Consider the following 56,799-nt stretch of genomic DNA (forward strand, 5'->3'; position numbering starts at 1 on the left):
CAATTGTTTGGTTTGGGATGCCCCACCAGGTCTTAAAATCAATTGTTGGCCCAACAGGATCTATAAATGATACTAGAGTTGAAATTGATTGGCTTGCTTTCTGCTGCCCGCAAAGCCCAACACCTGCAGCAGACCCTATACCCACAACAGAATACGTTATATTACCTGAAACAGAAGCATTTATGGTATGAGATACATTAATGTCTACAATACAATTATAGTCAGGAATTTCTGGGTGGTCAGGTCTGCCAGGATTACAGATAGGTTCTCCCTGTTTGTAAATAATGTTAGTGATAGGGTAACCTGAAGGCAGAGCCTCTAAATAACACTCCTGCAAAAGTTTAGGGTAATTGTCTCTGAACTCTTTAGGAATTTTTTCGTTACCTAAATCATTAAAAGTCATTGCGTCATCCCACCAATTATAGCTGGCTCTAATTGTAACTTTCATTGAATTAGTTGTATTCTTCGTAAAGGTTGGCGTGCCTCCAGTGTCATTAAATACGCCGTCTGGGTTTGCATTAATGTCCTGAACTGCAAAATTGTATGCCTGGGCTCCGCTCAAAGCGAAGATTAGTATGACTGCTAAAGCAAGAAACTTCTTCATTTTTCAGGACCTTTTGGCGTTTGATTGTATTAATTATAGTGCAAGGGCATTTAACTTTTTCGCTGCCCCTTTTCTCTTTTAAAAAAAGAGAAAAGATTTCAAAGCTCTGCTTTGAAAATTTTCAAGCAAAGCTTGAAATGTGGTAAGTTGCCCCAAAAGAGAAAAAAACAGAAGAGCTTTTAAATATTGCATTGCATTACATTGTATTGCATGGAGAATATTTGCTTGAGATTGGGTTCTGCGCTTTCAAGGCAGATTGAAAAGGACATGAAGGAATTCAAGTACAGCACCAAAACAGAATTCATCAGAGAAGCAATCAGGAGCAAGCTCAGCTCGTTGGATGAAGAAAGAAAGAAGAAGAGAGCTTGGGAAGCGCTGTTTGCAGCTAGAGGCGCACTCAAAGGTAAAAGCAGGTTCAAGACAGATGAAGAGTTTTACAATTGGAGGCATGGAGAGGGAAGCAAAGAAATGATGGAATATTATGAGAAAAAGTTTGGCCTTAATCAAAAATGACTTCTTCTGGCTTTTTTGATTCAACTATATCTGAGAGTTCTTCGAACTGTTTGTCTCTCGTAATCATTAAAGCTTTATTGTCTCTTGCAATAACTGCATGAAAAACATCATTGAATGGCAGGTCTCTTTTTTCTGCAATTTGTTTTGCTTCAATGGTTTGCTTTGTTGTTGCAGGAGCTTCAATAAGAATGTCCTTGAAATAAGAAAACATTTCTTCTACAAATTCTTTTGGAAAGAGCCTTAATTCAAACAGGACAGGCTCAGCATAAATTATTTTGCAATTATGCTTTATGCAGTTATTAAGAAACTGGAAAGCAAACTCCCCCAACGGCCTTATGCCGTCCATTCTGTCCTCAAGGTAGTCCCTCTAGATCGAGGTGTCCAAGTAAAACCTTTTTTTCATAAGAATTATTTTTTTATTAGGGAGAAGACAGAGTCAACAGGATTCAAGGCCTTGTACTTGAGGTTTATTCTTTCAATCATTTTTTCTTCTATGAGGTCTTCAAGTATTTTCTTGAGTTTGCTTTCCTCTATTTCTGTGAGCTCAATTAATTCGTCCAGAAAGAGTTCCTCGAACTTGAGGAGAGAGCACAATACTTTCGCGTGGCTTTCAGAGAATTTCGTTCCCAAATCCTCTTTTGAGGCTTTCAGGCAGGCTGCCTGCATTAAACTCATCAATTGAATTGAACTCCAAGAGAACTGTTTTGAGGGAGCGCGCCCTTTTTTTCTGAAGCAAGGACGCGCTCAGGGCTAGGCTCTCAAAAAACCAACTCTCTGGAAATAATTCTTTTCCCTGCAATTAATAGGGTTAAAGTTTAATTTAGTGGGTTAAAGTTTAATTTAGTTCAACTGAAAAGTTTAATTTTTGCTTTTTCCCCCTTTTTTGCCTTTTAATGCAATAAAATTATTAATTTCTTAAGGCATTATTTTGTGGTGTAATAAATGCCTTTGCAGCACGTGCACAAGCAGAACATCATTGACTCAAACAAGGAATTAAAGGAAGTATACCTTAATCTCATGGTTTCCTTTTTTGCTGTGTCAATGATTGACTTGTTCATTCCAGTGTACCTTCTCCAATTAGGCTACAGCTTATTTGATGCAGCATTATTCTGGCTTGTATTCTTGCTGTTCATTGCTTTCACTTATCCTTTCAGCGCAAAGCTTTCTGAGAGAATTGGGGTAAAGCACACAATTCTATTGAGCGCTCCATTGCTCATAATATTTTATCTTTCAATGTATTCTTTGAGCTTCAATTATTTTCCTGTGCTCTTGCTTGCAGTCCTTTTGGGAATAACTAAAGGAATTTACTGGATGCCCTTAGAGATAGATTTCATTGCCAACTGCCATAAGAGGGTGAAGGGAAGGGAAGTAGGCTACAGCCAGGTTTTCCCAAGGCATGGAAGAATTTTAGGGTCAATAATTGGGGCTGTAGTATTGGTTTCTTTTGGCTTCCAGTCATTGTTCCTGTTTGTTGTCGTAATTCTTATTGCTTCAATTATTCCCTTGTTCACCTCAAAGGATTTCCCTCCGAAAACTAGGGATCACTGGGATTACGCCTTCTCCGGGAGTTCACTGAAATATTTTTTTGGCGCAGCAGTAGAAGGAACATATGATGTGTTTGAGAGTTTTTTATGGCCTTTATTCATCTTTTTTTCCTTCGGAGGCCTTGTGGCAGGAAAAAGCATTTACTCCATAGGCTTTGCTTCCTCAATCCTTGTAATTGCGACAATTGTTTTTGCTTTCATTGCAGGAAAGAAGACAGACCAAGGAAAAGGAAGGCAGATGCTATTGATTGGGGCAGCAGTAGGTTTTTTTTCTGCTTTGGCTGCAGTTTTCGCTTCAAGTGAAGCCGCAATCTTATTGATTTCTTTCCTGGTTGGAATTGGAATTGTAATGAGGAGCGTTCCATTCACTGAATACATGTTTTCCCTGATAAGAAGGCAGAGCATTGAAGGAGGCCTTATAGTGAGAGAGGCAGGCCTCACTTTAGGCAGGATTATTTCCTTTTCAGCCTTCTTTCTGCTTGGCTTTGCTTTCCCTCAGGCATTCACTGCAGTATTCATTATAACAGCGATTGCAAGCGCCTACTTTCTGGTCGTAAAATTAGAATGATCATTTCTCCCACTCTTCCAGAATTTTTTTCATTGAATTCCAAATAATACCCCTTTCTTTTATTTGATGCGGTGAAACTAACTTCCAAAACTTTTCAAGCAATTTTCTGTATTTCTGCCATAACTCAATGTCCCTTTTGCTTCCATATCCCAAAATAAAATTTTTTTCTGCTTCAAGCCCAAGTTTATGTCCTTTTTCCATAGAAAACTTTCGTGCAGGAGTATTTTTTGCATATTCCAATTCTGCTGCTTCATGGTGTGCAGCTGCCTCTCGGAGTATTTTCGGCTTGATTCTTTCGCTTATCAAAACTTTTCCGTTAGCAGAAATTGTTCCATCGACAATTCCCAAATAACCATTGTTTTCACACAAATAATATTTTATGCCGTTTCTTGTTTTGAGTTCTTGTTTGATTTTGTATTGGCTTTCAGGCAGCCTCTTTCTCGCTGTTGCAATTAATCTCTTAATTCTTTTTTCTCTTAACTTTCTTTTTTTTCTTATTATAAACCTTCTTCTTTTTTGTGCAGGCATTAAATTCACCTTATTAATCCGTTTTCTTTAATGTATTTTCTTACCTGCTTTAAAATTCTTGCTGTCCTCCACCTTACTGTCACTTCGCTGATGCCAAATCTTTCGCCTATCTCTTTTGGTTTAAGAAATGGTTTGCCTTCAATTCCAAAACGGCAGAATACAATGTCTTGATGTTTTGGGGCCATCCTCTTTATTATTCTGATAACCTTATTGTAGATTTCCTTGATTTCGTATTTTTCTTCTGGTGTTAGAACTTTGATTTTGAATTCAAGTGAATTGTCTATTTTTCCTTTTCTTGACTTCAATCTATCGCCGAGCACAATAATCTCTTCTAATGACACCTCTTTTTTTGCTATGCTTTTTTTCTTTCTCATGTAATCAATCATTTCATTTAATGCTACCCTGTACAAAAAAGTGCTTGGATTTGCTTTTATTTTCGGGTTATACTGGGGCAGGGTTCTATGAAGTTTAATTAGAGACCTTTGCACTAAATCTTTTTTTTCTTCTGCTGTTGGATTGAATTTGACTGCAATTGACTCAAAATAACTCTTGGCTTTTTTAACTAAATGATCAAATGCTTTAGGATCCCTTTTTGCTTTTTCCATGAGCTCTCTTGTAATAAAAAGTTTTTCTCTTGCTCTTTTTTCTCTGGGCAGAATAATTCTTTTAGGCTTCCTTTTCAGCTGCATTAAATTTCACCTACAATTTCTCGCAGTATACCATCAAGTGGGAGGAATGGAACGGCTCGAGTGGAATGCTTTGAATTATTTTGAATTCTTCTCTTAGCTTTCTGGTTTCCTGCTCGAAGACCTTTTTTTCGCTTAATTGCTGGGAGATGCTTTTGGCTTTGATTGCAATTAACCCTTTTGCTTTCTTTTTCAGGAAAAGCCTTGCATTCTTAAGAAAGATTTCGGCCTGGTTCTTCTGCGCTATGTCCTGGTACAATAAATCGAATTTTATTTCCTTTAATTCTCCTGCATAGCTTTCGGGTTTTGCTGCGTCTGCAAGGACTGGCAGGATGTTGGGCCTTGATTCGCTTAATTCAATTAGTTTAGGCATTGCTCTTGCGCTGATGTCGACTCCAGCAATAATTCCTCTTTCGCCTATTACATCAGAGATATGGGATGCAGTTGTTCCTTCTGCAATCCCCAAGTACAATACATTGCTTTTTTCTTTAAGAGGAAGTTCTTTGAGGCCGTTGTTTATTGCTGCAGCAAGCTTTGACCTGAAAGGATTCCAGATCCTGCACTCTATTCCTTCAATTTCAATTAATTCTTCCCCGTAAACCTTCTTTTTTGGAGTCAAATTTTTGGTCAGAATTTTCTTGTTGGAAGAGTAAACGCCTTTAAACTTTTCAATTAATTTTTCTTTGCCCATTTTTTTTCACTTGACCTGGATTTAGTGCAGTTTTCTGACGAGATAAAATGTTTTCTGCCTTTTCCCGCCGATTTTTCTTTTTTTTATTTCTTCAATCTCGAATCCAATTTTTTTTGCTGCTTTTGCCCGGTTTTTGTGGGGCGTAATAATTCTGGGGCACTCCATTTTTCTCCCGTTTTTTTTAGCATTCCGCCCTCATTTTGGGCTCTAACAATTTTATTGCCTCATGCGATAAACCTAAACCCCTGTAATTTTTTTCTATGTTTCCTACCTTTATTATGTTCTCCCTAAAGGAAAAAAAGCCCACTGGCTCTAAAGTGTGCCTTCTCACAATGCTTAGCTCTCTTTCGTCCAAGTAAAATAAAAAAACCTTTCCATCAGAGTCAATAAAGCTTGCAATGAATTTGCCTAAGCTTTCATGATTTTTCTTTCCTTCCAGTTCAATTTCATAAGGTCTTACATGTTTCAATTCCCTTGCTTTTTTTTTGTAGTCCCTGTACTTTTTAATTATGCTCATACACTAAAATTAGCTGTTAACTGAATTAAAATAATTTGCTTTTTTAGGCTTTTTTTGAGAAAAAGTCTTTTTTGGCTGCAATTGAGAGCTTTCCTGAAAGCTTTCTTGCAATTTTTCCTTTCAGTTCTTTTTTTGCTTCCCTTACAGAAGGGTGAGCGAATATGAGGCCGTACTTTGGGGGTTTTGCCTTCTGCTTCAAGTGCCTGAATAATGCCTTTTCTGCTCCAAGCAGTTGAATGGTTGAAGAAGGCATTAAAGCTAATTGTTTTAGTGAACCTGCCTTTGCCAAAAGCCTTGCTGCAATTATTGGAGTGGCAAGCCCAGAGAAATTGGGTGAAAGCTCTTTCATGAGCTTCTCAATGTACTTGGCTATTTCTTCTCGCTCTTTCTTTAATTCCAGTGCGTTCTGCGCAAGCAATTGAATCTGCCTTAAGTCTTCTTTTTCTAATTCTGCTCCCATTGAATTCCTTGCCTTTGCCTCTATTTCTTTTGCCTTAATTTCGTTTTTGTATAATTCCATTACTTTTTTTTGGGTGAAATTTTTTCTTTCCCCTAAAGCAATCAATTTAAGGAAAGCCTCATTGTCCTGCACCATCCTGTTCAATTCAGGGAAGTGCACTCCAAACCATTCCCTTGCCTGCTCTGCAAACAGATTAAAGGCGTTATCCAGGTCCTCAAGGAGATTAACTGCCTTTATTGCATGGTAGTCTCGCCCAGTGAATGCCTCTGCAACCCTCTTCTTTGCCTTGGCTATAAGCCTTTTCCTGAGCTCTTCGCTTTTCTGCATAAAAAAACCTGAATTAAATTAAATAAAGCATTTGTTTAATTATTATTTAATAATTAGTATTGAATTAAATTTATTAAACTGATGAAAATGCAGAACAATTACGAAAAAATAATTGACTTGGCCTTGAGGAGGTCAGTATTCTTTCCTTCAGCCGAAATCTACGGGACAGCATTTTCTGGATTTTATGATTACGGTCCTGTGGGAGAAGCAATAAAAAGGAAAATAATTGATGCCTGGAGGAAAAAATTAGTTCAAAGGGAAGGATTCCTGGAAGTAGACGGAGCGCAGATTCTTCCTGAAAAAGTGTTTGACGCTTCAGGCCACCTGAAAAATTTCAATGACCCTTTAGTTCAATGCACTAAATGCCATTCGCTTTACAGGGCAGACAATCTTCTCTCAGACCACTTGAATGTTAATTTCCCTGAGTCAATGCCTGCAGAGCACTTTGACGAACTAATAAAGAAAAACAAACCGAAATGCCCTAAATGCAAGGGAGAATTAGGTGGAGTGAAGAGATTCAACATGATGCTTAAAGTGCAGGTAGGCGCAACAGGAAAACAGAAAGGCTTTCTAAGGCCGGAAACCTGCCAGAACATCTTCCTTGACTATGACAGGCTTTCAAAGACAATGCGATTAAACCTTCCTTTTGGGATTGCACAGGCAGGAAAAAGCTTCAGGAATGAAATCGCGCCAAGAAACATGCTTTTGAGGGAGAGGGAAATCAATCAAATGGAGATAGAAGTATTCTTCAACCCCAAAAAAATAAATGAAATCAAAAAATTCCATGAACTTGAAAGCAAGAAATTGAATATACAGAAGCTCAAGGAAGAGAAACCAAAAGAAGTTTCAGCAAAAGAATTAGTGGAAAAAAACATTGTGTCAGGAAAGCTCATTGCATATTATCTTGCGAGAGTGCAGGAATTATACGAATTTTACGGCGTGCCAAAAGAGAAGATGAAGTTCAGGCAGTTAGGAGAAGAAGAAAAGGCCTTCTATGCAAAAGAGGCATGGGACTTTGAAATTCTGACCTCGCTTGGATGGATTGAACTTATAGCCTGCAATTATCGTTCTGATTATGATCTTAAAGGCCACGCAAAAGAAAGCAGCAGGAACCTGAAAACAAAAGAAGATGGGGAAGAATTCTATCCTAATGTATTCGAGCTCTCGGCAGGAATAGACAGGACCTTGTACGCCCTATTGGAATTGGCATTACGCGAAGAAACAAAGAAAGGTGAAGCGCGCTTATACTTGGATTTAAAGCCTTCCATTGCGCCTTACATTGCAGGAATCCTTCCTTTGGTGAACAAGGACGGATTAGACGAAAAAGCAGAGAAATTGTTTGAAGAACTGAAATCTTACAATTTGGATTTATTCTATGATGATTCTGGTTCAATTGGAAGAAGGTATGCAAGAATAGACGAAATTGGAGTGCCTTTTGCGATTACAATAGATTATGATTCAATGAAAGATGACACAGTAACTTTGAGAGAGAGGAATTCAACGCAGCAGAAAAGAATTGCAGTAAAAGAACTGCCTGAGCTTTTATGGAAGCTTGAAATAGGCAAAAAGGAATTCAAGGACCTCTGAATTCGCTAATTTTTTATTCTGTTTCCAACACAATTTTTTTTATGCCCTGGTAGCTCAATGGCAGAGCAAATGTTTCGTAAACATTAGGCTGAGAGTTCGAGTCTCTCCCAGGGCTTTTTCTTAAGGCAATTGTTTTAAAACTGAATCATGCCTTAAAATTAATTGGTTTGATTGAAATGCCTGCAGCGCAGAAGAAAGAGGAAGAAACGGATTTCATGCTTTTCTCGGTTTTAGTCATAGCGCTCATAATTGTACTTGGCGCACTAATAATCTTCAATGCCTCAAAGGCAAAGCCTGAGACATTCTCTCAAGTGTACTTTGATCCAGAGAAACTGCCTGAAAAAGTGAAAGCAGGAGAGCAGCTGCCTGTAAACTTTTTCATTGACAACAGGGAAGGCGCAAGGACTGAGTACTCATGGAAGATTAAGGCTGAAAACGAAATTAAGGCGCAAGGAAAAATTTCAGTTGAAGTAGGCCAAGTAAAGGAATTAAACGAAAAAATTTCTTTCCAAAATTCTTACGCCGAAAAGCAGAAGATTCTGGTTGAAGTATTAAAAGCCGGAGCAAAAGAGGCTTACACCATCTGGTTTTTTGTGAAAGTAGAATAAAGCAGTTTTTATGGCCTTGGCCTGCCAAAAGGTTTTCCAAAACGCGCCCAGTATTTTTCTTCTACCTTAGCTTTTTTTTGTTTTATATTTGTAGATTTATAAAGAGTTTTATATATTTTCCTGCGTTTCTTTCTGGTTTCAGGAGTCTTCACAGAAATGCGCCCTCTTTTTTTGTTTGATTTCAGGTTCACGCTGTAATTGAATTCCATTTTCTCTTCAGGGCTCAAACCTTGAGTTATTTTTGCTCTTTCTTCTTTTAATCTCTTTCTTACATTCGAATAATCCGTTCTCAATTCTTGTTTTTTCTTAAGGTCTTTTTCTTTATTGTGTTTTATGAGCAAAAGCCAGTTCTTAAAAACTTCTTCAGAATAAGCTTCTGCTAATTTTTCTAATTCGGGGCCCATAAAATAGAATTAGAATTGAACTTGTTTTTATTACTTCTTGTTTTTGTGTGCTTTGAGTTCTTTAATCTTTAATTCTTTCTCCATTTCCTGTATTTTTTTCTCTTTCTCGTGGGCTATGACCTTGAAGTTTTCGAGGAGGGAGTGCTTTTCTTTGAGTTCTTCCTCCAGCTTCTTTAATTTCTTTTCCACTTCCCTTGAAGCTTCCTGTTTTGCTAGAACCTTTGATTCATTCAAGTGCAATAATTCTTTTGAGTATGCTCCTCTGAGCTTTAGGGTGTCGTGCTCTATTTCCATGATTATTTTTTTGGTGTAATCCCTTTCTTTTTTGAGCAATACAACCAAGTCAAGGCTCTTGTTCATGAAATTATAGGCAAGGTCTTCAATCAACTGGTTCTTCTGCCTTAAAGAATTATAGCCTTCATTCAATTGGTCAATTTTCTTCCTGAATTCCGTGAAATCCTTCACAAGGAGGGCGTTCTCTGCCTCCATCCTGCGCGCCATCTCGTTCAATTCCTCCTCCAATTCAAATGAATCCTTCTCAGAGAGCTTTGCAGAAAAAGACACATTCCTTAAAGACTCATATTTCTCTTTTAATTCCTGGATTTCATTTTCCTTCTGCCTTAAAAGCGCAAGCAGATTCTTTGCAGTGCTCTTTTCTTCTGTTGGAATTATTGCCTCCCTTCTAGTAAAGAGATGAAGCCTTTCAATTGCAAACCTTGTCTTTAAGAGCAGGCGAAGAATTTTCTCGCTTAATGCAGAGTAAAGCTCTGGCACCTCAATTTTTTCTTTTAAGTCCAGTACATCCTTTTTTGAGTGAATTTTTTCTTCTTCAAAGGCCAGATTCCTTCTGAGAAAATTCAAGGTCTTCTCATACTCATTGACTAAAGGCTCTAAATTTGGTGAATCAATGCCTGGATCGCTTTCAAGGCCTTCCTTTATTGCCTTGATTGAATCCTTTATTCCTTCAATTCCGTCAATTGAATTGTTTAATGCGTGAACTAGAGAGTGCCTGTTGAACTGCTTCCATTCATTTGAAGTAACAGTCTCGTGCAATAAGTTTGTCTTGTGCAGGAGCTCTTCAACCAATTTTTCTACCATTTTGTTCGCCTTTATACTTATAACACCACTCAAATTTATATTTTTGTATGCTGTACTTGTATTTGCAGTAAACTACCGCCTAACAAGTTAGGTGGCTTTCCATAAGAGTTGAAACATTATGCACGGCATCGTTGGTTTCAAAACCATCATTGGAACGCAGAAGTGCGTTTACAGGCACTCGTCTGCTGGTAAACTGGAAAAAAACAGTTTGGTCAGAACAATGCTTTTCCCGCACCAACAGGGATTTGATAGTAATTGCAAGGCTTGCTTTCCTGTCACTATTGACAACCTGCCCACATTTGCATTTGAACAGGGCATAGTTGCTGGAATGCCCTTTAGCCAAAGCACCGCAATGGCTACACCACTTGCTTGTGTGATAGGCATCAACAACATTAAAGGCAATCTGCTTGTCAAAGCATCTGCTTTCAAGCAATTGCTTAAAAGAATAGAATGGGATACGCATAACCTCTTTGTTAAAGCGTTTTCCTTTTGGAGAAAAGCGTTTAAGGTTTTCAATCGCAATACCAGCATTATATTGCAGAGCCATTTCAGTTATTTGTTTGACAACTTCACCAAGCCTGTTTTTGACAAAGTTGTGTTCCCTTATTTTAAGTTTTTCAAGAGACTGCTTTGCTTTATGGCTTCTTTTGTCAGCAAGCGACTGCAACCGTTCCTTTCTTTCAAATATCTTTTTTCGCTTAACCCAAAGGTCTTTGCCAAAGTAAGTTTGTTTCATAACCTTTCCGCCGAGGGAAAGGACAGAAACGGCAAAGCACTTGCTGTTGATGTCTACCCCAAGAACATTTTTGCTTTGAGGAAGTTCAGTTTCCTCTTTAGAAAGATAAGCAACAACTTGACCGTTTCCAACAAGCCCATAAGTCTTGCACAGCTAACCGCTTTCAACAAGAGAACAATATCTCTGAAAACACCTATTCCGCTTGATTGGAACAGCCAACACCTTCTTTGGATACATCCTGAACTCAACAAAGAAGTTGGCTTTGGTTTCAAAGACCTTGCAGTTTCTTGGAGCGTTGAATTTGACAGTAATCTGTCTGATGGCGGTTGCCTTGCTTCTGGCAACATTTCTTTCAATATCACAGATAACTTGAGAACCAAAAGAGGTTTTTTTCTTGCTGGCTGAATATGTTGCGCGATGCAAGTCCATCAAGTGTTTTGATTTTCTTTGTTTGAGCAAATCATTTGCGAGTTCAATAGCCTCTCGGCTAAACTCTTTCAAGGCATTTTGTTTTGTTTTCGTTGCAGTTGTTTGCAACAATATTGCCCGTTGCATTGTTCCGACCTATATATTCAGCAACAGAAAAGCATTTAAAAGGAGGGAGTTGTAATTCTTTCACCCTATAAGTAGGGGGCTCCTTACAACAACGATTATGAAGATTTCAGCAGAAAACGGGATAGTATTGGAGAAGTTGCTCTGCATTGACCCAAGCAATTCCAGGGAAGCAGGCAAAAATGTATTTATAACTCACGCTCATTCAGACCATGCCAGAATTAACGGACACAATAATTACTTCATGTCAAAGGAAACCCACTCTCTCCTGAAGACAAGAAAAATCAATTCAAGCAGGATAAAGGAATTGGAGCAGAAAAAGAAAGAGGCCTTAGATAATGCAAAGATTTCACTGCATCATTCAGGCCACATTCTGGGCAGCAGCCAGGTGATGATTGAAGCAGAAAAGAATTATGTTGTTACCTCAGACTTCAAACTGCAGGACTCACTGTTATTCAAGGGAGCGGAAATACTGCCTTCGGATGTCCTGATAATTGAGAGCACTTTCGGATTGCCTGAATATGTTTTCCCTGAAAGGGAAGCAGTGTACAGGGAAATTACAAGGTGGACGAAAGAAAGGATTCACAAAAAAAATTTTGTTGTGTTGGGGGGATACAGCATTGGGAAAGCGCAGGAGCTGACAAGAATAGTGAATGAGTTTCTGGGTGAAGTGCCTTTAGTGCACGAGACAGTATTCAATTCAAACAAGGTTTACGAAGAGAACGGGGTGAAACTAGGGCCTTACCTGAAATTGGACCACAATTTAAAGGAATCAAATGTCCTTATAATGCCACCGCAATTGATTTCAAGGGATTTAGTGCACGCCCTCTCAATTTCAATTGGAAGAAAGGCTGAGGCAGCAATTGCTACAGGATGGAATTACTCTTTCAACGGCTTCAAGAGCTTTCCCTTGAGTGATCATTCAGACTTCAACCAATTAATGCAGTATGTAAAAGAAAGCAATCCCAAAAATGTTTTTACAGTGCACGGCTTTGCAGAAGAATTCGCCCACTCAGTTAAAAGAAAGCTTGGAATAAACGCAAGGCCTTTAAGCGAGAGCGCTCAATGCACTTTAGGGGAATTTGATTAAAAAATTTATTCATTAAATATTTTTTTGGGGGCAAAAATTGAATAAAACAAAAACAATTGCGCTCGCGTTGCTTGTTTTGGCAATAACAGTGCTTTTCAGTTGCACCTCTGTGACAGTTGATAGAGGAGATACTAAACCAACCACGGAAAAAATAAAAGACGCATGCATTTCTCTCTGCAATGTGGAAAAAGCAAAAGGCACAGACTTGAGCAATGGACCCTGTTTAGGAAATCCTTTAAGTGGATTCCCTGATTTCGTGTGCGATGTAGCGCACGACCCAAGGACTGCAGTAGATAACCTGCCTGAAAACCAGTGCTCTGCCTTCAGGGAAGGAAAAGCAAAGCACTTCGTGGAAGTAGACGAAAGCTGCAAGGTAATAAACGAATACTGAAATCGTAAGGCAATTAACGAAGGCAAAACAATAAAAAACAAGCATAGTAATAATTGAGTAGAGAGTTGGTAGAGTGCGCAGAATTTATTTGGATTCAAACGTATTTATTTCTTTCATAAACAAAGAAATTGGCAGAAATGTTAGGGGCTTGTTTGTTGAAGTGAAATTATTTCTTGAAAAAGTAAAGGAGAAAGAGGGTGTTTTAGTTTTATCTGAATGGTTCTTTAGGGAAGCAGAGCGATATTGTTATTTGACTAAAGACGAAATCTTGAGGTATTTCAGGAAAAATAGAATAAAAACAGAAGTAATAGAAGAAAAAGAGACGCTTTCTTTGAAGGGGTTTAGAGGCAGAGGAATACATTACGCTGATTTACTCCATGCTGCAACTGCAATAAAATATAAGTGTGATTGCATTGTAACCTTCAATGTTAATGATTTTGAAAAAATAAAAGACAAAATAGAAATTTTTGAACCATTAGAGTTTACTTAATGCCTTTTTCTTTCATGAATTCTCTGGCAAATTTGTCTCTTTCCTTTTGCGTAGGCAGGCCCCCCTTGTAGCCCCTCTGCCTTGCTTTTGCGGCAAGCCTTTCAGCTCCTTCCCTGATCTTCTTCAAGTCTTCATTTAATTCCATTCCTGTAGAAAGATTCTTTCTAATTGCATCCTTGAGGAACTCGCTCCTAGAAGAATAAAGCTTTGAATGGTCAATAAACTCATCGATTGTCTTTGCGAGGGCTTCATCAACAGCAACAGACAGCATCTTCATGAAAAAAACCTCTTAATAATATATTAATAATATGTTATGAAAAGGGATTTAAATGTTTTGCCTGCAATTTTAGCTATGAAGCCTATTTTTCTGTACAAAAAGCTTTATTCTTCTTTTGGGCTTCAAGGATGGTGGCCTGCTGAAAGGACTTTTGAGGTGTGCGTTGGGGCAATTCTCACTCAGAACACTTCTTGGGGCAATGTGGAGAAAGCTCTGAATAACCTGAAAAAAGAAAAGAGACTGGACGCAAAGAAAATTTCTGCAATGAAGAATAAAGAATTGGCTGAACTTATAAGGCCTGCTGGCTACTACAATCAAAAGGCTTCTTACCTGAAAGAATTCTGTTTGTATTTAAAGAAGTACAATTTCAATTTAAACAAATTTTTTTCAAAGAAAATTCCAGAGCTGAGAAAAGAATTGCTTTCAATTAAAGGAATTGGTCCAGAAACAGCGGACTCAATGATTTTGTATGCAGCAGAAAAGCCTGTTTTTGTAGTAGACGCTTACACTAAAAGAATAATTAACCGGCTGTATAACAGAAAATACGATGATTATAATAAACTGCAAGAATTCTTTCACGAGAACCTGCCAGAAGACGCAGGGCTCTTCAATGAATTTCACGCCCTTCTTGTAAGATTGGGTAAGGATTACTGCAGAAAGAAAAAGCCTTTGTGCAGGGAATGCCCTCTAAGAAAGGAGTGCAGTTTTTAATTACTTTATATTTTTATTCTATAATTAATCGGGTTTTGTTTATGGAGAGAATCAATGCTTCTGAAGCATCCAAAATGAAGGGAAAGAATGTAGTTATAGGGGGCTGGATTCAGGAGTCAAGGGATTTGGGGGGATTGAAGTTCCTTCTTTTGAGGGACTGGACTGGAACAATACAGGTTACTGCATTCAAGAAGACAACAGAAAAAAAATTGTTTGACTTAATAAGCCAATACACAAAAGAGTCTGTTATTGAAGTGCAGGGCAAAGTGCAGGAATCAAAGCAGGCCCCAAACGGAATTGAAGTAATACCAGAAAGAATTGAATTGATTGCAAAGGCTGAAATGCCTACTCCTATTGACTTGAGCGGGAAGATTGACTCAGACCTTTCAGTGAGGCTGGACTGGAGGTCAATAGACTTGAGGATGCCAAAGAATTTGGCCGTAATCAAAATTGAGGCTTCACTCGTAAAAGGAATGCAGGAATGGCTTAACGAAAACAAGTTCCTTCAAATATTTACCCCCTGCCTTATGGGCTCAAGCTCTGAGTCAGGGGCAGAAGTGTTTGAAGTAAAATACTACAACAAAAAAGCCTTCTTGAGGCAGGACCCTCAACTGCACAGGCAGTTGGCAATTGCAGCAGGAATTGAGAAATTGTATGATTTAGGGCCTAGCTGGAGGGCTGAACTCTCTTTTACTGCAAAGCACTTGTGCGAGCACAGGGCCGTAGCAGTAGAGCAGGCATTCATCAAAGACGAATTGGATACAGAGAGAACTCAGGAACAGGTGGTTATTGCAGGAATAAAGAAAGTGAAAGACAAATGCAAAAAGGAATTGGAGTTATTGGGCATTGAAATTAAATTGCCTAAAGTGCCTTTCCCTGAATTGAGGTTTCCTGAAATTTATTCAATTTTAGAAAAGAAAGGAAAGAAACTGAAGAGGGGCTCTGACCTGGACGCAGAAGCAGAAAAAATATTGTGGGATTACGTGAAAGAAAAGTTTGGAGCAGAGTTTTATTTCTTTAACAGGTTCCCTTTTGAGGCAAAGCCTTTCTATGTAATGAGGGTGGATGAAGACAATGAATGGGCGAGGAGTGTAGACCTGAACTTCAAGGGAATGGAGTTGAGTTCAGGCGGCCAGAGAGAGCACAGGCACCAAAAAATAATGGAACAAATCAAATTGAAGGGAATGAATGAAAGGAGCTTAGAATGGTTCACTAAATTCTTCAAGTACGGCGTTCCAGGCCACGGAGGCTTTGCAGTAGGCATTGAAAGGCTCACAAAACAATTGCTGGACTTGGAGAACATCAGGGAAGCAACCTTATTCCCAAGAGACCCGGAAAGGCTGCTGCCCTAAAATTAAAATTAAATTTTTTGCTTGAAGGTGAAATTATTGAATTGATTGTTTTAGGCTCTGGGGGGGCAGTGGCTTTTCCAAGGCCTTGCTGTTCGTGCAGCAAATGTAAGGAAGCCAGAAAAAAGGGAATTCCTTATGCAAGAACAGGCCCTTCTTTGTTCTTGAAGGATGAAAGCGTATTGTTTGATACCCCTGAAGAAATTACACTTCAATTGAACAGAGAAAAAATCAAAGAAGTGAAAAGGGTTTTTTACACTCACTGGCATCCTGATCATACGCAGGGAATGAGATTATATGAACACCTAAATTTCAATGATTTTAATGAGAAAGGATTGCTTGCCCACAAGAAGAAGCCAGTGCAGGTTTATGTTCCGGAAGACGTAGTTGAGGACATAAGAAAATATTCTCCAAGCTTTTTCTATTTTCAAAAGAAAGAGTGGATGAAAATCAATCCAATAAAAGACAGAAAGCCAGTAAAATTTGGTTCAATTAAGATAACACCATTAAATTTGAAGAGAGATGACAGGACGAGATACGCTTACTTAATTGAAGAAAAAGACAAAAAGGTTGTTTATGCCCCCTGCAGCATTTATAAAATGAAAATTGACTCATCCTATAAAAACTTGAATTTGCTTTTCATTGAGACAGGCTGGTTTGGAGACACAAAAAAATTGAGGGCTACAAGGAAAGGCTCTTTCCCAGACCACATAAGCTTTGAGGAAGACATTGAATTAATAAAAAAATTAAAGCCGAAAAAAACAATTCTGACACACATTGAAGGCTGCAATCATACAACTTACGATAAAGTAAAAAAAGCAATCAAGCCATTTATTAAAGAGAACAAAATTGAAGTGGCATGTGATGGAATGAAATTAAAAATTTAAGGGAAAAAAATGGACCAAGAAAAATTCGTTTCAGTGCAGAAGGCCTTTGGGTTAGGGGAAGGGGAAGTCCAGTTGAGGGGCTGGATTAAGAGGAAGAGGGAGATATCAGACACAATATTTGTTTTATTGAGGGACTCAACAAACGAAATCCAGTGCGTTATAGAGAAAGGCAAAATGAGTGCAGAACAGTGGAATTCAATTAAAAAGGCAGGAATTGAGAGTTCAATTGAATTGAAAGGCCTTTTGAGCGAGGACAAGAGGGCTCCAAACGGATTTGAATTGAAGGTTCAAGAACTGAGTGTTGTGGGATTAAGCGAAAGCTTCCCCATCTCAAAAGACTTGAGCGAGGAATTCTTGTTGGATGTAAGGCACTTATGGTTGCGCTCAACAAAAATGACTGCAATCAATAAAATTAGGTCAACAGTGCTTTATGCAGTGCGCGATTATTACAGGAAGATAGGCTGGTTTGAGACAAGCCCTGCAATTATTACGCCTAATGCCTGCGAGGGAGGAACAACACTGTTTGAGTTCAGCTATTTCGGGGAGAAAAAGTTTCTTTCTCAGAGCGCGCAAATGTACCAGGAGGTATTAATTTTTTCCTTGGAGAATGTATGGGGTTTAACTCCAAGCTTCAGGGCAGAGAAATCAAAGACTGCAAGGCACTTGACTGAGTACTGGCATTTAGAGGGAGAGGCAGCATGGAAGAAGATGGAGGACATGATGAAGGTAATAGAGGGGATGGTTGAATTCGTCTGCGAGGCAGTAGCAAGGGAGAACAAAAAGGAATTGGAATTGCTTGGAAGAAAGCCAGAGGAATTGAATGCTGTAAGAGCCCCTTTTGCGAGGATAAGCTATGACGAGGCTTTGGCTGTCCTTTCTTCAAAATACAAGAAGAAGATGAGGTGGGGCTCAGACCTTTCAATTAAAGAAGAAAAACTTTTAGGCCAGGATGAAAGGATTCCGTTCTTCATTTACGGTTATCCCACTGCAATAAAGGCTTTCTATGTAAAGGAAGTGCCTGAAGACCCAAAGAAATGCTTTTCTTTTGACTTGATTGCGCCTGAAGGCTTTGGGGAAATATGCACTGGAGGCCAGAGGGAAGACGTAATAGAGAACATGGTTAAGAAATTAAAGAAAGATAAAATTCCCCTCAAAAATTATGAATGGTATCTGGACCTGAGAAGATATGGCTCTGTGCCTCACTCAGGCTTCGGCTTAGGCATTGAAAGGCTTTTAAAATGGATTTGCAGGCAGGAATCCATAAAGGACGTAATCCCTTTCCCGCGCACTATAAACAGAAGCTATCCTTAAATTCTTTTTCTTTCACTTGATTATTATATGCGCCAATACATTGTTTTTTTGGCTGACAAGAAACTTTTTTTCGGATTTAACTTGAATTGAGTAGCCCGCAGAATTTTCTATTTTCTTTAATTAAAAAACTTTTTTTAGGCGGGTAGTCTAATTGGCATAGGATCTCGGGCTGTTGACCCGAAGGATGAGAGTTCGAGCCTCTCCCCGCCAGTTCTTCCCTAAATTTTCCTGTAGTATCTTCTTACAGCTTCATCTATGAGCATTTGCGCGTGAGCCTTTATTTTATAATGTTCTTCTATGCTGATTTCTTGTTCTGTTGCCATATTTTTTTTTGTGTAATACTCATAAAGCAATAAAATTAGCGCATGCAATTCTTTTGGGTCAAGTTTCTCGCAGACATCCCTGAGCCTTTCAGGAAGCCTTTCAAGCGGGTGAAGTTGTTCGTCCTGAAGGGCTTCAATGTTTTCGGCTAATTCCTCGTAATCTTTTGCTTCAACCTCGAATTCGCCTCTCTTTTGTTTAATTACGATTTTGGCCTTTTCCTTTAATTTTTTTATTCTGTCTAATGCTTCATCTGCCTCTCTTTCTCTTTCTTTTTCTTTTGACTGCGCCCTGAAAAATTTTTCTCTTTGTCTCATGAGTTCTGCCTGCTCTGGCGTCAGATGCATTCTTTCTTCAGGTTTTGCCCTGAATTCAATTCTCCTTCCAGCCGTATTCCTATTTGTTTGGTGCCATGCTGGAATTCTCCTGGTTGCAGGAATTCCCCTTTGAATTATTGAAGGCCTTTTTTTTGGCGGGGCATGAACTGCAGGCATAATTTATTGAGGGAGCTCTGATTTTTTAATTGTAATTGATTTTTGCCTGATTAAAGCAAAAATTTTAATTCACTAAAGTCTTTAATTAATGCATGATTGAAGAATTGGGCGAAAAGGTCTATTTGCACAAGAAAGCGCTTTCTGTAATATGTATTGCACTGCTTTCCTTCCTTCTTTTCTTCTCTCCTCATTTTTTTTATCCCCTGCCTTTCCATTCAGAGGAATACGATCATGTAAGGCTTGCGCGTTCTCTTGAAGGAAAAGACAGCACTAAAATTCAATTGGGAAACAATTGGGAGATTGGATTCAGTGTATTCCTGCGCTCTCTGGACGAATTGAGCGGGCGAAGGTTATTGGGGGAATCAATTTTTCTTCCTGCAGTCATTGCATTCCTTTTAGGCTTGAGTGCGTTCATTTTCATGAGGTTCCTGTTTAATAGCGAATTGATTGCATTCCTTTCTGCAGTTATTGTCTTGGCCCTTAAAAGCGATGTAACTTTAATGGGGTTGAATTTCATGGCGCCTACTGCTCTAGGCCTTATGCTGACTGCAGTCCTGTTGTATTTTTTTGTGCGTTCAACTGAGAGCAGGAAGTTCTTCTTCCTCTTGCTGCCATTGTTTGCTTTCACTGCATTAGTGCACCCTGCCTTTATAACATTGTTCATTGTTTCTGCTGTATTGTATTTTATTTTTGACCCTAAGTACTTCAAGAGGAACCAGCTCAAGATAATGATTGCATTGCTGATAATTTTTCTTATAATTCCTTTCTTTTCCTCGCGGCTGGGGGAACAGTACTGGGTGAAGCCTTTGGATTATTCCATTGACTCAATCAAGGCATTTTATTTCAATGCATTGAATGCATTGACCTTTGAGTCGATTTACTGGTTCAAGCCGAGCCTTAATTTCATTGATTTCTTGGGCCTTCCATTGCTTGCCTTGGGGGCATTAGGATTGTCTGCAGTGATAATTTCTTTTGCAGCAAGGTTTCTTGGAAGAAAGCAGGCCTTATTGGAGTTCAGGAGAGAGCAATTAATCCTTGTTTTGTATGCTTTCGTATGCCTTGCCTTTTATTCTTACTATCAATTGAAAGGAAAAATTTTTCTTGCGCCTTACGAGAGAATGTTTTTGATTGCATCCCTTCTCTTGCTGTTTTTTTCTGCCACAGGCATTTGCCTTGTCTTCTCTGCCCTAAAAAAATTGGTGTATTACATTGACATCAATTTTTTTGCGCGGAGGGTTTTCTTCCTGTTTATTTCTCTCGTCGTGCTTGCCGTAATTCTTTCCGCCCTGCTCTCTTCCTCAGAGCACTTGCAGGAGAGCCTGTACCAGAACATTAAATTGGATGGCATTTCAGGCATTGAATGGCTTAAGAATAATTCTTCACCTAATGATTCAATTGTCGCCAGCCCCTGGAATTCACTTCCAATAAATTTTTTTGCTGAAAGAAATATTTTTTCTACCCCGCAGACAAGGGCTGGCCAGGGCAGCGCTTACGGCATAAAGGAATTCTTTGAGGCAGAGTGCGAGGATAAGGCAGTTCAGATGAAGCAGGAATTCAATTCAAGGATTGTGTTTGTGGATAAGGCAGAAAAGGGCTTGAATTGCACTCCATTCGAAAAAATGTATGAAGAGGACAATTACAGCATTTATTTTATAAGGGGCTTCAGTAATTAAAAAATTAGATTTTGAGCTTGAATGTCTCTTTTCCTTCTTGCCCTCTTAATTTTTTCTTTTTTTCTTTTACGTAAAAGGAGATTAGCAGCAGGAATATTATTTCAATCACAATCAATGCAACAAAATAGGAGAGGTCTTTCATTACGTAAATGTATAGTGGAATAAAAAAGAATATTAAAGCCAGGCATAATGCTATTAGGGAGCTCCTCTCTTTTTTTCCTGTTGTTCTTTCAACCATTTCCCTTGTTTTTATGTATGACAGGAATGCAACGCCCAGGGCCATGAGTATTACAACTGGAATTAAAGGCATTTCTTTTTCTGCTTTTTCCCCGAAAAGCATTTTCAGCATTTGAATTTCTTCGCCTTCCCCTAATAAAATTGTACTAAAAGAAGATGTAATTATTATTCCATTGTTTGAGGTTCTTATTTCATATAAACCTTGTTCTGAAGGCTTTATTTTTATCAGGCCCTCGCTGTCTGTAAGGAATTTCTCTATTTTTTTTGAGGGCGTAATGACTTCAACTTGAGCATTCCCTTGCGCTCCAAGGAAGGGATGTGAGAGCTCAATTATCTGCTCTTGGCCAACTGAAATTTCTTTTTTCATTGAATTAAGGTTCATGGTCCCCTTTATTTCTTCCAGGTTTATGCTTGTTTTCTTTTCTGCTTTCTGTTCAAGGCCTTGGGAAAGCCTTTTGTCGTCTTTTTTGGGGTAGAAGGAAATCTTTATTTTGGCTGAATTGTTTGCCAGGTTTTTTTCCTGTATTGTTCCAGTGCAGTTTGCCTTGAATTCTATTTCATATTCTGAGTCCTTCATTTCTAGGGCTAGGGGGTCAAAGAGTATGCCTGAATCTTCTTTTCCATAGAGGCTCATGAGGTTTCCTTTGAAGAAGAGCCTCGACTGGTAGTATAATGGAAGTTCTTTGTATTGGTTGTCTGCAATAAAAGAATAAGAGTTAAATGAACCGTACTTCTCCAAAAAATCAAGGTAGTTTGCTGTCTCTTTTATTTCTGTCTTCAAGTTTTCATTGAAGCCGAAGTAGAGTTTTGCTGAATAATAGTTCTGGCCTGTTATGACCGCGCATAAATCTGCTTCCTTGAATACTTCGTTATAAGTTGAATCTTTTGCAGGTATTGCCCTTACCTTTATTGGGGCAATGAAGTATCCGGGCTTTGGGCTGGCTGAAAGGAAGAAGGTGTTTTCTGAAGGGCTTTCAGGCTCAATTACAGGCGCGATTATCTGGTTTTTCTCCAGCAGTATTTGCTGGACTGGCTCAATTATGAAATCAGGGTATAAGCCTCTCACAATTACCTTTGCTTCTGCCTTGTTGTCGTTTTCGTTTGATTCATTTAAGTCATTTAATGCGTCTGCAAAGGCAGTAAATTTTACTTCCCCTGAGTAATTGAGGGCACTTAAATTAAAGCTTTCTTCTATTTCTGCTCCTGCGTCAATTTTTTCTGTTATGTCTCTTGACTCAATCAAGCTTTCATCATCAAATAAATAGAGTTTGAATGGCTCCCCTGAAAAAATGGTGCCTGAATTCTTTATTTTTACTTTTAATGGAACTGTTTCTTCATAGTTGTAGTTTTCTTTTTCCAGTTCAATTTCTGTTTCAAGGTTCGGCTTTGAATAAATTGAAGGGTTGGGCTTAAGGTCAATGCCTTTTGTTGCTGTATTGTTGTTTTCGAATAATTCTTCTATTGTGTTGTTTTCGTCAACCCAAATAAGCAGAGAATATTTTCCTGGCTCAAGGTTCACTGCATTGAAGTCAAAGCTTATTTTCTTTTCTTGTCCTGGATCAAGTATATCGATTTTTCCTTCAAAGATTTTCCTTTTAATTTCAGCTGAAACAAGATAAGCTGAAAGGAGTATGTTTTCTGCGTCAGTCAGCCCTGCATTTGACACATTAAAATCTACTTTTACGTTGTCTCCGATCATTGGTTCTTCGGGCTGGGTTTTTACTGAGTCTTGGGGGATTAGCAGGTCAGGCTTTTTTGATATCACTTGAATTAAAGAGCTTTTTGTTACATAATCAATTATATTGTCTGAACTGTCAATCATTGCAATTTTTGTTTTGTAGGTGCCGTCTGTTGCCTGCGACTCAATTCCACAGGAGTCTGTTATTATTGTGCTCACTGTTATTCTCTTGCAGATTTTTCCTCCATAGGTGTATTCTTCTACCCAGTCATTCAAGTAAACCTTTTTTGTGCAAACCGAATTCTGGTAATTCATGTCAGAGTAAATATCTATGATGTAGCCTTTCGGGCAGTAGGTTGAGTAATCAAAAGAAATTGTCACAGGGTCGCCTGGAGAAATAACTTCTTCCTCCGGGCCTGAAATTGTTACGGCTGCAGAAGAATAATTAATTATAATCAAAAATAAAAATAAGATGGCCGGAACCAAAAAAATTTTTTTCTCTTTCATGCGATCTCCTGCTTTTTTGCCAGGTCCTGAAGTCTTTCTTCGATCTGGTCTAATTCCAACTCATAGTTTTCTGATTGCTGGTAGAATATCTGTCTTGAAATCAACTGCTTGTTGAAGTAATCGTCCTGCAATTTCTTCTTCAATTCAACCAATTTCCTTTTCCTTCTCTGCAGCCTTATTTTATCAATGAAAATTCTTGCCTCTTTCACTGAAAGATAGGAAATGTATATTATGAATAGGGCTGGGAATATAAAAAATATAGCGTTCTGCTGCAGTATAAAGTACCAGTATCCCAGTGGATTCAAGTTTAAGGTAGTTTTCCCTTTGTTGCCGAACTGGTCTCCTGCCCTGATTTCTATTGTCAAGAGTTCGTTCTTTAGATTGTAGGAGGCAATTTCAGCCCAGTAAAAGCCTTTTGTTTTGTTTAAGTCAATGTCCTGTTCTTTTCCATAAGAAAACTTCACTGTCGCATTCTTTGGGCTTGAGCCGTCAGGGTAGACTGCATCAAGTTCAATTCTTATTGGGCTGCCGTAAATGAAATCGTTTCCAATAGGCTTTCTTATTTCAAGGTCTATTGCCGCGGGCTCTATATTGATTGGAAGGGATTGTTCGCCCCCGTGGAATTTGTCCGAGACAAGTGCCTGTGCAATAACTGTTATTTCTGCTTGGCCTGTCAGGGCATCAGGCTTAATATAATAATTTAGGTCTCTGAGGGAATAAATTCCATTTCCTACAAAGGAAAGCCTGTTCTTTCTGCCTTCAAGGTCCCAGTAATAGGCTTCAGCATTGCTTACAGGAATTCCTGCGTCTGTTATTTCAACTGAAATATTAAGGGAGGAAGTCCTTATGTATGTAGTTGAGGAAGGACTCAAGAATTTTATTTTAAGGAACTGGCAGTAATTCTTTCCTGGTTCAGGGGAAGAACTAACATAAATTTTTTTTGTTTCTGTGGTATTAGCATCCCTTACAGTCAAAAGCCATTCTCCTTCAGGATCAAGGCATGAGATATTGTAGGTGAAGGAATAGAATTCTTTTATTCCAGGGCCTGCCTTAAGGCTTCTTATCTCTTTGTTTCCTTTTGTGCCTGTAATGTTTAATTCCGCAAATTCTACTGCCTGCCCTTCAATTTTTATTTGGTCGCCTTTGAAGTATGTTTTATTGTCTGTCTGGATCGTGAGGGAATTAATTCCGGGAATTATAAAAGTAATAAATAAAAGGAATAAAGCAAGTGCAAAAAATTTTTCTGCCTTCATTCTTTCTTCTCCTTTGCCTTCTTTTTTACTGTGAACAGGCCCTCAAATTCTTCTTCTCCTTTCTCTGGCATTCCTTTTCTTTCTTTTTTCTTTTTTTCAACCTTAAAGATTGGAGGTAAGGGTTCCTCTCGTGTAATTTCTTCTACTGTTTCCGGGGCCTCTCTTCCTTCTTCTTTTTTGCCTTTGAATGCAGTGATTGCTGCCTCTATCTCCCTTATCTCTGATGTGTATTGGTTGAGTAAGGCATAATATTCTTCAGTGCTTAAAGCGCCCTTATTGAAGTATTTGTCTTGCAGTTCAAGCCTTAATTTGTTTAATTCATCCCTTCTTTTCTCTAAAGAGCTGAGTCTTGTAAGCCTGTGCCTCACAATAAAAGCAATTGCTATAGCAAAGATGACCCCGAAAACCAGTGCATATAAAATCAGGGGATTTGTCCTGAAGAAATAATCCAAGCCGTATTCTCCGCTTACCTGGACATAAAGTTTTTCTTCTTCTGAGTTGCCGAACTGGTCTTCTGCCTTGACCTGCACTTCAATCCTGTTGTTTTTCACCATGTTTGTGTCTGCGTTGACTGAGAAATAATAATAGCCTTCCTCCCTTTCTGATGTTTCAATGTTTTTGTCGTTTGCAGTTACAATAAGGTTTGCTCCTGTCAAAGGCTTTGAGCCCCCGTATGTTATTCTGAGCTTGAAGTTTATTGTTTCCCCTAAAGCAAAAATTGTTTTTGTGGGCTCAATCTTGTCAATAATAATTGGTGCGTTAATTACATTTATCTGCACGGCCTTTGAGCCTGCGAAAGTGAAATAATTTATGTCCTTGTGCGCCAGGAATTCAATTGACTGCTGTCCTAATTCAAAATCAATTGGGACAACAAAGCTGAGGAGATACTGCCCTGAGCCTTTTTCTTCCAGCCTTTCAGTTTGATTGTTTGAGAAGAGGGCTTTCACTTCAGCCCCTTTTACAGGCTCTCCTTCCCTGGATACATTCACAAGAATTTTTATTTCATCCCCTCTTGATGCAATAAAGCTTGAAACAGAAATTATGTTCATGTCAAGCGAAGGCGTAATTGCTTCTTTTGAAACATAAACAGTTTTCTGGAATAATCCCTCGTTGCCGTAATAGTCTTTTCCTGAGGCCTGGATAAGCCATTCGCCTTCAGGTTGATTGAGACTTGTGTGCTCAGAGAAGGAAAAAAAGCCGTTTTCATCTGAATTGCTTTTGTCTTCTAAAACAAGGTTATTTTTTGCAATAAGGCTCAGGCTCATTATTGTTTTTATTGGGGCGCCCCTTTTTTTGAGGGTGCCTGAAATTTTGATCAGGTCTCCCAATAAATAAAAATTTTTGTCCGCTGAAGCATCCATTTCAAGCACAGGGCTTATATTTAAATCGAAGTTCTTTGTGGTGCTTGCCCCAAGCATTTCAGCGTAAAGGATTGAAGCATAAACGCCTTTTGCAGCGCTTGCAGGAACTGCAAAAGAAAAAGCATAAATTGCATCGTTTGCCTTGCTGTCTGAGTGGTTGCCGTCATCATAGAGGGTGAAGTCCCCAAGGGCAGTCCTTGCAACCACATTTGCCTTGGAAGTCAATGCGCCGTCAGCCTTTACTTTTGCCTTGAAGGTCAATTGGTCTCCGTACATGAAGGAATCACTGCTTACAGGAGAGATTAATTCAACTGAAATCTCTTTTGGAGGGCAGTCAGAGGCGCAGTTGGAATAGTTTTCCCCTGACTCGCAGATGTGGTTGCCGCAGCAGAAATAGGTTATTGTGGGCCTGCATAATCCTGTGGCGCAGGAGTAGACCTCGCATGCAGAGCCTGGGACAGAGCCTTTGCATTCACCGCAGTCTGCAGGGCAGGTGCATTTGTCTTCGCCTGAATCGCAGACTCCATTGGTGTTGCAGGCTGCATGGGCATAATTAAACAAAAGCACAAAAGAAATTAATACAATTAAAATCAAGCAAATTTTAGGAAAAGAATTCATTTCCTTACACCTATTTCCTCTAATGCAGTTTTGCTTGCATCATATTCTATTGCAATCCCTTTTGGCGTAATATTGTAAGGTACTAGAGTTTTGACATGATTAGAGCACCTGAGCTTTAAGATTTCAAGCATTCTCTTCCTTGTCATTCCAACCTTTACATTGTAAAGAACAATTACGCCGTCTGCAAGAAATTCCTCTATTCCAGTCCTACTGTAAATTCCAGGGTCCTGCTCTGTTTCAGAGATAATGAAATTGATTGAGTCATACTGGTTCAAGGAATCAAACATGTGCTTTATGTAGTAACGGTAATTCTCAGTATTTCCCATGAATGCAACGCTCAACGCAGAAAGGCTGTCAACCACAATCTTGTCTGGAACAAAAGGAAGCTCCAATTGCTCTACCTGAATGAGCAATGCGCGCCTCTGCTTTACAAGAGAGGCTTCAACGCTCCTGGCAATCTTGAAAGGGTTGATTCTAAGTATTGCCAGCCTGTCTAATTTCTCAAACTTCTCTAGGTCCCAGCCGAAATTAACGCGCATATGCCTCTTAATCTTTTCATCTGACTCCTCGAACAGGATGTACACTGCCTTCTCCCCTGCCAAAAGGCCATTATAAATGGACTGCATTGCAAAAGTGCTTTTTCCTGTCCCGCAGCCCCCTGAAAGCAGGAAATTAGTGCCTTTTTCTACTCCTCCCTTCTCAATCAATTTATCAAAATCACTCACCCTGACTGGGACAAAAGGAACATCATAAGTAGGCCTTCTTGCAGCCCTTTCCTCAAGAAGCTCTTCTGCCTCGCCTCCAAAGACTTCTTCCTCTTTTTCTCTTTCCTCAGGTATTCCTCCAACCCCAAACTTAATCCCAAAAGGCATGCCTAAATTAGGCCTTAACTCCTATTTAAACCTTTCCAGTCAGAATACAAAAAATATATAAAAAATATATAATGGAGCACGGCAAAGCAAAATGTGGTTATGTATACAAATTGGTTTAAATTCTAATTAATTTAAATTATTATTCTATTTAATTTTTTTGAAGGCCTTTTAATTGGAGCGAATTAAAGCCCACGGAAAGGAGGTAATCCTTGTAGGCACTGCGCACATCTCAAGGCAGAGCATTGAATTAGTGGAAAAAACAATTGAGGAAGAGAAGCCTGAAGTAGTGGGAATTGAATTGTGCGGGACAAGGCTCACCCAACTGCGCTCTGGAAGGAGATGGAGCGAGACAAACATCGGCCAAATAATCAAAGAAGGAAAAACCTACTTGTTCCTTGTAAATTTAATGCTTTCAAACCTCCAAAAACAGTTGGGCAAAAAGATGGGTGTAAGACCGGGAGCAGAAATGTTTGCTGCATACAAGATCGCCCAAAAACAAGGAATTCCAATTGCATTGCTGGACAGGGACATCCAGGTTACAATGCGCAGGACCTTCGCCCTTGTTGGCCTCAAAGAGAAAATAAAGCTTTTGCTCTCCATTATTGCAGGCTTCTTCTCTGAAAAAAAGGAAGTCACAGCAGAGCTCATAGAAAAATTAAAAACAAAAGACATGATGACTGAATTAATGGAGGAATTCATGCGCACTGCCCCTACACTAAAGAAAGTCCTTGTGGACGAAAGGGATGCCTTCATTGCAAACAAGATTCTTTCACTTAAAGAAAAAAAGATTTTGGCAGTAGTCGGGGCAGGCCATGTTAACGGAATAAAGCAATTGCTGCTCTCAGGGAAAAAAATAGATGAAGGGAAATTAATTGAAGTGCCCAAGAAAAAGTCTTTGGTAATGCCTTTGCTTAAGTGGGGTATACCTGCAGTATTTGTAATTTTATTCGGCTACGCCTTCTTTTTGAGGGGGGCTTCGCTTACAATTGAATTGTTTGCTTGGTGGTTCCTGATTACTGGAGCATTAAGCGCTTTAGGCGCACTTCTTGCGAGAGCCCATCCACTCTCAATTGCAACAGCATTCCTTGCAGCGCCTTTTACAACCCTTCATCCTGCTCTGGCTACAGGCTGGTTTGCTGGAGCAGTGGAATTAAAGGTGTGCAACCCAAAAGTAAAAGACTTCGAGGAATTAAAAGAACTTCAGTCCTTGGGCGACTTGTACAAGAACCAGGTAACGAGAATTCTGCTGGTCACAGCCCTGACAAATATTGGGGCAACAATAGGGGTAGTAATTGCCCTGCCCTACATTTTCTCTCTCTTGGGATAATTAGAATTTTATTCAACTTTTGTTCCAGCCTTTACTTTCCCGTCCACTGTCACAATGGAAATATTGTTGCCGTCCACTGCTGCAAGAAGCATTCCTTCTGAAGTGATCCCATCAAATTTTCTTGGTTCAAGGTTATTAACTACAACAATGTTTTTGCCTATTAATTCTTCTTTTTGATAAATTCCTTTTATTCCAGCCACCAAAGTTTTTTGAGTGCCCCCCACATCTACTGTTAGCTTGAATTGCCTGTCTTTTCTAGGGATGTCCTCAACACCCAAAATTTTTGCAGTCCTTAAATCCAGTTTCTTGAATTCATTAAAAGTAATTTTTTCGCTCACCTTTTCTGCCCCCTTTTAATTTTCTTTCTCTTTTTTGCAGTATTAAGTTTCTTCACATTAATTTTTACCGTGGAAGAATTAAAAGAGATTACTGCGGCCCGCTCCAGAAACCTCAAAGCCTTTTTTATCTTAATCCTCTTCAACCCAGTCTTCTTCTTAATTTTCCCGAATTCTACCTTCCTCCCGTTCTGCAGTTCAGCCAAGACCCTAAGGCAGTCGAGCAACTTCATTTTTTTCACTCACTCAGGTTTTATGATATTGTATTTCCTTACTCTGGTTTTAAGGTGGACAGCAAAAGAAGACTTCCTCCCGGAAATTCTTGTATGGTCTTTCCTTATAAGCCTTCTTGCGTCCTCAATTGAATCTGCTTTCACTTCAGTGAACGCATTCCCTATCTCTTCAGGGAAATGGGCGTCGCTTCCTGCAATTTTGGGAAGAGAATTCTTTTCAGCAAACCTTTCTGCTTTTTCATTGAATGAATTGAAATAACACCTTGAATTGAATGCTTCTATTGCGTCAACTTTTTTTGCCTTCACTGCCTCATTCAATTTCTTGAAGTTGTTCCTGAAGACATCAAAAGGGTGAGGCACTACAACAATTCCGCCTTGGGCCCTAATTTCTTCTATTGCCTCCATATAATTTTTTTTCTTTATTTTTTCAGTCAAAAATAATCCCATCAATTCCCCAACAAACTTTTTTCCTTCATAAACCTTTAATTCTTCCCCTTGAATCACTTTCACTCCGGCTTTTCTTCCAAGGGCATTCAATTCCTTCCATGCCTTTACTGAATCATGGTCTGTTACTGCAATCCCATCCAGTTTTTTTTCGAGTGCTTTCTCAATTATTGTTTTAGGCAGGTTTCCAGCATCCTTCGAGTAAAACGAGTGTACGTGCAAGTCTAGTTTCATGAAATGACCTCGCTGAAATTATTTTCGAGCAATATGTTTTTAAATGATTATATTTATAATCATTATAAAAATAATCATTATGGTATATATGAAGTTTTACGACCGCGAACAAGAATTAAGGGAAATGAAGCTGCTTAAAAAAAAGCAGCCTTCAATGTTAGTTATAACTGGGAGAAGGCGTGTCGGTAAAACAGAAATAATAAAAAGATTTTTAGCAAAAGAAAAAGGCATTTATTTTTTTGTAGATAACCAAAAATCAGAAAAAATGCTTTTAAGAGAATACAGCAAACAGCTTTTAGAATACTTTAATCTAAAAGAATACATTTCTATAGATTCATGGGAAAAGTTTTTGGAGCTTATTTTTGATTTAGCAAAAAAGAAAGACACAACAATCGCTTTTGACGAATTCCAAAGGTTTCTTCAAATAAATCCTTCTTTTATAAACCAGCTTCAAAAGTATTGGGATGTGCATAGAAATAAAATAAAATTATTTTTGGTTTTGAGTGGTTCAAGTATTGGAATGATGAGAAAAATATTTATTGAGCAAAAAGCGCCTTTATTTAAGAGGGCTCAAAACATATTGTTTGTTGAAATATTTGATTTCAAGACAATATACAGTATTCTAAATGATTTAGGGGTCACTAGTTTTAAAACAAAATTAGAGATTTATTCGTTTTTTGGGGGGGTCATATATTATTATACTTTATTAGATTATTATAATGTAAAAAACACTGATGATTTACTGGAAAAACTTATTTTAAGAAAAAATGCTCCACTAAAAAATGAGGTTAGAGATATTGTAATTGAATCTTTTGGAAAAGAGCATAAAACATATTATTCTATTTTGACCGCTGTAGCTTTAGGGAAAACAACAAAAAAAGAGATATGCGATTTTGTTGACGTAAAAGAAACTTCTTTGTCCCATTATCTTTACGACTTAATGAATATACTTAATGTAGTGAATTATGATGTGCCGGTAACGGAAGAAAAACCTTGGAGGTCAAAGAAAGGGCATTATTTCTTAAAAGACAATTTCTTTAAGTTCTGGTTTAAATTCATTTTCAGAAACATGAGCTACTATGAAATAGGAAATTATGATTATATTCTTGAAAAAATAAAAATTGAATTGAATTCATTTGTAGGAAAAAATTTTGAGGAAGTATGTAAAGAGTTTTTGGTTGAATTGAACAAACAAAAGAAACTTCCTTTTGTATTTTCAAAGATAGGGAACTGGCTTGACAGAAAAGGCAATGAAATAGATTTGGTGGCGTTGAGTGATAGGCATGAAATATTGTTTGCTGAATGCAAGTGGCAGGACAAGAAGGTTGGTTTAAAAGAATTGTTCAGATTAAAAGAAAAGGCAAAGCAGGTTCAATGGCACGGTAAGTATAGAAAAGAATATTTTGCATTGTTCAGTAAGGCGGGGTTCGAGAGAAACTGCTTGAGTTACTGTAAAAAAAATAAGGTAATGGCTTTTGACCTTAAACACTTAAACAAGGTTTTCTCTTAATGTAGTGGTACTAAAAGAGCTGGGTTTGTTATTCTAATCAGCGCTGGCCTGAAAAGCCTCTGCCATAAGCCCTTTTTATCACAAAAAATTTTTTTTGTTGAAAGCCTCTTGTAAAAGAAAGTGAATAATGTTCCTTGAATTAAGGAAAATAGTGCAATCAATTTGTTCAATTGCTTTAAAGGAAATTCTTTCATTTTTCTTCCATTCAACTCGACAATTTTTCCCACAACCTTTTTCGCTTCAACTGGCCCGTCAAAGAACAAATGGTTGTCGCCTTTTGTAATAAGATAAAAATTGATGCCATTATTTCTTCTTCCCAGAAATCTGTGGGCAATAAGTTTTCCTCTTTGCCTGAAAACAATAATGTCACCAAATTCTGGTTTACTTGAATTAAAATATATCTTTGTTGCAGTGAAGGTTTTTGCTGTTGGTGCCATGCTGTTCCCAGTTACAACAAAAGAATTCTTTCCAGAAAAATATTTTTCTTTCATCTGATCACTTGATTGACGGGATTTCAGAGTAATAATTTAAGTCAAATTCTTTTTTTTCTATACTCACTAAATTTAGACTATATACCGGATCCCCTGTTTTTAAAACAATATAAGGTTCCTTTGAGCTGATTAAGATTTCACCTACACGAACATTTTCTTTGTAGATATCAACTTTAAGACATTTAATACCCTTATAATCACAATTATTGTCTTGAATTTCAATATAATTAAAACCGTAATAATTAGGAGAAGAAAAAGTCTTGCTTTCCAAGAAATTTTTTAAATTAAATTTGTCTTCAACCCTGTTTAAAACATAAAAATAGAAAGGCAACAAAAAATATGCTCTTTCATTTAAAAATGGATCAATGTTATAGTTTGTTTCTTTGCTATGCTTCATTTCTTTTGTAAGTATCCCGCGGCCATGAAAAGAGTTATCCTGCTTGTTTATTTCAAATGTATCAAGGGCAATTACAGTTTCAGTTTCTTCATCCTTGTCCGTCAGAAACCATTTCGGAAATTTTCCTACAATTATTCCATTCCACCAAGAATCATTTTCGTCAGTGATATAAATATTGTAATAAACCTTTGCTTTCACCGGCTCATTCCAAAAAATTTCATAATTTAACATAACGCCTTTGCTGAAGTCTATTTTTCGCTCAAAAACAAATTGCTTGCTGGAATAGAAAGACTCCAAGGAATTTGACGGCGTTAACTTTATTGAAATTTTTCCGCTCGTTATATCGCATTTAAAGCTTATTGTATTCAAACCTTTATTCAAATCAAAATAATTAAAGCAAAGCAGGGAATCACTGGAATCGAAAATCTCAATTCTTGTTTTTTTTGCTTCACCATTGGAAAACAATGAAACAGCAAGTTCTAGAATTCCAAAACCTTGCTCAGCATTAACAGAAATCTCTTTTACTTCGAGAAAAATATTTTCTTTGGTCTTTGGCTTATCTTCTATGCAGCCTGCTAAAAAAAACAGCACTAAAACCAACAAAAAGTACTTTTTCATTTCATACCATTAATACTTATTCTCTTATTTAAATATATACAGCTCTTTAGACCTCAAAGATAGATTGCGGGGTAGAACATTATTTTAAAAAACTTCTGGGTATTCTATTAACTATGAAGAAAAAAAAGTATAAAAAGCCTTCAATAAAAAAATTAAGTATTAAGGCTGCTAGAGGGGCTACCGGAATTGCTACTAATGTATGACCACTAAATTAATGCCTGGTTTTGAACTTGCCTTATAAAAACAAAATAACTTCTATTAGTATCCTATACACACACAAATGCCCTATTTATTGTGATCACTGTTGTGGTAATTTTTCTCCTAAAAGAAAAGAAAAATTGACCCCCAAAAAAGTCTTGGATTATTTCAACGATATCTCTTCAATAAAAGTCAAAAAAATATGTTTCACCGGCGGGGAACCCTTCCTTTTTTTTGATGAATTAATTAATTTGATTTCAAAAGGAAAAAGAATGGGGTTTAAAATTTCAGTTATTTCAAACGGCTTTTGGGCAGTGAATGAAAAAGAAACAAGAAAGATAATGAGGCTTCTGTCAAAAAATGGTTTAGCTGCCATTAAAATCAGTGCCGATGAATTCCACCAAAAGTTTATTCCTATAGACAATATTTTGAACATTTTAAAAATAAGCAATAAGCAAATACCATTAAAAACAATCATTTCGTTCACCAAAACTAAAGACCTAAACCACTTAAATTTACTACACTTTTTTAAAAAATTCAGGAAACTCCGCCTTCTTGTTCAGCCGGTTATCCCTGTTGGCAGGGCAAAAAACAAAATTAAAAAAGAAAAAGTGCTTTATAGAAAGATTGACCCCAAAGCAAAATGCCCTATGCCTGATCTTCCAACAATTGATGCTTATAAACAAGTTTATGTATGCTGTAATGGAATACTTGCAGGAAGAAATTCAATTTTTCATATAGGAGATACATCTAAAGAAGAACTAAAAGATATTCTCCTTAAATTCAAAGAAAACAGATTAATACATTTCTTAAAAACAGAAGGACCTTTTATACTTGTAAAAGAATTAGAAAAAAATAAATTAAGAAAAAGAAGGGAAATAAAGACAAAAAAATATGTGGGGGTATGCGATTACTGCATGAAACACCTTGCAACATACAGAAAAAACGACATAGAGAAGGCTTTGGAAAAAATCTACTTAAAATAAATTAATTTTAGGTCTTTAAGTTTTTTAATGCAATCAAAAAGATCCTTCTTTGCTTGCCCATCTTTTAGCTTATATTTGTTTTTTGTAGCTTGCGAGATTTCTTTGAAAGAACTTTTTCCATTAATTTTTTTCCAGATAAACGATGCAGTAGAATTCAGCCTGAAAAAAAAATATTTTTCAGGTTCAAAGACTAATACCTCCCCTTCAATTTCTTTCCATTCAACATCTTTACATTTATATGCAATTTTTTTGGCATTCATTTTTCCACCAAAGCCTTAATCATTTAATTCAGAAATCTTTATAACACTTTCCTTATTTTCACCCAAACCTTTTTCTCAGGCAAGAATTCAAGGTTGAAGCATTTGCTTCTTTTTACTACGCCCATTGCAAAATCAAATGCCTGAAAAAAGGAAGGATCTTTTTTCATGTAAAGAAAATTTAAAGCAAAATTGCTATTAATTAATTTAAAGATTGAGTTAATAGGGTTTAATTTGTACAAAAAATTTTTCCTAGCTTTTTTGATAAAGAAAAGAGCTTTCAAAGGAAGCCCTTTTTTTGAACCTTTGAATTCACCAAAAAAAGGAAAAGAAAAAACAAAAATTTTTCTTCCCGCCACTTTTAACACATTCATATCATCACTAAATGTTCGATCTTCACTTAATAGTTTCATTATAGTGGTTTTTCCTTCTCCTGAAGGCCCTAAAAAAACCAATGCCTTGTTATTTTTGTTCACAGCTGAGGAGTGAAGCATTAAGGCTTTTTTCTTTAAAAAAAACAACGAATAACAAATCATTAAACTTATTTTAAAGGCATTGATAAACTTGCTTTTATAATTAGGTAAATTCACCTCTATTGTTGCATAACTCCTCCTTAAGTTAATTTTGCATTTCCATATCTTTGAAAAACCTTTTTTATTAAAAATAAAAACTCCTTTTTCTTTTGAATTCTTCATACTTACTGGGAGGGTTAATGGGGCCACATTTTTTTTATTTAAAGTGATTTTTTTTTTGTTGCTTTTAACTAAAAAATTTATTGTAAACTCTTCTTTTTTATTTGAAATAAATTCGCTGTAATCTTTCTCTAGCAAATCAATTATTTCCATCCTATTAGAGGTTATTAATGTTGTTGTCCCAGCCAGACTTATTTTTGTCTTAAAATTTTCTTGAAAAAAATCATTTTCCATTAATTCAACTCCTAATCTTTTTTTGTTCAAAATAATTCCGGGCAACACGCTTTAATAAATACATTTTTTCAGCAAAACCTTTGTGAGGGTAATAATAAAATGAAGGGAATATTAAAGGAAACTTTTTTATTAATGATATTATTTCTTTCTTAGTTGAAGCAGATAAATTAAATATGACTTGGTTACTTATGTCAGAAACAATGCCTTCATCAAACTTTATTGAATGTCTGTATTTATGATAGAGGGCTGAATTTGCTAGAGGACTACATAAATGAAGCTGTGTTCTAATTCTTTTGCCATATAATCCGTTGTAGAGGGTTCTCAAAAACATCGTTTTCCTGAAATCAGCAATTGATTCAAAGGGGAAGCCCCAAACAAATGAGACCAAAGTATCATCAAAATATTTCATTGATTTGTCAATCACTTTTTCAGCTAATTCAATGGTGAAAGGCTTATTGATGCGTTTAAGCACATTATTTGAAGCGGATTCTATGCCATAATAAATTCTTTTAAAATCACTTCCTGATAATTCTTCCATTAATCTTTTGTCCATGCAGTTCACTGACGCTGAACACCCAAAATTAGCATCTATTTTTTGTTTTCTTATTTCTCTGCATAAGGCAATAACCCTTTTCTTGTTCAGAGCGAAATTATCGTCAACCATCCTTATCAACTGCGGCTTATATTCTGAAACCACAAAATTTATTTCATTAACTACCCTCTCGATGCTTCTAAATGTTACTTTATTATTACACTGTGGGTTTATGCCGCAAAAAACGCATTTAAATATGCATCCGCGTGAGCTTGAAATATGGAATGTATTATAATTACTTAAATCAATTGAATTATTTATTGGAGACGGAAATTCATCCAAATTTATTGTTCTTTCTCTTGTAAAATTTGAAATAACTCTGCCATTGCTTCCGTAAGTTATTCCTTTAACTTTTCTAAGAGAATTTTTTTGTTTTATGGCATTCATTAATTCAACTATTGTTTTTTCTCCTTCGCCTCTCACAATTACCCCAATTTGAGGAAAATTCCTCATTACCTCTTCCTCAATACCATTTATTGCTGGCCCCCCAACTATAATCGTTTTTTCAGGGAATTTTTCTTTTAATTTTTTTATTCCGATTAATGCAAAAGGCAAAAATTCAACAGAAAAACTTAACCCCACAATGTCTGCAGAATTTTTTAGAAACTTAACTAAATTTTGTGGGTCATACTGGTTTTTGTAGGAGTTAAATTGATAATCTTTAAAATCAACTGAAAAGCCGGCTTTTTCAAGACTGCTTATAATATACAACACTCCAACAGGAGTGTAGGCAATCTTTTTTGAGTTCTCTAGATATTTAACCCTCAAATTTACAAGTGTTATGTCAGCCATTTTTTACTACCTAAAATTAACATTGATTTTTAATCAAGCAAAAAACCTTTAATGAATGGAATTAATTTTAATTTGTCTTTTAATCCTTTAGTCCAATAAAACCTAAAATATAAGTACCTTAATCTAAATAAAACCTTATCTTTCCAAAAGTATTCGCTCTTGAGTATTCTGTTTTCATTAAAATTTTTTAAAAATAAGAGTGTTTCTTTTTTTGAATTTCTCTTTAACTTATTCATTGTTTTTTTTGGGATTTGCATTTCAAACAATTTTTGAGCTAAAAATAGTGAATGATAAAGTATTTCGCACACATTAAATTCAATTGCTCTCTCAACAAATTTATTCCAATCTATTTTAAATTTTTCAATTATTTTTTTCATTCTTAATAGATTTGGTATTGCCACTTGGAACGCATGGGAGTAAATTAAATGTAAAGAAAAATAAATTAATTGGTCTTCAGGACAAAAGGTTCTCAGAAAATTGTTCCCTTTTATTGGCTTTGAGTCTTTCCGCATCTTATTTATATCTAAATTAAAGGAATTTATGGGAAACAAGAGGTGCTGGTGCAACTCAAAATCTACAGTGAATGAACCAATTTCTTTTAAGAAAGGAGTGTGAATGCTATAACTCTTAAAAAATTTGTAAAAAATGGTTTCCTTCCCAACATAGTCCATTTTCTTTAATTCATATTCAATTAATGGAAAATCTTCTTTTCCCGCAAACAAATCAATGTCAGCTTCAGCCAGAAAATCATCTTCAAAAACTTCTTTTAATGCCCACCCCTTCAAAAGAATTACTTGAATTTTTTTCTCTTTTAATCTTTCAGCCAATTTTTTTAGCTCCCTTTTCAACAACATATTTTGGGATACAGAAAAAGAAAATAATTCTTCTAACTCTTTCATCTCTTTTCCTTTGTAACCCAATTTTTTCAAATTCAAGTAAATAGGATTAAAAACTAAATGATATTTGCTCATCCCAACAACTTCTTTCATGTTTATTCCCTGTTTAAGCAGGCTTTGAGCTTTAGCCAATCCTTTTTTTCCCAAAGGATAATCTGCACATAACAAAAGCAGTTTCTGTTCATTTGAAGGGCCCATTTCTTATTCCTCAATTTTTTTTGCCACGCAAAATAATGATAAACCTAAAGGCAATCTGATTTTCTTTGAAATCTTTGACTCAAAAGAAAGAATACTTAACAAAAGCCTGTTCACTGTTGGATGGAGCTTCATTAAATCGGACTCTCTGTCTTTAGAGAGGTTTTTGATCAACCTGAAGATTGTTATTAACGGAAAAAGCAAAGAATTCCAGTAAACTATTTTTTCTATTGCAAAGCCTTCCTTAATAATTTTTTCTTTTAATTCCTTTTTTGTGTATCTGTGCCTTATGTGAACTGCTTTGTCGTGAGCACTGTAAAGTAAATTAAAGGCAGGTTCATTGATTATTATTATGCCCTTTTTTTTGAGCACTCTGTTGAATTCTTTTAATGCTTTTAAATCGCTTTCAACCCATTTATGACATAAAACATCAAGTGAAAGAACAGCATCAAAAGAATTATTTTTGAAAGGAAGTTTCTCTATAGGGGCATTAACTAAATTCCTCAAGCCTCTTTTCCTGCAATATAAAAGGGCTCTCATTGAAAGGTCAAGACCCATTACTTTTACTGTCGCACTTAATTCTTTTGCCAGAATTCCTGTCCCGCAACCTGCATCTAAAATCATTAAATTCTTTTTTCCAGAAAAATCTTTAATTCTTTCATGCACTAGTTTTCTGAGAAAAGAATTCCAGAAAAATTCTTCCTCCAATTCAAACAGTTTCTTGTATTCAAATTTTTCCATTTATTATTCCTTTCCAAATTTTTTCTTGAAACTAAAAATGTAAGGAACCATTTTAATTTCTCTCATTAAGCTAAAAGAGCTTTTTCTTTGCTCATGCCACACTACAGGCAATTCAATAATTTTCATTCCTTTCTTCTGTGCCCTAATCAAGAGTTCTGCGTCCCAGAACCAGCCTCTTGATAGAGAGGCATCATAGCCTAATTCTTTCACTAATTCAATTAATTTTTTTCTTTTAAATGCCTTTATCCCGCAGTTATGGTCTCTTATTTTTGAATTGAAATAAAACTGAATGAATTTGTTGTAAAGGAGGCTCATGAGGCGCCTGGAAATCCTCCTTTTTATTCTACTGCCTTTCACATACCTGCTTCCAAGGGCAATGTCTTCTCCTTTCCTTATTTCTTCAACCAGTTCAGGGATGGCACTCAAGCTTTGAATTGAATCAAGGTCCAGAAATACAACTATGTTGCCTTTTGCCTGCAGGAATGATTGCGCAAGATTTTCTCTTCTTGTGGGCCCTTTTTCAAATTCAATTAATTTAATTGCTTTTTTGTTTTTCGCGAATTCCTTTATTATTTTCCTTGAATTATCCTTTGAGTTATCATCAACTACAATCAATTCAAATGACCTAAAACCCTTATTCAGGAAATCATACATCTTGTGCAGGTTCTGCTTAACAGAACTTTCTCCGTTGTACACAGGCACAAAAAAAGACACTTCAGCCATTTTTTTTCTTAACCTCAAAAATTCTTGCCAGCCAAATTCATTAAAGCTCCAAGATTCATTGAGCCAATGAAATTGTATTCCATGCAGTTTGCGCTTAGGCAGGAACCGCAATTTAAGCCAGATAACTTTTCAAATGCTTTTTCAAATCCATTTTCAAAAAAGTTTAGTGCATTAAATTTTTCCATTGAATTAAAGCACGGAAAAATGTCTTCGTTGGAGTCAATGTGACAGAACTGCCTTCCAGCAAGGCATTTTATAGCCTTTGACGAATCAGGCCAGTACAGTAAATGCTTCAGGTACTGCATTGAATTTGCAACCTTTTTTCTTTCAATCTTTGCTTCAATCAATTTTTTTACTACATTCTTGTATTCTTTTTCTGATGGTCGGATTTTTTCTGTTTTGCCTGAAAGCCTTGGGTTGTGGTGTAATGGCTGGAATGAAGCCCAGAAATTCAGTTCTTGGGCTTTTTCAAGAATGAAATCAATTTCATTCAAATTATATTTTGTGAGCGTTGTTACAGTCCATACCTTAATTCCGTTTTCCCTTGCTTTTTTTATTGCACCCACCACTTTTTCATAGCATTTAATTCCTCTTTGCATGTCATGGATTTTCTTGCTTCCATCAAGACTCAATACAAGCAAATTCAAATTCTTCAACTCATCAATTCTTTTCTCTGCAAGAATTCCATTTGACCCCAGAGTAGTGAAAATTCCTTTCTTGCGCGCAAAATCAATTATTTCTCCAATGTCTTTTCTCAGCAAGGGCTCGCCCCCAGTAAATCCAATCCTTTTTGTTCCTTTTTTTGAGAGGACTTCAATTACTTCAAGCACTTGCCCTGTACTCAAATCCTTGATTTTTCTTTCTGGAATATTGCAGTAAATGCATTTGGAATTGCACTTGTTTGTAATTGAAAAGCCTGCATTCAATGGAATTCTGGCCCCAAACAAATTGCATTTAATTATGCCGCCAAACAAACTTACGCCTTGAACAAACCCCATCAAACCAACTTTTAATGCATCAATTAAATAATTTAGCTAACATTAGAATAAATAGGTTATATGCTGGAAAAAGTGCCTAGATTCCAGTTATACTGGAACAAAAAAATCTTTCTTGCAGGACTAAAGACAATTCTTTCAGGTAAAACAATTGAAGGCCCTAAAATAAAAGAATTCGAGGGAAAATTTTCTCGCTATATTGGAGCAAAATATGCTGTAAGCATTCCTTCAGGAAAGATGGCGTTATATCTTTCAATTAAAGCCTTAAAATTAGAGAGAGGCTCAGAGATAATTGTGCCCGCATTCACAGTGCCCGAAGTTGTTTCAATGGTTTTGTGCGCTGGGCTAAAGCCTGTTTTTATTGACATAGAAAAAGATTCATTTAACATTGACCCCCAAAAAATTGAAGAAAAGATTACAAAAAAAACAAGTGCAATTCTATTAACACACTTATATGGGGAACCCGCAGACATCAAAGAAATCCAAAAAATTGCAGTGAGGCATAAGCTGAAAATAATTGAGGACTGCGCGCAGGCCTGCGGGGCAGAATACAATGGAATTAAAGCAGGGAATTTTGGTGATGCAAGCTATTTCAGTTTTGGTCTAGTAAAAAATCTGAATACTTTGGGTGGCGGAATGGTTTTGAGCAACAACAAAAAATTGATTGAAGATATAAGAATGGAAACAAGCAATTTTTCAGAACAAAAAAAATCAATTCTAATAAAAGAATTTTTTACTGCAACAATTTTATGGGTTATGACTTCAAGAATCATTTTTTCCATTATTATCTGGCCCTTGCTTAGATTCATTAAAATTTTTAGAAAGAATTCCATGGACAAAGCTTTTGAATTAAAGGAAGAAGAGCTTTCAGTGAAAGAAATTCTTGAGCATTATAAAAATAAATTTTCTAACTTTCAAGCATTGATTGGATTGCTTCAATTGAATGAGCTGGAAAAAAACAATAATAAGAGAATTGAGAACGCAAAAATTTTGATGCGAGAACTGAAAGGAATTAGAATGCTGAAGCTTCCTGAAGAAAGAAAAGGCATTAAAAGCATTTATCCATTTCTTGTAGTGAGAGTGCCAACACAAAAAAGGGATTGGTTTGTTGAAGAATTATTTAGGAAAGGAATTGACTGCAGCAAAGGAAACCTTAAGGCATGCAATAAAATGCAATTATTCAAGGAATTCAGAGCAAGATGCTCTAATGCAGAAAGCGCAGAAAAAGAAGTTCTTTACATTCCAGTGCATTCAACCCTTAATCGGCATGACATGAAATTGATTGCAGAAAAAATAAGGGAAACGATAGAATGAAAATTAAAAAGATTTTTAATAAAGAGCTAAAGTATGAATTGATTGTTCTTGCAGCCTTTTTGGTTTTAACTGCTTTCATGACTTATCCTTTAATTTTCCGGCTTGACTCTATTTTTTTTATTGATGCTGATTCTACATGGTACACATGGAATTTTTGGTTATGGAATAAGTCTATTGTAGAATTGCATGAGAGCCCTTTTCGCACTGACTTTATTTATTACCCCCAGACCATAAGCCTGAGCCAGTCCGAGCCAAGCCCTCTAAATTCTTTTATTTCTATTCCTTTACAGCATCTTTTCGGGTTGAATGCCTCGCTTAATTTATTGCTTTTGTTTTCTTTTGTTTTGGCTGGCTTTGGAGCCTATCTTTTGGTTTATTATCTTACTGAAAACAGAATTGCTGGTTTTGTTGCAGGAATAATTTTTGCTTTTGCTCCAACCCATTTCGTTCAAGTGCTTGCAGGCCAGATAGCAACTGCTTCAATTCAATGGATTCCTTTATTTGTACTGTATTTAATTAAGACTTTTAAAGAAAAGAATTACAGGAACGCTGTTTTTGTTGCACTGTTTTTTGCTTTAACCACTTATTCTTCCTGGTATCTTTCAATGTTTCTTGTTTATTTCACTTTGTTTTTCTTTGCTTATAACTACTTTTATGAAAGAAATAAATTGCTAGACAAGGATTTAATCAAGCGCTCTGCTTTAATGGTTGGAGTTTCAGCTTTTATTGTCCTGCCATTGTTTTTGCCTCTAATACCTGAAATAATTGACTCCCTTAATTTCAAAAACTATTTATTTACTTCAGACCACTTCATTCACTCGTCTGATTTAGCGGAATTTTTTATTCCTTCAGGCTACCCCCCATTTTTTGGTAATACTTCCAGTAATTTTTACAAGAAATTTTTTGGCGAGGAAATTGTATTAAGTGTTTTCATAGGTTTCACTGTATTGTCTTTGAGTATTGCTTCTTTATTTAAGGTTGACAGAAAAAAGACTCTTTTTTGGGCCTTTGCTGCTCTGCTTTTTTTTGTTCTGTCTCTTGGTCCAGTGCTTCAAGTGTTTGGCAATTTAAGCATTTTAGGCTCGAAGCCTATTTACTACAAAAATTTTGTTCAGTCTTTATACGATGGTGAGTCAAGCATATCATATAACAGGGAAGTGTTAAAGCAGCCTGGCGTTATTCCCTTGCCTTATGCTTTTTTGGAGGAATTTCCTTTTACTGCTTTGCTTAGGGCTGTACACAGATTTGCTTTAATGCTTATGCTGTGCTTGAGTGTTTTGGCTGGATTTTTTTGCGCTAGACTGCTTAAAGATGAAAGGAAAATGTTTGGCATTGCAAAAGGCAAATTGTTTGTTTTCCTTATTTGTGTTTTTATTTTGTTTGAGTTTTTGGTTATTCAACTTCCAATTCAAAGTTCTATTGTGCCAGAAAAATTTTTAGAGCCTTCCTTCTTTAAGGAGATTGGCAGTGATAAAGAGAATTATGCTTTAATTGAACTGCCGTACAGTACGATTTATGGTTCAAGATTTTCAAATATTCTTAATAGGCGGTATAATTATTATCAGACAATTCACGGAAAAAAGATTGTTGGGGGCTTTGCTGACAGGCTGCCTGTAGAACAGGTTAATTATTCAAAGAAATTGCCTTTCGTGCGCCTACTATTGTATCCTGAATTAATCAATGAAGAGAATATTAATGAATCGCCAGAAATATTGAAGGAATTGAAAATCAAGTACATTGTAATTCACGACAAAATATACATTCCGTACAGAAATAAATATATTGATTTGAATAAACTAATAATGCCTGAAGACGTTAGCAAATTGGGAAAAATTCTTGAAAAAAATTTCCCTAAAAGCAACTGGAAGCAATACCCTGAAGAGCACATCACAGTAATAAAAGTTTATTAACCAAAAAGATTTCTTTTAACGAGCCTTGCCCCCACAGTCATCTTTATTTTTAAGTCACTTAAAGACTTTAATCCAAGCAATTGTTTTGCAATAAATTTTGGTTTAAGGTAATGGTTTCTGTAAGCCTTTCGAGCAAAATATTCCAGTTCTTTTCTGCTTAAATGAGGGTAAGAAATTATTGCCTGTACTGCAGGGTCAATTGGTTCATAGTCTCTTGATTTTGTGGCAATCCAGCCTTTCCTTTTTGCCTGGAAATAGAATTCTGTTCCAGGGAAAGGAGAAGCAATGCTGTAAAGCGCATAATTCACATTCAATTTCTCTGCCTCTCTTAAGGTGTGCTCAATTGTTTCTGTTGTTTCCAAAGGCGTTGCCCCAAATAATATATTTATTTCTGGTTCAATTTTGTATTTCTTCAAAATTTCAATTGCCTTGTAATAAGATTCAACTTTAATGTCTTTTTTTACAGCATCCAAAATCTTCTGATTGAATGATTCAATGCCCAAATTAATGCACTTGCATCCTGCTTCAGCCATTGCCTTTGCATTCCTTTCTGTAATCATGTCAGCGCGGGCATAACAATACCACTCCAAACCCAAGTCCTTTATTCCATTGCATATCTCTGAGGTTCTTTTTTCATTCCAGACAAACTCATCATCAATTACCGTAACAGACTTAAAGCCTTTTCCTGCAATGTCTTGGAATTCTTTTATTACTCTTTCAACAGGATAAAGCAAAGGCGAAGGTTTTGTATTAAATTTCTTTTTGTATTCCAGTTCTCGGGCAAAACTCAAAGCATTTGGAACGCAGAAAGTGCACCTGCCAAAACACCCCCTTGAAGTCAAAATGGTTGTATGAGGCAATTTTGATAATTTTGGATTGAAATAAGGCTTATGGTTGAGTAAGCTTCTGTCAGGAATTGGAAGCACCGAAATATCTTTTATTTGGAGTGCAGAAAAGTTATGAATTGCCCTTTTTGCTTTTTTTCTTTTCAATGCATTCAGCAAATTAAGCGATGCAATTTCATGTTCTCCTCTTATGACAAAAGTATCATCTTTGTCCAGAAAGTTTTTTGGGTTCCAAGTGGGTTGTGTTCCAGTAAAAATGAATTTGGTTTTGGGATTGATTTCCCTGATAATTTTCCTTGCATTAAAGTCTGTTTTCTCTGAGAGGAATACAGTAAAAAAAATATAAAAATCTGCATTGTTTTCTTCAATGAATTTTTTGAAGTAATTGATTGAACGGTTCTCAGCTTGCAGGTCCCTTATATTTACTTCAAAGCCTTTTTCTTTAAGCAGGGTCGCAGTTCCAAGCATTGCAATTGGAGGCAGGTAGTACAGAGAATAATTGCATCCGAAAATCCTTTCAACGCCCTTTTCTCCCTTTCCCGCAGGAGGAATTATAAAAGAGATTTTCATTTTAATGCCCCTCGAATAAAACCTAAAGCCCAGCCAAAAACCCAAACAAAAATTAATGAGGAAATAATTAATGGGTTAAGCTTGAATTTGAAATAAGAATAAAGTCCTGCAATAATTAATGCCATAAATTCTGCTGCAGCAGCATAAAAGAATAAATTAATTGAAAACAAAAGCAACAAAAATAACAGAATCAAGTTCAGTGAAGGAAGAAAGTGGTAGTATCTTGCGCTTTTGGGATGCAGTTTAATTAATTGTGTTTTTCCCAAGCTGAAACTGAATGCCTGCCTGAAAAACCTTTTGTAAGAGCCTTTCCTGTAATGCCATACAATTGCTTCGGGATTGAAAATTAGCTTGAATCCCTTTTCCCTTATTCTAAAATCTAATTCAGGGTCCTCGTTTGAAATCATTTTTTCATTGAACCCCTTTAATTCTTTCAGTATTTCCTTCCTATATATTACATTGCATCCAGGGTTGTGCTCAACTTCCTTAATTTTTTTTTCTCTGCTGCCGTATTCTGCTCCCAAAGAACTTAGGAGTTCAATTGTTTTCCCTATATGCTGAGAAAATTTAGAGTCATCTTTAGGCGTAAGATTTGGGCCACCAACAGAAGCAATTGAATTGTCTTTAAAGCATGAAATTAATTCTTTAAGCCAGTCCTTTGAGGCAACACAGTCAGCGTCCGTAAAAGCAATGAAGTCTCCTGAAGCCTTTTTTATGCCTAAATTTTTTGCAAAGACAATGCCTTTCCTTTTTTCAATGAAAAACTTGTCTGCGTATTTCATTGCAATTTTTTGTGAGCCATCGGTTGAGCCATTGTCTATTACAACCAATTCTTTGTCCTTGTATGAATTGCCTTTGACTGATTTGAGGCATTTCTCCAGTGTTTTTTCTTCATTCAGGACAGGCACTATAATTGAAACTTTTTTCAATGCCACCACTCTAATTATTATAATCAGAATATCATATTAATACATTACGAAAATAATTGGAAGAGGCGTTTTATGAAGGCATTGATTGTTGCGCCATATTTTCACCCTTACATTGCAGGCGGCATGAAGTATGCATTAGACCAAAGCCTTTGCCTGAAAAAAGCAGGCTTCAAAGTAATTGCAACTGCAGCAGGCCATAAAAGCAATAAATTCAAGAAAGAAATAATTGAAGGAATAAAGATATACAGGCTTCCAGCGCAATTCAAATTATCAGGCACTCCGCTCAGCCTTGAATGGAGGAAAAAACTGAATGAAATAATAGAAAAAGAAAAGCCTGATGTAATAAACGGGCATATTCCAGCGCCATTCATTGCAGACTTGGCTGCAAGAATTGCAGTAGAAAAAAGAATCCCTTTCATTTTAACTTACCATAATGACATAACAAAAGAGGATTTCTTTGGAAATTTGCTGTCAGAAGGCTATTATTCCATGCTTGGAAACAAAACCTTAAAAATTTCAAGCAAAATTATTGCCACCTCAGAATACTATGCAAAAAAATCAGTTCACTTGAGAAAATACGTGCACAAAACAGAATTTATCCCCCCAGCAGTGGACGAAAAAAAATTTAATTTGAGAGTAAACAGAAACTGGCTTAAAAGAAATTATAAATTAAAAAACAAAAAAATAGTTTTATTTGTAGGTTGCCTTGGAAAAGGGTATGAATACAAAGGCCTGAATTATTTAATTGAAGCGATTTCTATGACAAAAAAGGAAATTCCAGAAATAAAATTAATTGCTGTTGGAGGCGGAGAAGAAAAACAAAAATATGTTGCATTATGCAGAAAACTTGGAATTGAAAAAGAGGTAATGTTTGCAGGATTTGTTCCTTCAGAAAAACTGCCTTTATACTATGCGGGAAGCGATGCCTTTGTTCTGCCTTCAATAAACGACAGCGAAGGCTTTGGAATTGTGCTCATAGAAGCAATGGCTTGTAGGACTCCGGTAATTGGAACAAAGGCAGGAGGCATTCCTGCAGTAATAAAAGATGAAAAGGACGGCTTGATTGTGGAACCTAGAAATCCAGCAGAATTAAAAAACGCAATAATCAGAATACTTAAAAACAAAAAATTTGCGGGAAAGATTGCATTAAACGGCCATAAAAAAGTTTTTTCTGAATTCAGCCAGAAAAAATTCTGCAGCAAAATCACAAAAATATTTTTTGGGGCAGTGAAAAAATGAAGAAAGAGGATTTGAAGATTTTTGGGTTCATCCTCATTTTCACATTAATGATTTCACTGCTTACAGAGATGACCTCCTCAACAGCCCTCTACAGGGACCCATGGATGTTCAGACAGTTTGATTCCGCAAATTACATATTAGAAAAAAAAGTTTTTCCTTCAGAGAATTTGCTGCAAAACGAAAAAACCATACTTGAAAAATCTTTTTTTGGGGTGGGTGGAACTGCCTCTTACCCTTATCCAGTAATGCTCATCTCAAGCCTTTCAATTCTTTCTGACTTGAACACAGAATTCTTCATCAACCATTCTTATTTCCTTCTTTTAATTTTAGGCCTTGTTTATTTTGCGCTTTTCAGGAAACTTTTTGAAAGGACTGAACTGGCTTTAATCATTTCTGTTTTTGCAATGTTCTTCCCATTTGAACCCCTGTTCTATAAAATTACAGTCCACGGCTGGATTTTGATTAAAATATTTGGTGCTTTATCAATGCTTTTCCTGGTTTTCATAATAAAGGATTTTGAAGAAAAAAAAATGAGTTTAAGCAAAAGCGCTATTAGTTTTTTCTTTCTTTTTTATTTTGCCTGGCTGTCACTTCAAGCAGATAAAAGCACTTTTCTCTTGTGTCTTGTGCCAATATTATTTTTTATAATTGCATACTTCTTCCTAAATAAAAAAATTTACAGACAAAAAACAAAAACTAATATTTTTGTTTATGCTGCGGTATTATTCTTTTTGCTGCTTACGCTTTTTTATTCAATTACTTTAATTGATTTAATCGACGACATAGTGAATAAGGTGACCTTGTTTCATTTGGAGAAACTGCATTTTATCCCAACTTTTATTTCTTCTGTGCTTCCTTATTCTGAAATTTATTTCACGCATAATCTATCCTATCAAATAATAAGATATGCCTTGCCTGCATTCAGTATAATAATCCTTCTTTTACTTACCCACAAAAAATTAGTCAAATTTATTTCGGGAAACAAAATAATTAATTCATTCATTTTGTCGCAATTTTTTGCTTCTGTTTTAATTGCTGCAGGCCTTATTTTTTCTCTGCCTTATGTTTCAAACAGAGGGGCAGCAACAATTGCCTGGTTTCTGTTAATGTTGAGTGCAATTTCAATTTCAGCCATCAAAAACAAGAAAACCAAAACCGCAGGCTTCCTTTTATTTTTCTTTTTTGTTTTTTTAATTCCATTTTATTCTTATACCCAGACCTTAGAATACAAATATTATAAATTCAATGAAAGGCAGGTTTCCTCAATCCAGTGGATTGGAGAAAACCTAAACAATGACGTAAACCTTTACAGCGACTTGAAAATGGCTAAGGCAACAGCGAGCCTTACTAACATAGAAGTATTTAATACTCCAACCGAATTAAGGGGGTGGGCTAAACATGAAATAATCCCGATTTTCTACGACCAAAACATCGAAAGCGCCTTAATTAATTTAAAAAGAGGCCCAGTACAATATATGATTTTAACCAATGACATGACCGAAACAGCTTTCTGGGCTGCAAACCAGCCATTGAAGCCTGCTACAGCCCTTGAAAAATACAATGAATCAAAAAATTTCTCAAAGGTCTTCGAGAACAGCTACGTGAGAATTTACAAAATCAATTACGGGTGAAAATAACAAAAAAATATTAATTTAAATTCAATGCACCAGAAAAATAAAAGGATAAAAAAATGAATTCAGAGAAAGTGCGCAAAGATTTTCCTCTGCTTGAAAGAAGGGTCAATGGAAAGCCAATAATATACCTTGACAGTGCTGCCACTACACTCAAGCCAGTTCAGGTAATTGAGGCAATGGACTACTATTACAAGAATGCGAGCGCAAACATTCACAGGGGAATTCACAAGCTCAGCGAGGAAGCTTCAGAATTATATGAGAAAAGCCATGAGAACATCTCGAAATTCATTGGAGCAAAAAAAGAGGAATTTGTTTTCTATAACAATACAACAGAAGCAATAAATTCCGTGATGTACTCGCTCCTCCTGCAAGGCTACTTCAAGGAAGGAGACGAAATTTTGCTTACAGAAATGGAGCACCACGCAAACCTTGTGCCTTGGCAGATTCTAAGCAAACACAAGAAACTCAAGCTCAATTTCGTTAAATTAAAGCCTGACTTCACTTTGGACATGCAGGATTTACAGAAGAAAATCTCAAAGAAAACAAGATTAGTTGCAGTAGCTCACGCTTCAAATACTGTTGCCTCAATAAATCCAGTGAAAGAAATAGCAAAAACTGCCCATGACTTCAATGCTTTATGCTTGATTGATGGAGCCCAGAGCGTTCCGCACTTTGAAGTGAACGTAAAAAATTTGGGTTGCGACTTCTTTGCCTTTTCAGGCCACAAAATGCTTGGGCCTACAGGCTCAGGAGGCCTTTATGCAAGAAAAGAATTACTGGAAGAAATTCCTCCATTCCTTTACGGCGGCTCAATGATCAAGAGCGTTAAATGGAATGAAAGCTCCTGGAATGAACTGCCCTGGAAGTTCGAGGCAGGAACCCCAAACATTGCGGCCTGCATTGGATTAAGGGCAGCAGTGGATTACTTGAAGAAGATTGGAATAATGGAAGTCAGAGAGCATGAGAAAGAATTGCTTGACTATGCCTTCAAGAAAATTCAAGAAATTAATTCTGAGAACAAAATTAAGGTCTACAATCCGATGAATTCAGAAAAACAGGTTGGAGTAATACTCTTTGAAGCAAAAGGCATTGAATGCCATGATTTGGCATTAGCATTGGATGAGCACTCAAACATTGCCGTACGCTCGGGAATGCACTGCGCTGAACCCCTTGTATCTTCATTCAATCCAAAAGGATTAGACAGGGCTTCATTTTATTTGTACAACACAAGAGAAGAAATAGACAAATTCGTTGAAACATTAAAGGAAATAATTGGAACCTTCGGCTAACTTATTTCTTCAATAAAAATTTTTTCGTTGAATTCAATTATCTCTTTCACTGGAATTGAAAGCAGGCAATCCTTCTTGCCTCCGCCGCCGTAAACCAATTCTTTTTCCTCCAATTCTTTATCCAAGAAAACTCTTACCCCGTAAACGCTTACAGGGGGAAGTTCTCCTGCTTCATAGCCTGTAACCTCCCTTACCTCTTTTGGTTCAGCAAGCCTCACGCTCTGGGTTTTTGCTGCCCCGCACAATTTTTTTGTGTCAACCCTTTTGTTTCCTGCCACAATTGCAATTAAAGGCTCTTCACCTGAATCAAAAAACAAGAGGCTTTTAATTATCTCAGAGGCTTTAACACCTAAAGCAGCCTCTGCCTCCCTTACAGTTGAAACAGCCTTCTTCAAGGGAATTATCCTTGCCTTGAGGTCGTTGACCTCAATAAAGTCTTCAAGCATTGCAATAAAATCATAGGAAAGAATAGGTTTAAATATTATTTTTCCGTTAATAATTCGGTGCTTTGAATTGAAGGAGCTTTTTGTGGTGACATTGATTTTGCTCGCCTTACTTGCAGCCCAATCATTTGCTGCCTACAACAGGACCTTAGGCCTTGAATTCAGGAAAGACCTCTCACTGAAAGAAACGATTATAATTGCAGGGGATGAAGGCTCTTTCGCTGAATGGAGCCCTGACTGCAGTCTCCAATTAAAGAATTTCGTTGACGCAAAAATAAGGCTTTACAATGAAAGGATAACCCAATTGAATTCAAACAAAGACCTGCCAGCAGAAGAAGTCGAAAAGACAAAAAACAATTACTACAATGCAATGAATGCCCTGATATCCTTAAAGCAGAACATTAACTGCAGGAAAACAACAAGCAATGGGATAACAACATTAACCTACGCAGAAATAAAAACAAAAAGCATGCTTGACGCATTAAACTCGATAGAACAAGACTTCAACTCCCAAATTACAGTAAAAGATTTAGGCAGCAACACTATAGAAGCAATATTTTACGTGAAAGAAGATGAATGGATTCCTGAAACGCAAACTACCATTCTACAGTTAAGCTTTGAAGGCAAACTCAAATCAATCACCCCGCAAAACTACACTCTAAAAAACAAGGCCCTGGAATTTACTGGAATGCAATTGACTGAACCTTTCACACTCAACTTTGATTATTCAACCAGCACAGGAGAAAAAGAAGAGCCAGCACAGCAGGCAGGCATAATAGAGCAAATAACAGAAACAGTCAATTCATTCTTCAAAAAAGAGACATCAAACCTGATCTACTACGGCGCCATAGGGCTGATAGGATTAATTGTACTAATAATTGTAATTAAAATAGCCAAGAAATTAGGAAAAAAAATAAGGGAAAAAAGAGAAAAAGAAAAGCTTTCGCCCAAAGAAAAACTTGAAAGAAAAGTGCTTGAAAGAACAACACAACCAACAAAACTTAAACCATCAAGGAAGCCTTCAGGCTACATGATGGAAGTAGAAGAAATCGGCTCGGAAAGAGAGGGAACAGAGAGAAAGGCTGAATTAGAAGAATTAAGAGAAGAACCGGAAAAAATAGAAGAAACAAGAGAAGAAAAAGAGGTTGCTGAACCCAAAAACAAGGAAGAAAAAGACGTGCAAAGATTATATGACGCCCTCAAAGAGCAAAAGGCAGAATTCTCCTATGAAGAAATAAAGCAGGCTATTGTACTGCAAGGCTATCCTGAAAGCACAGCAGAAAAAGTTGCCAGAAAATTATTCCCTGAAGGCCCCAAAGAAGAAAGAGAAGAAAAAGAGGGAGAGCTCATTTAAGCCCTGCCTCTTTCCTTAGAATTTCAGTCTTATCTGTCTTCTCCCAAGTGAATTCCTTTTCCTTTCTACCAAAGTGGCCGTAAATAGAGGTCTTCCTGTAGATAGGCCTCCTTAAATTCAATTGCTCTATCATTCCTGCAGGGTCAAGCCTGAAATGCTTTTTCACTAACTCAAAAATCTTCTTCTGAGAAATCTTTTCTGTCCTGAAAGTGTCAATCATCAAGCTCAAAGGCTCATGGCCTCCAATCACATAAGACAATTGAACCTCGCATTTCTCTGCAATTCCGGCCTTAACCAAATTCTTTGCAATATACCTCGCCATGTAAGCAGCAGTCTTGTCCACTTTTGTCGGGTCTTTCCCTGAAAAAGCTCCCCCGCCATGATTGCCAATTCCACCATAAGTGTCGCAGATAATCTTTCTTCCGGTCATTCCAGAATCAGCCACTGGCCCTCCAACCACAAACCTTCCAGTATTATTAATGTAATACTTTGTTTTTTCGTCAAGATATTTCTTGCAGACAGGCTTAATCACATGCTCTTTAATGTCCTCCCTCAACTTCTCTATTTTTACATCAGGGTCGTGCTGTGCTGCAATAACAACAGAATCGATCCTTTTAGGCTTTCCGTCAGAGTATTCAGCTGTAACCTGCGTTTTTCCGTCAGGCCTCAAGTAAGATAGAAGGCCTTTTTTTCTGGCTTCAGCCAATTTCATTGCAAGCCTGTGGGCATAAAGGATAGGCAAAGGCATTAACTCGGGGGTTTCAGTGCAGGCATAGCCTGACATCATTCCCTGGTCGCCTGCACCCAATTTTTTCTGTGCGCCCTCATTCACTCCCTGCGCTATATCAGGCGACTGCTCGTGAAGCGAGGTAAGGACTCCGACAGTATTAAAGTCAAAGCCGTACTCAGGCTTGTCATAGCCTATTTCCTTTATCACTTTTCTCACAATCTTTCCAACATCAACATAAGTCTTTGTTGTAATCTCTCCCGTCACAATAATAAAGCCCATTCCAACCATTGTCTCACAGGCAACGCGCGCAAAAGGGTCATCCTTGATTATTTGATCCAGGATTTCATCGCTTATCTGGTCGCACACCTTGTCAGGGTGCCCTTCAGTCATTGCCTCTGAAGTGAAGAGAAAATTTCCTGTCCTCAATAATACCACCTCATCAAAATCTATGTTTAAAAAAAGAGCATGGATAAGTTTAAAAATATAATTATTGTAATAATTTAATATAAAAATATTCCTAAAAGAATAATTTGGTAATAATGTGCTGCCTGAACTAAAGGAATTGAAATTGAAGAGGCTCCGCTTAGGGCTTACACAGCAGGAGCTCTCAAGGCTTTCTAGTGTATCCCAGTCCTTGATCGCAAAAATCGAGAAGGGCACAACAATTCCAAGCTATGATAATGCCAAAAGGCTTTTTGAAGCTTTAAGCAAACTGCATGAGCAGAAAAGCCTTGCAGCAAAAGATGCAATGACCAAAAAGATTGTTTTTGTGGGAGAAAACGATTCTGTGGATAAAGCCATTGCCCTCATAGAAAAGCACGGATTCAGCCAGCTGCCAGTGCTCAAAGACGGAAAATCTGTGGGTTCAGTAACAGAGGAATTGCTACTCAAAAAAATGAATTCCTTTAAAGGGCATGAATCAAAGCTTAAAGTAAAAGAGATAATGGCAGAATCAATGCCGATAGTCCAGCCTAATACGCCCTTCAACGCAGTGTCAGTCCTCCTGAATTACAGCAATGGGGTTTTAGTGCAATTCAAGGGCAAAGTCAAGGGCATTATCACCAGAACTGACGTGCTTAAATCCCTTGCTTAATAAAGCTGTTTCCCCACTAAAAAGCGTTATGTTTAAAAAGAATGTTATACCTAATTAGTAATAACAATCTAAGCAATAACGTTAATAAACATATAAACATAATTTGGAGCAATGAAATGCAAAAAACCTTCAGATTACTGATTGTTTTTGCGGCCTTGATTTTTGTTTCTTTTGATGCTGCTGCTTTGGCCGTCAAAGATATCCCTAATTACATAAACTTCTACCAAGAACCCCAGACAATTTCCTTTACTGTTGAAAACGATTCAGGCTTCACAGAGGAGTTGAATATTGAAATTTCAGCCCCAGTAAGAAGCGAGGTAATGAATGCACCTGAAGATTTAATGCCTGAAGAAAAAGCCTTAATTCAAATCAAATTCTACCCAGAAAAAAGATTTATTGGCTCAACATACGAAAGCACTATCACAATAGCATTAGGCGAAATATCAGAAAAAAAGAATCTGACCCTGAAATTCAATGAAAGAAACGAGTGCCCAATAGATTTGAGTGCAACACAGAAAAACAAAACAGTTAATGGAGCAGAAGTAATACAATTAAATGTTTCTATTTCAAGCAATTCAAGTGAAGACCTGACAGTAAAATTTTATGGCATAAAAGGACTGCCTTCAAATTGGCTCTATGAACCCCAAAACAAAAGCCTTTCAATTGAAGGCAACGCAGAAAAAAGCCTTCTCTTGACTATTTCCCCGAAAAGCACTTTCACTGGAAGCGCTTTCATAAACTTCAAATGCTTGGGCTTTGAGAAAAGCAAGAAAGTAGACCTTAATTTTTCACAGGCAGGCTTTGCCTCAGGCCTTGTCACAGCAATTTCAGGCATGCCATGGCTTGACATAATACTCATAATAATTGCAGCCCTGCTTTTGATAGCATTCATTGCAAGGCTTGTGATAAGAATAAAAGGATGAACCCCAAAAAAAAACGGAGGGAAAAAAATTGAATAAATCCAGCAAAATAATTTTGTCTTTTGCAGTAATATTATTTATTTCACTGATCTCAATTAATGCAAGCGCAGGCATTTACGCAGAGAAAAGCACTCTTGCCTTAGAAAAGGACTCGAGCGCAACAGCCTTAATCCACATAAGGAATGACACAGGGGAAAAGGCGAGAATAGAATTAAAGGCAAGGCCATACAATTCATTCATCTCATACGAATTCTCTTCAAATGGCTTCTCACTAAATCCAGGCGAAGAAACCATTACTTCACTCAATTTCTATTCCTCAAATGATGCCCCAACAGGAGAAAACGAGGTAGAAGTAATAGCAAAATATTATGATTATTATGGCAATTACTCAGTACAGGAAGAAAGCATTTTCCTTAATGTGAACATAATGCCTTCCTACAACACAGAGGTAGAGCAAATAAATGTATCCTACTCAAAGAAGACACTCTGCAAGGACAGAGAGAACACAATCCAGGTAAGAATAGAAAACAACAGCCCTTACACAAAAGACCTTAGAATTTCAACAGACTCGGAATTATTCCTACCAATTGTAATGGAAGACAGAATTGAATTAGAAGGACATGAATCCAGATACATTAACATCAAAATAAACCCTTCAGAACAATTAGAAAATGATTCCTACACAATAAACCTTTTCGTTGAAACACCTGACACAATAATAAAAAAAGCAATTGAATTCAATTTAACTGACTGCGCAAAAGAAAAAGAAAGATTGTTCGAATTAGAATTCGAGGGCACATGCACTTCACTTGAAAAAAAGGAGGAGAAAAGAATTTACTTCACAATAAGAAATATTACAAATGAAGAGCAGACAGTAAAGCTCGCTGTGGTAAGCGACATCCCAACAGAATTAAACCAAAAGCAGTTAGTGCTTGAGCCAAGAGAGGAAAGATACTCTTTCCTCACAGTAAAGCCCGGACAGGACGAAACAATTGGCTCCCACACAATAGAATTGCATGCATTTAATGACGAATTCTCAGCCGCTGACACTAAATGCGTTCAAGTGCAGAAGCTCCATTCAATCAAGGCAAAGCTCATAAAAGACTTCCTTGAAATAGAAAAAGGCACCTCAAAAATCTTTGAAATAGAAATCCAGAATCTGGGGGACTACGACGAGGAATTCTCTGCAAGAATAAAAGCAAAGCCCTCAGAAGTAAATGTAAACTTCTCGGAAAAAAACTTTGTTGTAGAAAAAAACTCAAAGAAAATCCTTTACGTAAGCATTAATCCTTTGCCTGAAGCAGAATCCGGAAAACAAAAAATAATAATCTCCTTAAGAGACAGTCAAACAATAAACCTGACCTTAAACTTCAATGTAACAGAAGAATTCAAGCCAAAAGCAAGGGAAGGCTTCATTGAAATAGAAAGCTATCCCAAAACAATCGAACTGCAAGCAGGAAATACTTCTCAAATCAAATTAAGCATAAGGAACATTTCAGGCCAGGACTTGGAGAACATAAAAGTATACCTTGAAGGCCTTCAAGACGAAATTGCAGCAGGAGAACTCAATATAGAGCAATTGACTGACGGAAAAGCAGTTACAGTATCCTTAAACATTACAGCCCCAGAAGACATTGAAAGCTCTTCCCTCAAGGCAAGAATTACCGCAGAAGGAAAAGACTTCAAGCAGTCAAAGGAATTCCAGATAAAAGTAAAAGGAAGCAAAGAAAATAATTCAGGGGCAGGAAATAAAACAGCAGCAGGGAATAATACTAAAAAAACCCAAATAAGCAACCCAATCACCTTCCTGGCGTCTTTTGCGGGCCTCCACCCCTTAAGAAGCCTTTTAGTAGCAGTAATAATAATATTAATTTTATTGGTTTTGGTGCTCTATTACTCTAAAGGAAAGGGCTCAAAACAAAAAGAATCAACTAAATCGGGGGAATATGAAAATGAGATTGAATAAATACTTCCTGATAGCAGGATTAATTCTAATAGTAATAGCAATTGCTGGCACAGCAAAAGCCACTACACTAGAAGGGCAATTCAATGCCTCAACCTACCAATGCCAGACAACACAAGAAATATTCAATTTATGCAATGACACAGGCGGAACACAAATATACTCAGTTTACACTACAGGCGAACAAAGCGCTTGGATGCAGTTAAGACCCTTAAAGCTTTCCCTCCAGCCAAATGAATGCGCAGACATTTACGCCTTCATTACCCCTCCATGCTACTCAAATGCAGGCAATTACACAATAGGGGTAGAAGCAAAAGCATCAGACATAACAAGAAAAGAATTCAGCCTTTCAGTGCTTCAAGGCCACACCCTAGACTTGAGCATTGACCAAGAAGCAAAAGAAGGCTTCCAATGCGAAAAAAAGAATTACTCCTTAAACATAAAAAACACAGGACGCTTTGATGAGAGAGTGAAATTGAGCGTTACAGGAATTCCAAGCGACTGGTTCTTGCTTGACTCAGAGCTTCCAATAATACTAAAAGGAGAAACAATGCAAGTAAACCTCTCAGTTCAAGCGCCATGCAATGCAGAATTAAAGGAATACAATTTCACTGCAAAAGCAGAAATACTGAATTCAGATTTCTCTACTGAAAGAAATCTTTCTTACATAATAAGGAACGGACAGGAAGTATTGGTCTCCCTCCCAGAAAGCATTCAAGCCTGCAAGGACGCA

At 36.9% G+C, this 56,799-nt stretch carries 60 protein-coding genes and 2 tRNA genes (2 of these 62 cut by a window edge); 27 read left to right on the forward strand and 35 right to left on the reverse strand.

Annotation, left to right across the window (positions count from 1 at the left end; genetic code table 11):
* On the reverse strand, positions 1–604 hold the 5' portion of the coding sequence (locus AB1467_01645; protein ID MEW6294981.1) for a hypothetical protein. It extends 1,439 nt beyond the left edge of the window; only the first 604 of its 2,043 coding nucleotides appear in the window; the start codon lies at positions 602–604; its stop codon lies beyond the left edge, outside the window.
* 210 nt (positions 605–814) lie between these two features.
* Here AB1467_01645 and AB1467_01650 point away from each other — a divergent pair, with 210 nt between their 5' ends.
* On the forward strand, positions 815–1,117 hold the full coding sequence (locus AB1467_01650; GenBank protein MEW6294982.1) for a ribbon-helix-helix domain-containing protein: 303 nt from the start codon (positions 815–817) through the stop codon (positions 1,115–1,117).
* Here the strand turns inward: AB1467_01650 and AB1467_01655 are convergent.
* Positions 1,104–1,463, reverse strand: coding sequence for a PIN domain-containing protein (locus tag AB1467_01655; GenBank protein MEW6294983.1), 360 nt, complete (start codon positions 1,461–1,463; stop codon positions 1,104–1,106). The two genes, AB1467_01650 and AB1467_01655, sit on opposite strands and share 14 nt — an antisense overlap.
* A 62-nt stretch (positions 1,464–1,525) precedes the next feature.
* A complete protein-coding gene (locus tag AB1467_01660; protein ID MEW6294984.1) occupies positions 1,526–1,792 on the reverse strand; it encodes a helix-turn-helix domain-containing protein in 267 nt (88 codons plus the stop codon).
* Positions 1,793–2,059: 267 nt separating this feature from the next.
* Between AB1467_01660 and AB1467_01665 the strand changes: the two genes are divergently transcribed.
* The gene (locus AB1467_01665; protein MEW6294985.1) at positions 2,060–3,229 is read left to right on the forward strand and encodes an MFS transporter; all 1,170 of its coding nucleotides are present in this window, start codon (positions 2,060–2,062) and stop codon (positions 3,227–3,229) included.
* Here AB1467_01665 and AB1467_01670 read toward each other — a convergent pair whose 3' ends face one another.
* From AB1467_01670 to AB1467_01695, 6 genes are read right to left on the reverse strand one after another with little or no spacing between them, the layout of a single operon-like run.
* A complete protein-coding gene (locus tag AB1467_01670) occupies positions 3,230–3,757 on the reverse strand; it encodes a hypothetical protein (protein MEW6294986.1) in 528 nt (175 codons plus the stop codon). It lies immediately after the preceding gene.
* Between the two features lie 5 nt (positions 3,758–3,762).
* On the reverse strand, positions 3,763–4,446 hold the full coding sequence (locus AB1467_01675) for a sigma-70 family RNA polymerase sigma factor (protein ID MEW6294987.1): 684 nt from the start codon (positions 4,444–4,446) through the stop codon (positions 3,763–3,765).
* A 10-nt stretch (positions 4,447–4,456) separates the two neighbouring features.
* Positions 4,457–5,134, reverse strand: coding sequence for a fibrillarin-like rRNA/tRNA 2'-O-methyltransferase (locus tag AB1467_01680; protein ID MEW6294988.1), 678 nt, complete (start codon positions 5,132–5,134; stop codon positions 4,457–4,459).
* A 21-nt stretch (positions 5,135–5,155) separates the two neighbouring features.
* Positions 5,156–5,299: a hypothetical protein gene (locus AB1467_01685; protein ID MEW6294989.1), complete on the reverse strand. Its 144-nt coding sequence runs from the start codon at positions 5,297–5,299 to the stop codon at positions 5,156–5,158.
* A 16-nt stretch (positions 5,300–5,315) separates the two neighbouring features.
* Positions 5,316–5,651, reverse strand: coding sequence for a hypothetical protein (locus AB1467_01690; protein MEW6294990.1), 336 nt, complete (start codon positions 5,649–5,651; stop codon positions 5,316–5,318).
* 43 nt (positions 5,652–5,694) lie between these two features.
* Entirely contained in the window at positions 5,695–6,438 is a 744-nt protein-coding gene (locus tag AB1467_01695; GenBank protein ID MEW6294991.1) for an NOP5/NOP56 family protein, read from the reverse strand.
* 87 nt (positions 6,439–6,525) lie between these two features.
* On the opposite strand from AB1467_01695, the gene glyS reads away from it, so the two are divergent.
* The 3 genes from glyS (at position 6,526) to AB1467_01710 (ending at position 8,633) form a co-directional block, all read left to right on the forward strand.
* Entirely contained in the window at positions 6,526–8,025 is a 1,500-nt protein-coding gene (gene glyS, locus AB1467_01700; protein MEW6294992.1) for a glycine--tRNA ligase, read from the forward strand.
* Positions 8,026–8,068: 43 nt separating this feature from the next.
* Positions 8,069–8,140: transfer RNA gene (locus tag AB1467_01705), tRNA-Thr, on the forward strand.
* A 61-nt stretch (positions 8,141–8,201) separates the two neighbouring features.
* On the forward strand, positions 8,202–8,633 hold the full coding sequence (locus tag AB1467_01710) for a DUF1616 domain-containing protein (protein MEW6294993.1): 432 nt from the start codon (positions 8,202–8,204) through the stop codon (positions 8,631–8,633).
* Between the two features lie 8 nt (positions 8,634–8,641).
* On the opposite strand, the gene AB1467_01715 is transcribed toward AB1467_01710, so the two are convergent.
* From AB1467_01715 to AB1467_01730, 4 genes are all read right to left on the reverse strand, one after another.
* The gene (locus tag AB1467_01715; GenBank protein MEW6294994.1) at positions 8,642–9,037 is read right to left on the reverse strand and encodes a hypothetical protein; all 396 of its coding nucleotides are present in this window, start codon (positions 9,035–9,037) and stop codon (positions 8,642–8,644) included.
* A 30-nt stretch (positions 9,038–9,067) separates the two neighbouring features.
* Positions 9,068–10,135: a hypothetical protein gene (locus AB1467_01720; protein MEW6294995.1), complete on the reverse strand. Its 1,068-nt coding sequence runs from the start codon at positions 10,133–10,135 to the stop codon at positions 9,068–9,070.
* 79 nt (positions 10,136–10,214) lie between these two features.
* Positions 10,215–10,871, reverse strand: coding sequence for a zinc ribbon domain-containing protein (locus AB1467_01725; protein ID MEW6294996.1), 657 nt, complete (start codon positions 10,869–10,871; stop codon positions 10,215–10,217).
* Between the two features lie 153 nt (positions 10,872–11,024).
* A complete protein-coding gene (locus AB1467_01730; GenBank protein ID MEW6294997.1) occupies positions 11,025–11,426 on the reverse strand; it encodes a hypothetical protein in 402 nt (133 codons plus the stop codon).
* 97 nt (positions 11,427–11,523) lie between these two features.
* Here AB1467_01730 and AB1467_01735 point away from each other — a divergent pair, with 97 nt between their 5' ends.
* The 3 genes from AB1467_01735 (at position 11,524) to AB1467_01745 (ending at position 13,394) form a co-directional block, all read left to right on the forward strand.
* The gene (locus tag AB1467_01735; protein MEW6294998.1) at positions 11,524–12,513 is read left to right on the forward strand and encodes an MBL fold metallo-hydrolase RNA specificity domain-containing protein; all 990 of its coding nucleotides are present in this window, start codon (positions 11,524–11,526) and stop codon (positions 12,511–12,513) included.
* A 37-nt stretch (positions 12,514–12,550) separates the two neighbouring features.
* Positions 12,551–12,904 carry a hypothetical protein gene (locus AB1467_01740; protein MEW6294999.1) on the forward strand — a complete coding sequence of 118 codons (354 nt, stop codon included), beginning with the start codon at positions 12,551–12,553 and terminating at the stop codon, positions 12,902–12,904.
* A gap of 73 nt (positions 12,905–12,977) precedes the next feature.
* Positions 12,978–13,394, forward strand: coding sequence for a type II toxin-antitoxin system VapC family toxin (locus AB1467_01745; GenBank protein ID MEW6295000.1), 417 nt, complete (start codon positions 12,978–12,980; stop codon positions 13,392–13,394).
* Here the strand turns inward: AB1467_01745 and AB1467_01750 are convergent.
* Entirely contained in the window at positions 13,387–13,671 is a 285-nt protein-coding gene (locus AB1467_01750) for a ribbon-helix-helix domain-containing protein (protein MEW6295001.1), read from the reverse strand. The two genes, AB1467_01745 and AB1467_01750, sit on opposite strands and share 8 nt — an antisense overlap.
* Positions 13,672–13,746: 75 nt before the next feature.
* Between AB1467_01750 and AB1467_01755 the strand changes: the two genes are divergently transcribed.
* From AB1467_01755 to AB1467_01775, 5 genes are all read left to right on the forward strand, one after another.
* A complete protein-coding gene (locus AB1467_01755; GenBank protein MEW6295002.1) occupies positions 13,747–14,382 on the forward strand; it encodes an endonuclease III domain-containing protein in 636 nt (211 codons plus the stop codon).
* Positions 14,383–14,423: 41 nt separating this feature from the next.
* Entirely contained in the window at positions 14,424–15,734 is a 1,311-nt protein-coding gene (aspS, locus tag AB1467_01760; GenBank protein MEW6295003.1) for an aspartate--tRNA(Asn) ligase, read from the forward strand.
* 17 nt (positions 15,735–15,751) lie between these two features.
* Positions 15,752–16,618 carry an MBL fold metallo-hydrolase gene (locus AB1467_01765; protein ID MEW6295004.1) on the forward strand — a complete coding sequence of 289 codons (867 nt, stop codon included), beginning with the start codon at positions 15,752–15,754 and terminating at the stop codon, positions 16,616–16,618.
* Positions 16,619–16,627: 9 nt separating this feature from the next.
* Entirely contained in the window at positions 16,628–17,929 is a 1,302-nt protein-coding gene (gene asnS / locus AB1467_01770; GenBank protein ID MEW6295005.1) for an asparagine--tRNA ligase, read from the forward strand.
* A gap of 136 nt (positions 17,930–18,065) precedes the next feature.
* Positions 18,066–18,140 (forward strand) — tRNA-Asn (locus tag AB1467_01775).
* Between the two features lie 7 nt (positions 18,141–18,147).
* Here AB1467_01775 and AB1467_01780 read toward each other — a convergent pair.
* On the reverse strand, positions 18,148–18,744 hold the full coding sequence (locus AB1467_01780) for a hypothetical protein (protein MEW6295006.1): 597 nt from the start codon (positions 18,742–18,744) through the stop codon (positions 18,148–18,150).
* A 92-nt stretch (positions 18,745–18,836) separates the two neighbouring features.
* Here AB1467_01780 and AB1467_01785 point away from each other — a divergent pair, with 92 nt between their 5' ends.
* On the forward strand, positions 18,837–20,417 hold the full coding sequence (locus AB1467_01785; protein MEW6295007.1) for a hypothetical protein: 1,581 nt from the start codon (positions 18,837–18,839) through the stop codon (positions 20,415–20,417).
* A gap of 4 nt (positions 20,418–20,421) precedes the next feature.
* On the opposite strand, the gene AB1467_01790 is transcribed toward AB1467_01785, so the two are convergent.
* Genes AB1467_01790 through AB1467_01805 form a run of 4 tightly spaced genes read right to left on the reverse strand, consistent with a single transcriptional unit; the run spans position 20,422 to position 26,943 of the window.
* Complete coding sequence (locus tag AB1467_01790; protein MEW6295008.1) at positions 20,422–22,839, reverse strand: CARDB domain-containing protein; 2,418 nt, start codon at positions 22,837–22,839, stop codon at positions 20,422–20,424.
* Complete coding sequence (locus tag AB1467_01795) at positions 22,836–24,092, reverse strand: hypothetical protein (GenBank protein MEW6295009.1); 1,257 nt, start codon at positions 24,090–24,092, stop codon at positions 22,836–22,838. Before AB1467_01795 ends, AB1467_01790 begins: the two co-directional genes overlap by 4 nt.
* Positions 24,089–26,071 carry a choice-of-anchor X domain-containing protein gene (locus tag AB1467_01800; protein ID MEW6295010.1) on the reverse strand — a complete coding sequence of 661 codons (1,983 nt, stop codon included), beginning with the start codon at positions 26,069–26,071 and terminating at the stop codon, positions 24,089–24,091. Before AB1467_01800 ends, AB1467_01795 begins: the two co-directional genes overlap by 4 nt.
* Complete coding sequence (locus AB1467_01805; GenBank protein ID MEW6295011.1) at positions 26,068–26,943, reverse strand: ATPase domain-containing protein; 876 nt, start codon at positions 26,941–26,943, stop codon at positions 26,068–26,070. Before AB1467_01805 ends, AB1467_01800 begins: the two co-directional genes overlap by 4 nt.
* Before the next feature lie 172 nt (positions 26,944–27,115).
* Between AB1467_01805 and AB1467_01810 the strand changes: the two genes are divergently transcribed.
* Positions 27,116–28,270, forward strand: coding sequence for a TraB/GumN family protein (locus AB1467_01810; protein MEW6295012.1), 1,155 nt, complete (start codon positions 27,116–27,118; stop codon positions 28,268–28,270).
* Positions 28,271–28,278: 8 nt separating this feature from the next.
* Here AB1467_01810 and metG read toward each other — a convergent pair whose 3' ends face one another.
* From metG to AB1467_01825, 3 genes are read right to left on the reverse strand one after another with little or no spacing between them, the layout of a single operon-like run.
* Positions 28,279–28,608 (reverse strand): methionine--tRNA ligase subunit beta, encoded by a 330-nt coding sequence (gene metG, locus AB1467_01815; GenBank protein MEW6295013.1) that lies wholly within the window; start codon positions 28,606–28,608, stop codon positions 28,279–28,281.
* On the reverse strand, positions 28,605–28,838 hold the full coding sequence (locus AB1467_01820; GenBank protein ID MEW6295014.1) for a hypothetical protein: 234 nt from the start codon (positions 28,836–28,838) through the stop codon (positions 28,605–28,607). Before AB1467_01820 ends, metG begins: the two co-directional genes overlap by 4 nt.
* A gap of 9 nt (positions 28,839–28,847) precedes the next feature.
* Entirely contained in the window at positions 28,848–29,516 is a 669-nt protein-coding gene (locus AB1467_01825) for a PHP domain-containing protein (protein ID MEW6295015.1), read from the reverse strand.
* Positions 29,517–29,595: 79 nt separating this feature from the next.
* Here AB1467_01825 and AB1467_01830 point away from each other — a divergent pair, with 79 nt between their 5' ends.
* Positions 29,596–31,026: an ATP-binding protein gene (locus AB1467_01830; GenBank protein ID MEW6295016.1), complete on the forward strand. Its 1,431-nt coding sequence runs from the start codon at positions 29,596–29,598 to the stop codon at positions 31,024–31,026.
* Here the strand turns inward: AB1467_01830 and AB1467_01835 are convergent.
* Both AB1467_01835 and AB1467_01840 read right to left on the reverse strand, forming a co-directional pair.
* Positions 31,023–31,517, reverse strand: coding sequence for a S26 family signal peptidase (locus AB1467_01835; GenBank protein MEW6295017.1), 495 nt, complete (start codon positions 31,515–31,517; stop codon positions 31,023–31,025). The two genes, AB1467_01830 and AB1467_01835, sit on opposite strands and share 4 nt — an antisense overlap.
* A 4-nt stretch (positions 31,518–31,521) precedes the next feature.
* Positions 31,522–32,532, reverse strand: a complete 1,011-nt coding sequence (locus AB1467_01840; protein MEW6295018.1) for a hypothetical protein — start codon at positions 32,530–32,532, stop codon at positions 31,522–31,524.
* Between the two features lie 224 nt (positions 32,533–32,756).
* Here AB1467_01840 and AB1467_01845 point away from each other — a divergent pair, with 224 nt between their 5' ends.
* Complete coding sequence (locus AB1467_01845; protein MEW6295019.1) at positions 32,757–33,716, forward strand: radical SAM protein; 960 nt, start codon at positions 32,757–32,759, stop codon at positions 33,714–33,716.
* On the opposite strand, the gene AB1467_01850 is transcribed toward AB1467_01845, so the two are convergent.
* From AB1467_01850 to AB1467_01880, 7 genes are read right to left on the reverse strand one after another with little or no spacing between them, the layout of a single operon-like run.
* Positions 33,704–33,976 (reverse strand): PqqD family protein, encoded by a 273-nt coding sequence (locus AB1467_01850; protein MEW6295020.1) that lies wholly within the window; start codon positions 33,974–33,976, stop codon positions 33,704–33,706. The genes AB1467_01845 and AB1467_01850 overlap by 13 nt on opposite strands.
* A gap of 38 nt (positions 33,977–34,014) precedes the next feature.
* Positions 34,015–34,929 carry a hypothetical protein gene (locus tag AB1467_01855; GenBank protein MEW6295021.1) on the reverse strand — a complete coding sequence of 305 codons (915 nt, stop codon included), beginning with the start codon at positions 34,927–34,929 and terminating at the stop codon, positions 34,015–34,017.
* Positions 34,904–36,283 (reverse strand): radical SAM protein, encoded by a 1,380-nt coding sequence (locus AB1467_01860; GenBank protein ID MEW6295022.1) that lies wholly within the window; start codon positions 36,281–36,283, stop codon positions 34,904–34,906. The genes AB1467_01855 and AB1467_01860 overlap by 26 nt, the downstream gene beginning before the upstream one ends.
* 29 nt (positions 36,284–36,312) lie before the next feature.
* Complete coding sequence (locus tag AB1467_01865; GenBank protein MEW6295023.1) at positions 36,313–37,377, reverse strand: nucleotidyltransferase family protein; 1,065 nt, start codon at positions 37,375–37,377, stop codon at positions 36,313–36,315.
* A 3-nt stretch (positions 37,378–37,380) separates the two neighbouring features.
* On the reverse strand, positions 37,381–38,115 hold the full coding sequence (locus AB1467_01870; protein ID MEW6295024.1) for a class I SAM-dependent methyltransferase: 735 nt from the start codon (positions 38,113–38,115) through the stop codon (positions 37,381–37,383).
* Positions 38,116–38,118: 3 nt separating this feature from the next.
* Positions 38,119–38,838: a glycosyltransferase gene (locus tag AB1467_01875; protein ID MEW6295025.1), complete on the reverse strand. Its 720-nt coding sequence runs from the start codon at positions 38,836–38,838 to the stop codon at positions 38,119–38,121.
* A gap of 14 nt (positions 38,839–38,852) precedes the next feature.
* Positions 38,853–39,836: a radical SAM protein gene (locus AB1467_01880; GenBank protein MEW6295026.1), complete on the reverse strand. Its 984-nt coding sequence runs from the start codon at positions 39,834–39,836 to the stop codon at positions 38,853–38,855.
* A gap of 60 nt (positions 39,837–39,896) precedes the next feature.
* On the opposite strand from AB1467_01880, the gene AB1467_01885 reads away from it, so the two are divergent.
* Both AB1467_01885 and AB1467_01890 read left to right on the forward strand, forming a co-directional pair.
* On the forward strand, positions 39,897–41,147 hold the full coding sequence (locus AB1467_01885) for a DegT/DnrJ/EryC1/StrS family aminotransferase (GenBank protein MEW6295027.1): 1,251 nt from the start codon (positions 39,897–39,899) through the stop codon (positions 41,145–41,147).
* Positions 41,144–43,057, forward strand: a complete 1,914-nt coding sequence (locus AB1467_01890) for a hypothetical protein (protein MEW6295028.1) — start codon at positions 41,144–41,146, stop codon at positions 43,055–43,057. The genes AB1467_01885 and AB1467_01890 overlap by 4 nt, the downstream gene beginning before the upstream one ends.
* Here AB1467_01890 and AB1467_01895 read toward each other — a convergent pair.
* Together AB1467_01895 and AB1467_01900 are read right to left on the reverse strand one after the other, a co-directional pair.
* Positions 43,054–44,472, reverse strand: coding sequence for a radical SAM protein (locus AB1467_01895; GenBank protein MEW6295029.1), 1,419 nt, complete (start codon positions 44,470–44,472; stop codon positions 43,054–43,056). The genes AB1467_01890 and AB1467_01895 overlap by 4 nt on opposite strands.
* Positions 44,469–45,407, reverse strand: a complete 939-nt coding sequence (locus AB1467_01900) for a glycosyltransferase (GenBank protein ID MEW6295030.1) — start codon at positions 45,405–45,407, stop codon at positions 44,469–44,471. Before AB1467_01900 ends, AB1467_01895 begins: the two co-directional genes overlap by 4 nt.
* Before the next feature lie 66 nt (positions 45,408–45,473).
* Between AB1467_01900 and AB1467_01905 the strand changes: the two genes are divergently transcribed.
* The 3 genes from AB1467_01905 to AB1467_01915 are packed head-to-tail and all read left to right on the forward strand — an operon-like array spanning position 45,474 to position 49,563.
* Entirely contained in the window at positions 45,474–46,640 is a 1,167-nt protein-coding gene (locus AB1467_01905) for a glycosyltransferase family 4 protein (protein ID MEW6295031.1), read from the forward strand.
* A complete protein-coding gene (locus AB1467_01910; protein MEW6295032.1) occupies positions 46,637–48,271 on the forward strand; it encodes a hypothetical protein in 1,635 nt (544 codons plus the stop codon). Before AB1467_01905 ends, AB1467_01910 begins: the two co-directional genes overlap by 4 nt.
* Before the next feature lie 59 nt (positions 48,272–48,330).
* The gene (locus AB1467_01915; GenBank protein ID MEW6295033.1) at positions 48,331–49,563 is read left to right on the forward strand and encodes a SufS family cysteine desulfurase; all 1,233 of its coding nucleotides are present in this window, start codon (positions 48,331–48,333) and stop codon (positions 49,561–49,563) included.
* Here the strand turns inward: AB1467_01915 and AB1467_01920 are convergent.
* Positions 49,560–50,009, reverse strand: a complete 450-nt coding sequence (locus tag AB1467_01920; GenBank protein ID MEW6295034.1) for a YbaK/EbsC family protein — start codon at positions 50,007–50,009, stop codon at positions 49,560–49,562. The genes AB1467_01915 and AB1467_01920 overlap by 4 nt on opposite strands.
* Positions 50,010–50,076: 67 nt before the next feature.
* On the opposite strand from AB1467_01920, the gene AB1467_01925 reads away from it, so the two are divergent.
* On the forward strand, positions 50,077–51,360 hold the full coding sequence (locus AB1467_01925) for a hypothetical protein (protein MEW6295035.1): 1,284 nt from the start codon (positions 50,077–50,079) through the stop codon (positions 51,358–51,360).
* On the opposite strand, the gene metK is transcribed toward AB1467_01925, so the two are convergent.
* Complete coding sequence (gene metK, locus AB1467_01930) at positions 51,353–52,516, reverse strand: methionine adenosyltransferase (GenBank protein ID MEW6295036.1); 1,164 nt, start codon at positions 52,514–52,516, stop codon at positions 51,353–51,355. The two genes, AB1467_01925 and metK, sit on opposite strands and share 8 nt — an antisense overlap.
* A gap of 142 nt (positions 52,517–52,658) precedes the next feature.
* Between metK and AB1467_01935 the strand changes: the two genes are divergently transcribed.
* From AB1467_01935 to AB1467_01950, 4 genes are all read left to right on the forward strand, one after another.
* Positions 52,659–53,183 (forward strand): CBS domain-containing protein, encoded by a 525-nt coding sequence (locus AB1467_01935; GenBank protein ID MEW6295037.1) that lies wholly within the window; start codon positions 52,659–52,661, stop codon positions 53,181–53,183.
* Positions 53,184–53,299: 116 nt separating this feature from the next.
* On the forward strand, positions 53,300–54,106 hold the full coding sequence (locus tag AB1467_01940) for a hypothetical protein (GenBank protein ID MEW6295038.1): 807 nt from the start codon (positions 53,300–53,302) through the stop codon (positions 54,104–54,106).
* Between the two features lie 28 nt (positions 54,107–54,134).
* Complete coding sequence (locus AB1467_01945) at positions 54,135–56,069, forward strand: hypothetical protein (GenBank protein MEW6295039.1); 1,935 nt, start codon at positions 54,135–54,137, stop codon at positions 56,067–56,069.
* A protein-coding gene (locus AB1467_01950) for a hypothetical protein (protein MEW6295040.1) crosses the window boundary here: on the forward strand, positions 56,056–56,799 show its 5' end (the start). Its footprint extends 1,752 nt past the window's final position; the window shows 744 of its 2,496 coding nt (coding positions 1–744); its start codon is at positions 56,056–56,058; the stop codon falls past the right edge of the window. The genes AB1467_01945 and AB1467_01950 overlap by 14 nt, the downstream gene beginning before the upstream one ends.

It is taken from the genome of Candidatus Diapherotrites archaeon (assembly GCA_040755695.1).
Taxonomy (GTDB): Archaea; Iainarchaeota; Iainarchaeia; order Iainarchaeales; family 1-14-0-10-31-34; genus JBFMAK01.

Excerpts from the sequence above, each read along its gene's own strand:
- AB1467_01885 (MEW6295027.1), top strand. The coding sequence starts at position 39,897 with ATGCTGGAAAAAGTGCCTAGATTCCAGTTATACTGGAACAAAAAAATC.
- AB1467_01865 (MEW6295023.1), bottom strand. The coding sequence starts at position 37,377 with ATGGGCCCTTCAAATGAACAGAAACTGCTTTTGTTATGTGCAGATTAT.
- AB1467_01695 (MEW6294991.1), bottom strand. The coding sequence starts at position 6,438 with ATGCAGAAAAGCGAAGAGCTCAGGAAAAGGCTTATAGCCAAGGCAAAG.
- AB1467_01800 (MEW6295010.1), bottom strand. The coding sequence starts at position 26,071 with ATGAATTCTTTTCCTAAAATTTGCTTGATTTTAATTGTATTAATTTCT.
- AB1467_01750 (MEW6295001.1), bottom strand. The coding sequence starts at position 13,671 with ATGAAGATGCTGTCTGTTGCTGTTGATGAAGCCCTCGCAAAGACAATC.
- AB1467_01920 (MEW6295034.1), bottom strand. The coding sequence starts at position 50,009 with ATGCTTGAAGACTTTATTGAGGTCAACGACCTCAAGGCAAGGATAATT.
- AB1467_01840 (MEW6295018.1), bottom strand. The coding sequence starts at position 32,532 with ATGAAAAAGTACTTTTTGTTGGTTTTAGTGCTGTTTTTTTTAGCAGGC.
- AB1467_01685 (MEW6294989.1), bottom strand. The coding sequence starts at position 5,299 with ATGGAGTGCCCCAGAATTATTACGCCCCACAAAAACCGGGCAAAAGCA.
- aspS (MEW6295003.1), top strand. The coding sequence starts at position 14,424 with ATGGAGAGAATCAATGCTTCTGAAGCATCCAAAATGAAGGGAAAGAAT.
- AB1467_01735 (MEW6294998.1), top strand. The coding sequence starts at position 11,524 with ATGAAGATTTCAGCAGAAAACGGGATAGTATTGGAGAAGTTGCTCTGC.
- AB1467_01710 (MEW6294993.1), top strand. The coding sequence starts at position 8,202 with ATGCCTGCAGCGCAGAAGAAAGAGGAAGAAACGGATTTCATGCTTTTC.
- AB1467_01825 (MEW6295015.1), bottom strand. The coding sequence starts at position 29,516 with ATGAAACTAGACTTGCACGTACACTCGTTTTACTCGAAGGATGCTGGA.
- AB1467_01755 (MEW6295002.1), top strand. The coding sequence starts at position 13,747 with ATGAAGCCTATTTTTCTGTACAAAAAGCTTTATTCTTCTTTTGGGCTT.
- AB1467_01730 (MEW6294997.1), bottom strand. The coding sequence starts at position 11,426 with ATGCAACGGGCAATATTGTTGCAAACAACTGCAACGAAAACAAAACAA.
- AB1467_01835 (MEW6295017.1), bottom strand. The coding sequence starts at position 31,517 with ATGAAAGAAAAATATTTTTCTGGAAAGAATTCTTTTGTTGTAACTGGG.
- AB1467_01905 (MEW6295031.1), top strand. The coding sequence starts at position 45,474 with ATGAAGGCATTGATTGTTGCGCCATATTTTCACCCTTACATTGCAGGC.
- AB1467_01850 (MEW6295020.1), bottom strand. The coding sequence starts at position 33,976 with ATGAATGCCAAAAAAATTGCATATAAATGTAAAGATGTTGAATGGAAA.
- AB1467_01655 (MEW6294983.1), bottom strand. The coding sequence starts at position 1,463 with ATGGACGGCATAAGGCCGTTGGGGGAGTTTGCTTTCCAGTTTCTTAAT.
- AB1467_01805 (MEW6295011.1), bottom strand. The coding sequence starts at position 26,943 with ATGCCTTTTGGGATTAAGTTTGGGGTTGGAGGAATACCTGAGGAAAGA.
- AB1467_01780 (MEW6295006.1), bottom strand. The coding sequence starts at position 18,744 with ATGCCTGCAGTTCATGCCCCGCCAAAAAAAAGGCCTTCAATAATTCAA.
- AB1467_01870 (MEW6295024.1), bottom strand. The coding sequence starts at position 38,115 with ATGGAAAAATTTGAATACAAGAAACTGTTTGAATTGGAGGAAGAATTT.
- AB1467_01880 (MEW6295026.1), bottom strand. The coding sequence starts at position 39,836 with ATGGGGTTTGTTCAAGGCGTAAGTTTGTTTGGCGGCATAATTAAATGC.
- AB1467_01940 (MEW6295038.1), top strand. The coding sequence starts at position 53,300 with ATGCAAAAAACCTTCAGATTACTGATTGTTTTTGCGGCCTTGATTTTT.
- AB1467_01910 (MEW6295032.1), top strand. The coding sequence starts at position 46,637 with ATGAAGAAAGAGGATTTGAAGATTTTTGGGTTCATCCTCATTTTCACA.
- AB1467_01680 (MEW6294988.1), bottom strand. The coding sequence starts at position 5,134 with ATGGGCAAAGAAAAATTAATTGAAAAGTTTAAAGGCGTTTACTCTTCC.
- AB1467_01660 (MEW6294984.1), bottom strand. The coding sequence starts at position 1,792 with ATGAGTTTAATGCAGGCAGCCTGCCTGAAAGCCTCAAAAGAGGATTTG.
- AB1467_01795 (MEW6295009.1), bottom strand. The coding sequence starts at position 24,092 with ATGAAGGCAGAAAAATTTTTTGCACTTGCTTTATTCCTTTTATTTATT.
- AB1467_01715 (MEW6294994.1), bottom strand. The coding sequence starts at position 9,037 with ATGGGCCCCGAATTAGAAAAATTAGCAGAAGCTTATTCTGAAGAAGTT.
- AB1467_01650 (MEW6294982.1), top strand. The coding sequence starts at position 815 with ATGGAGAATATTTGCTTGAGATTGGGTTCTGCGCTTTCAAGGCAGATT.
- AB1467_01915 (MEW6295033.1), top strand. The coding sequence starts at position 48,331 with ATGAATTCAGAGAAAGTGCGCAAAGATTTTCCTCTGCTTGAAAGAAGG.
- AB1467_01675 (MEW6294987.1), bottom strand. The coding sequence starts at position 4,446 with ATGCAGCTGAAAAGGAAGCCTAAAAGAATTATTCTGCCCAGAGAAAAA.
- AB1467_01895 (MEW6295029.1), bottom strand. The coding sequence starts at position 44,472 with ATGAAAATCTCTTTTATAATTCCTCCTGCGGGAAAGGGAGAAAAGGGC.
- AB1467_01725 (MEW6294996.1), bottom strand. The coding sequence starts at position 10,871 with ATGAAACAAACTTACTTTGGCAAAGACCTTTGGGTTAAGCGAAAAAAG.
- AB1467_01820 (MEW6295014.1), bottom strand. The coding sequence starts at position 28,838 with ATGAAGTTGCTCGACTGCCTTAGGGTCTTGGCTGAACTGCAGAACGGG.
- AB1467_01665 (MEW6294985.1), top strand. The coding sequence starts at position 2,060 with ATGCCTTTGCAGCACGTGCACAAGCAGAACATCATTGACTCAAACAAG.
- AB1467_01790 (MEW6295008.1), bottom strand. The coding sequence starts at position 22,839 with ATGAAAGAGAAAAAAATTTTTTTGGTTCCGGCCATCTTATTTTTATTT.
- asnS (MEW6295005.1), top strand. The coding sequence starts at position 16,628 with ATGGACCAAGAAAAATTCGTTTCAGTGCAGAAGGCCTTTGGGTTAGGG.
- glyS (MEW6294992.1), top strand. The coding sequence starts at position 6,526 with ATGCAGAACAATTACGAAAAAATAATTGACTTGGCCTTGAGGAGGTCA.
- AB1467_01690 (MEW6294990.1), bottom strand. The coding sequence starts at position 5,651 with ATGAGCATAATTAAAAAGTACAGGGACTACAAAAAAAAAGCAAGGGAA.
- AB1467_01860 (MEW6295022.1), bottom strand. The coding sequence starts at position 36,283 with ATGGCTGACATAACACTTGTAAATTTGAGGGTTAAATATCTAGAGAAC.
- AB1467_01890 (MEW6295028.1), top strand. The coding sequence starts at position 41,144 with ATGAAAATTAAAAAGATTTTTAATAAAGAGCTAAAGTATGAATTGATT.
- AB1467_01830 (MEW6295016.1), top strand. The coding sequence starts at position 29,596 with ATGGTATATATGAAGTTTTACGACCGCGAACAAGAATTAAGGGAAATG.
- AB1467_01670 (MEW6294986.1), bottom strand. The coding sequence starts at position 3,757 with ATGCCTGCACAAAAAAGAAGAAGGTTTATAATAAGAAAAAAAAGAAAG.
- AB1467_01785 (MEW6295007.1), top strand. The coding sequence starts at position 18,837 with ATGATTGAAGAATTGGGCGAAAAGGTCTATTTGCACAAGAAAGCGCTT.
- AB1467_01875 (MEW6295025.1), bottom strand. The coding sequence starts at position 38,838 with ATGGCTGAAGTGTCTTTTTTTGTGCCTGTGTACAACGGAGAAAGTTCT.
- AB1467_01720 (MEW6294995.1), bottom strand. The coding sequence starts at position 10,135 with ATGGTAGAAAAATTGGTTGAAGAGCTCCTGCACAAGACAAACTTATTG.